The sequence below is a fragment of the Streptomyces sp. CNB091 genome (assembly GCF_000377965.1).
Genome location: NZ_KB899012.1, coordinates 1 through 56157, shown reverse-complemented (window position 1 = coordinate 56157; position 56157 = coordinate 1). Strand labels below are relative to the sequence as shown.

55 protein-coding genes and 3 pseudogenes (1 of these 58 only partly in view) are annotated in these 56157 nt (G+C 71.3%); 28 read left to right on the top strand and 30 right to left on the bottom strand.

Features of this window, described 5'->3' with window-relative positions; all coding sequences use genetic code 11:
* Positions 1-135: the end of an isoprenyl transferase gene (locus tag D581_RS0131975; protein WP_018961196.1), read on the top strand. It extends 711 nt beyond the left edge of the window; only the last 135 of its 846 coding nucleotides appear in the window; the start codon falls outside the window, past its left edge; it ends in the stop codon at positions 133-135.
* Between the two features lie 102 nt (positions 136-237).
* On the opposite strand, the gene D581_RS0131970 is transcribed toward D581_RS0131975, so the two are convergent.
* From D581_RS0131970 to D581_RS0131955, 4 genes are all read right to left on the bottom strand, one after another.
* Complete coding sequence (locus tag D581_RS0131970; RefSeq protein ID WP_003969280.1) at positions 238-672, bottom strand: Fur family transcriptional regulator; 435 nt, start codon at positions 670-672, stop codon at positions 238-240.
* Positions 673-776: 104 nt separating this feature from the next.
* Positions 777-1676 (bottom strand): metal ABC transporter permease, encoded by a 900-nt coding sequence (locus tag D581_RS0131965; RefSeq protein WP_018961195.1) that lies wholly within the window; start codon positions 1674-1676, stop codon positions 777-779.
* Positions 1676-2482: a metal ABC transporter ATP-binding protein gene (locus tag D581_RS0131960; RefSeq protein ID WP_051114674.1), complete on the bottom strand. Its 807-nt coding sequence runs from the start codon at positions 2480-2482 to the stop codon at positions 1676-1678. The genes D581_RS0131965 and D581_RS0131960 overlap by 1 nt, the downstream gene beginning before the upstream one ends.
* A 38-nt stretch (positions 2483-2520) precedes the next feature.
* Complete coding sequence (locus tag D581_RS0131955) at positions 2521-3558, bottom strand: metal ABC transporter substrate-binding protein (RefSeq protein WP_018961193.1); 1038 nt, start codon at positions 3556-3558, stop codon at positions 2521-2523.
* Between the two features lie 188 nt (positions 3559-3746).
* Here D581_RS0131955 and D581_RS0131950 point away from each other — a divergent pair, with 188 nt between their 5' ends.
* The 4 genes from D581_RS0131950 (at position 3747) to D581_RS0131935 (ending at position 6852) form a co-directional block, all read left to right on the top strand.
* On the top strand, positions 3747-5129 hold the full coding sequence (locus tag D581_RS0131950; protein ID WP_018961192.1) for a glycine--tRNA ligase: 1383 nt from the start codon (positions 3747-3749) through the stop codon (positions 5127-5129).
* Positions 5130-5229: 100 nt separating this feature from the next.
* A complete protein-coding gene (locus tag D581_RS0131945) occupies positions 5230-5433 on the top strand; it encodes a hypothetical protein (protein ID WP_018961191.1) in 204 nt (67 codons plus the stop codon).
* A 305-nt stretch (positions 5434-5738) separates the two neighbouring features.
* Positions 5739-5963, top strand: a complete 225-nt coding sequence (locus tag D581_RS0131940) for a DUF6243 family protein (protein WP_018961190.1) — start codon at positions 5739-5741, stop codon at positions 5961-5963.
* A gap of 271 nt (positions 5964-6234) precedes the next feature.
* Entirely contained in the window at positions 6235-6852 is a 618-nt protein-coding gene (locus D581_RS0131935) for a TetR-like C-terminal domain-containing protein (RefSeq protein ID WP_018961189.1), read from the top strand.
* A gap of 203 nt (positions 6853-7055) precedes the next feature.
* Here D581_RS0131935 and D581_RS0131930 read toward each other — a convergent pair whose 3' ends face one another.
* The 5 genes from D581_RS0131930 to D581_RS0131910 are packed head-to-tail and all read right to left on the bottom strand — an operon-like array spanning position 7056 to position 8753.
* Complete coding sequence (locus D581_RS0131930; RefSeq protein WP_018961188.1) at positions 7056-7427, bottom strand: hypothetical protein; 372 nt, start codon at positions 7425-7427, stop codon at positions 7056-7058.
* A 9-nt stretch (positions 7428-7436) separates the two neighbouring features.
* Entirely contained in the window at positions 7437-7835 is a 399-nt protein-coding gene (locus D581_RS0131925) for a hypothetical protein (protein ID WP_018961187.1), read from the bottom strand.
* A 29-nt stretch (positions 7836-7864) separates the two neighbouring features.
* A complete protein-coding gene (locus tag D581_RS0131920) occupies positions 7865-8245 on the bottom strand; it encodes a hypothetical protein (protein ID WP_018961186.1) in 381 nt (126 codons plus the stop codon).
* Positions 8242-8490 (bottom strand): hypothetical protein, encoded by a 249-nt coding sequence (locus D581_RS0131915; RefSeq protein ID WP_018961185.1) that lies wholly within the window; start codon positions 8488-8490, stop codon positions 8242-8244. Before D581_RS0131915 ends, D581_RS0131920 begins: the two co-directional genes overlap by 4 nt.
* A complete protein-coding gene (locus D581_RS0131910; RefSeq protein WP_018961184.1) occupies positions 8487-8753 on the bottom strand; it encodes a hypothetical protein in 267 nt (88 codons plus the stop codon). The genes D581_RS0131915 and D581_RS0131910 overlap by 4 nt, the downstream gene beginning before the upstream one ends.
* 106 nt (positions 8754-8859) lie before the next feature.
* On the opposite strand from D581_RS0131910, the gene D581_RS0131905 reads away from it, so the two are divergent.
* The 5 genes and pseudogenes from D581_RS0131905 to D581_RS1000000141450 all read left to right on the top strand — a co-directional run bounded on the left by D581_RS0131905 (position 8860) and on the right by D581_RS1000000141450 (position 12298).
* Positions 8860-9687: a Scr1 family TA system antitoxin-like transcriptional regulator gene (locus D581_RS0131905; protein ID WP_018961183.1), complete on the top strand. Its 828-nt coding sequence runs from the start codon at positions 8860-8862 to the stop codon at positions 9685-9687.
* Positions 9684-9893, top strand: a complete 210-nt coding sequence (locus D581_RS0131900) for a DUF397 domain-containing protein (protein WP_018961182.1) — start codon at positions 9684-9686, stop codon at positions 9891-9893. Before D581_RS0131905 ends, D581_RS0131900 begins: the two co-directional genes overlap by 4 nt.
* A gap of 115 nt (positions 9894-10008) precedes the next feature.
* Positions 10009-10533, top strand: a pseudogene (locus D581_RS0131895) (GntR family transcriptional regulator); the annotation flags it as partial.
* 76 nt (positions 10534-10609) lie between these two features.
* A complete protein-coding gene (locus D581_RS0131890; RefSeq protein ID WP_018961180.1) occupies positions 10610-10816 on the top strand; it encodes a DUF397 domain-containing protein in 207 nt (68 codons plus the stop codon).
* 465 nt (positions 10817-11281) lie between these two features.
* A complete protein-coding gene (locus D581_RS1000000141450; protein WP_026291094.1) occupies positions 11282-12298 on the top strand; it encodes a hypothetical protein in 1017 nt (338 codons plus the stop codon).
* Positions 12299-12530: 232 nt separating this feature from the next.
* On the opposite strand, the gene D581_RS1000000142355 is transcribed toward D581_RS1000000141450, so the two are convergent.
* The 4 genes and pseudogenes from D581_RS1000000142355 to D581_RS1000000142345 form a co-directional block, all read right to left on the bottom strand.
* Positions 12531-12782, bottom strand: coding sequence for a hypothetical protein (locus D581_RS1000000142355; RefSeq protein WP_018961178.1), 252 nt, complete (start codon positions 12780-12782; stop codon positions 12531-12533).
* A 232-nt stretch (positions 12783-13014) separates the two neighbouring features.
* Positions 13015-13104: pseudogene (locus D581_RS1000000142350) on the bottom strand (sigma-70 family RNA polymerase sigma factor); the annotation flags it as partial.
* A gap of 167 nt (positions 13105-13271) precedes the next feature.
* Entirely contained in the window at positions 13272-14159 is an 888-nt protein-coding gene (locus D581_RS0131870; protein ID WP_018961177.1) for a serine protease, read from the bottom strand.
* Positions 14160-14303: 144 nt separating this feature from the next.
* On the bottom strand, positions 14304-14447 hold the full coding sequence (locus tag D581_RS1000000142345; RefSeq protein WP_486585901.1) for a hypothetical protein: 144 nt from the start codon (positions 14445-14447) through the stop codon (positions 14304-14306).
* Positions 14448-14567: 120 nt separating this feature from the next.
* On the opposite strand from D581_RS1000000142345, the gene D581_RS0131860 reads away from it, so the two are divergent.
* The 3 genes from D581_RS0131860 (at position 14568) to D581_RS0131850 (ending at position 16847) form a co-directional block, all read left to right on the top strand.
* Positions 14568-15011 carry a nuclear transport factor 2 family protein gene (locus D581_RS0131860; RefSeq protein ID WP_018961175.1) on the top strand — a complete coding sequence of 148 codons (444 nt, stop codon included), beginning with the start codon at positions 14568-14570 and terminating at the stop codon, positions 15009-15011.
* Positions 15012-15099: 88 nt separating this feature from the next.
* The gene (locus D581_RS0131855; protein ID WP_018961174.1) at positions 15100-15762 is read left to right on the top strand and encodes an HAD family hydrolase; all 663 of its coding nucleotides are present in this window, start codon (positions 15100-15102) and stop codon (positions 15760-15762) included.
* A gap of 116 nt (positions 15763-15878) precedes the next feature.
* Positions 15879-16847, top strand: coding sequence for a glutaminase (locus tag D581_RS0131850; protein ID WP_018961173.1), 969 nt, complete (start codon positions 15879-15881; stop codon positions 16845-16847).
* Positions 16848-16926: 79 nt separating this feature from the next.
* On the opposite strand, the gene D581_RS0131845 is transcribed toward D581_RS0131850, so the two are convergent.
* The 4 genes and pseudogenes from D581_RS0131845 to D581_RS0131830 all read right to left on the bottom strand — a co-directional run bounded on the left by D581_RS0131845 (position 16927) and on the right by D581_RS0131830 (position 19667).
* Entirely contained in the window at positions 16927-17445 is a 519-nt protein-coding gene (locus tag D581_RS0131845; RefSeq protein WP_026291092.1) for a pyridoxamine 5'-phosphate oxidase family protein, read from the bottom strand.
* Between the two features lie 76 nt (positions 17446-17521).
* Positions 17522-18259, bottom strand: a complete 738-nt coding sequence (locus tag D581_RS0131840) for a class I SAM-dependent methyltransferase (protein WP_018961171.1) — start codon at positions 18257-18259, stop codon at positions 17522-17524.
* Between the two features lie 74 nt (positions 18260-18333).
* Positions 18334-18447: pseudogene (locus D581_RS1000000141005) on the bottom strand (zinc-binding dehydrogenase); the annotation flags it as partial.
* 14 nt (positions 18448-18461) lie between these two features.
* Positions 18462-19667, bottom strand: coding sequence for a PP2C family protein-serine/threonine phosphatase (locus tag D581_RS0131830; protein ID WP_018961169.1), 1206 nt, complete (start codon positions 19665-19667; stop codon positions 18462-18464).
* Between the two features lie 393 nt (positions 19668-20060).
* On the opposite strand from D581_RS0131830, the gene D581_RS0131820 reads away from it, so the two are divergent.
* Positions 20061-21317 (top strand): arginine deiminase, encoded by a 1257-nt coding sequence (locus D581_RS0131820; RefSeq protein WP_018961167.1) that lies wholly within the window; start codon positions 20061-20063, stop codon positions 21315-21317.
* A gap of 221 nt (positions 21318-21538) precedes the next feature.
* Here D581_RS0131820 and D581_RS0131815 read toward each other — a convergent pair whose 3' ends face one another.
* Together D581_RS0131815 and D581_RS0131810 are read right to left on the bottom strand one after the other, a co-directional pair.
* Positions 21539-21904, bottom strand: a complete 366-nt coding sequence (locus D581_RS0131815) for a hypothetical protein (protein ID WP_018961166.1) — start codon at positions 21902-21904, stop codon at positions 21539-21541.
* A gap of 193 nt (positions 21905-22097) precedes the next feature.
* The gene (locus tag D581_RS0131810; RefSeq protein WP_018961165.1) at positions 22098-22613 is read right to left on the bottom strand and encodes a hypothetical protein; all 516 of its coding nucleotides are present in this window, start codon (positions 22611-22613) and stop codon (positions 22098-22100) included.
* 858 nt (positions 22614-23471) lie between these two features.
* Here D581_RS0131810 and dusB point away from each other — a divergent pair.
* From dusB to D581_RS0131790, 4 genes are all read left to right on the top strand, one after another.
* Positions 23472-24620 (top strand): tRNA dihydrouridine synthase DusB, encoded by a 1149-nt coding sequence (dusB, locus tag D581_RS0131805; RefSeq protein WP_018961164.1) that lies wholly within the window; start codon positions 23472-23474, stop codon positions 24618-24620.
* A gap of 661 nt (positions 24621-25281) precedes the next feature.
* A complete protein-coding gene (gene ppdK, locus D581_RS0131800; RefSeq protein WP_018961163.1) occupies positions 25282-27993 on the top strand; it encodes a pyruvate, phosphate dikinase in 2712 nt (903 codons plus the stop codon).
* Between the two features lie 664 nt (positions 27994-28657).
* On the top strand, positions 28658-29701 hold the full coding sequence (locus D581_RS0131795) for a helix-turn-helix domain-containing protein (protein WP_026291091.1): 1044 nt from the start codon (positions 28658-28660) through the stop codon (positions 29699-29701).
* A 149-nt stretch (positions 29702-29850) separates the two neighbouring features.
* A complete protein-coding gene (locus D581_RS0131790) occupies positions 29851-30261 on the top strand; it encodes a VOC family protein (RefSeq protein WP_018961161.1) in 411 nt (136 codons plus the stop codon).
* Positions 30262-30339: 78 nt separating this feature from the next.
* Here D581_RS0131790 and D581_RS0131785 read toward each other — a convergent pair whose 3' ends face one another.
* From D581_RS0131785 to nirB, 3 genes are all read right to left on the bottom strand, one after another.
* The gene (locus tag D581_RS0131785; RefSeq protein WP_026291090.1) at positions 30340-31536 is read right to left on the bottom strand and encodes an alkaline phosphatase PhoX; all 1197 of its coding nucleotides are present in this window, start codon (positions 31534-31536) and stop codon (positions 30340-30342) included.
* Between the two features lie 186 nt (positions 31537-31722).
* Positions 31723-32082, bottom strand: a complete 360-nt coding sequence (gene nirD / locus D581_RS0131780) for a nitrite reductase small subunit NirD (protein WP_018961159.1) — start codon at positions 32080-32082, stop codon at positions 31723-31725.
* The gene (gene nirB, locus D581_RS0131775; RefSeq protein WP_018961158.1) at positions 32082-34712 is read right to left on the bottom strand and encodes a nitrite reductase large subunit NirB; all 2631 of its coding nucleotides are present in this window, start codon (positions 34710-34712) and stop codon (positions 32082-32084) included. The genes nirD and nirB overlap by 1 nt, the downstream gene beginning before the upstream one ends.
* 245 nt (positions 34713-34957) lie before the next feature.
* On the opposite strand from nirB, the gene D581_RS0131770 reads away from it, so the two are divergent.
* Positions 34958-35749: a TSUP family transporter gene (locus tag D581_RS0131770; protein ID WP_018961157.1), complete on the top strand. Its 792-nt coding sequence runs from the start codon at positions 34958-34960 to the stop codon at positions 35747-35749.
* Positions 35750-35764: 15 nt separating this feature from the next.
* Here D581_RS0131770 and D581_RS0131765 read toward each other — a convergent pair whose 3' ends face one another.
* From D581_RS0131765 to D581_RS0131750, 4 genes are all read right to left on the bottom strand, one after another.
* Positions 35765-36397 (bottom strand): class F sortase, encoded by a 633-nt coding sequence (locus D581_RS0131765; RefSeq protein ID WP_018961156.1) that lies wholly within the window; start codon positions 36395-36397, stop codon positions 35765-35767.
* An 82-nt stretch (positions 36398-36479) separates the two neighbouring features.
* Complete coding sequence (locus D581_RS0131760; RefSeq protein ID WP_026291089.1) at positions 36480-37025, bottom strand: hypothetical protein; 546 nt, start codon at positions 37023-37025, stop codon at positions 36480-36482.
* 518 nt (positions 37026-37543) lie between these two features.
* Positions 37544-38005 carry a DUF5990 family protein gene (locus D581_RS0131755; protein ID WP_018961154.1) on the bottom strand — a complete coding sequence of 154 codons (462 nt, stop codon included), beginning with the start codon at positions 38003-38005 and terminating at the stop codon, positions 37544-37546.
* Between the two features lie 57 nt (positions 38006-38062).
* A complete protein-coding gene (locus tag D581_RS0131750; RefSeq protein ID WP_018961153.1) occupies positions 38063-38875 on the bottom strand; it encodes an aminotransferase class IV family protein in 813 nt (270 codons plus the stop codon).
* Between the two features lie 96 nt (positions 38876-38971).
* Between D581_RS0131750 and D581_RS0131745 the strand changes: the two genes are divergently transcribed.
* The 3 genes from D581_RS0131745 to D581_RS0131735 all read left to right on the top strand — a co-directional run bounded on the left by D581_RS0131745 (position 38972) and on the right by D581_RS0131735 (position 40601).
* Positions 38972-39622, top strand: a complete 651-nt coding sequence (locus D581_RS0131745; RefSeq protein ID WP_018961152.1) for an NAD(P)H-dependent oxidoreductase — start codon at positions 38972-38974, stop codon at positions 39620-39622.
* A 71-nt stretch (positions 39623-39693) separates the two neighbouring features.
* Entirely contained in the window at positions 39694-40035 is a 342-nt protein-coding gene (gene cutA, locus D581_RS0131740; RefSeq protein WP_018961151.1) for a divalent-cation tolerance protein CutA, read from the top strand.
* Between the two features lie 8 nt (positions 40036-40043).
* Positions 40044-40601, top strand: a complete 558-nt coding sequence (locus D581_RS0131735) for a gamma-glutamylcyclotransferase family protein (RefSeq protein ID WP_106434490.1) — start codon at positions 40044-40046, stop codon at positions 40599-40601.
* A gap of 76 nt (positions 40602-40677) precedes the next feature.
* Here the strand turns inward: D581_RS0131735 and D581_RS0131730 are convergent, their stop codons facing one another.
* Positions 40678-41388 (bottom strand): SanA/YdcF family protein, encoded by a 711-nt coding sequence (locus D581_RS0131730; protein ID WP_486585903.1) that lies wholly within the window; start codon positions 41386-41388, stop codon positions 40678-40680.
* Between the two features lie 504 nt (positions 41389-41892).
* On the opposite strand from D581_RS0131730, the gene D581_RS0131725 reads away from it, so the two are divergent.
* The 5 genes from D581_RS0131725 to D581_RS0131705 all read left to right on the top strand — a co-directional run bounded on the left by D581_RS0131725 (position 41893) and on the right by D581_RS0131705 (position 49068).
* Positions 41893-42831, top strand: a complete 939-nt coding sequence (locus D581_RS0131725; RefSeq protein ID WP_018961148.1) for a sirohydrochlorin chelatase — start codon at positions 41893-41895, stop codon at positions 42829-42831.
* A 53-nt stretch (positions 42832-42884) separates the two neighbouring features.
* Positions 42885-44345 carry a deoxyguanosinetriphosphate triphosphohydrolase gene (locus tag D581_RS0131720; protein WP_018961147.1) on the top strand — a complete coding sequence of 487 codons (1461 nt, stop codon included), beginning with the start codon at positions 42885-42887 and terminating at the stop codon, positions 44343-44345.
* Positions 44346-44481: 136 nt separating this feature from the next.
* Entirely contained in the window at positions 44482-45741 is a 1260-nt protein-coding gene (locus tag D581_RS0131715; protein WP_018961146.1) for an FAD-dependent oxidoreductase, read from the top strand.
* A 94-nt stretch (positions 45742-45835) separates the two neighbouring features.
* Positions 45836-47758 (top strand): DNA primase, encoded by a 1923-nt coding sequence (gene dnaG / locus D581_RS0131710; RefSeq protein WP_018961145.1) that lies wholly within the window; start codon positions 45836-45838, stop codon positions 47756-47758.
* Between the two features lie 218 nt (positions 47759-47976).
* Positions 47977-49068, top strand: coding sequence for an RNA polymerase sigma factor (locus D581_RS0131705; RefSeq protein ID WP_018961144.1), 1092 nt, complete (start codon positions 47977-47979; stop codon positions 49066-49068).
* A 21-nt stretch (positions 49069-49089) separates the two neighbouring features.
* On the opposite strand, the gene D581_RS0131700 is transcribed toward D581_RS0131705, so the two are convergent.
* The 3 genes from D581_RS0131700 to D581_RS0131690 all read right to left on the bottom strand — a co-directional run bounded on the left by D581_RS0131700 (position 49090) and on the right by D581_RS0131690 (position 54476).
* Entirely contained in the window at positions 49090-51018 is a 1929-nt protein-coding gene (locus D581_RS0131700; protein WP_018961143.1) for an ABC transporter ATP-binding protein, read from the bottom strand.
* Positions 51018-52751 (bottom strand): ABC transporter ATP-binding protein, encoded by a 1734-nt coding sequence (locus tag D581_RS0131695; RefSeq protein WP_018961142.1) that lies wholly within the window; start codon positions 52749-52751, stop codon positions 51018-51020. The genes D581_RS0131700 and D581_RS0131695 overlap by 1 nt, the downstream gene beginning before the upstream one ends.
* Before the next feature lie 273 nt (positions 52752-53024).
* Positions 53025-54476 carry an FGGY family carbohydrate kinase gene (locus D581_RS0131690; RefSeq protein ID WP_018961141.1) on the bottom strand — a complete coding sequence of 484 codons (1452 nt, stop codon included), beginning with the start codon at positions 54474-54476 and terminating at the stop codon, positions 53025-53027.
* Between the two features lie 215 nt (positions 54477-54691).
* Between D581_RS0131690 and D581_RS0131685 the strand changes: the two genes are divergently transcribed.
* On the top strand, positions 54692-56149 hold the full coding sequence (locus tag D581_RS0131685) for an NF041680 family putative transposase (RefSeq protein ID WP_018957419.1): 1458 nt from the start codon (positions 54692-54694) through the stop codon (positions 56147-56149).
* The last annotated feature ends 8 nt before the right edge of the window (positions 56150-56157 follow it).

The following is a 56157-nucleotide window of genomic DNA, read 5'->3' as shown; positions in this document are numbered from 1 at the left end:
CTCTGGCCGGATTTCGACCGTCGGGACCTGTGGCGGGCCTGCCTGGAGTACGCCCAGCGCGACCGCCGCTTCGGCGGGGCGGAGGCGGTGGAGGCGGCGAAGGCGGCGAAGGCCGCTGAGGCCGCCAAGAAGTGACACCGTCCCGACGCGGAAATCGGCGCGAAAAGTGACGTGAAAGAGGCGGGCCCCGGACGTGTACAATGTCCGGGGCCCGCCTCTTCTCGTTCGTTTCGCCCGTTACGCCTTGCTCGCGGCGCACTCCGCGCAGGTGCCGAACACCTCGACGGTGTGCGCGACGTTCACATAGCCGTGCTGGGCGGCGATCATCTCGGCCCACTGCTCGACGGCCGGGCCCTCGACCTCCACCGCCTTGCCGCAGAGCCGGCAGACCAGGTGGTGGTGATGGTCGCCGGTCGAGCACCGCCGGTAGACGGACTCGCCCTCGGCGGTGCGCAGGACATCGACCTCACCCGCGTCGGCGAGGGACTGCAAGGTCCGGTAGACCGTCGTCAGGCCCACGGAGTCGCCGCGGTGCTTGAGGACGTCGTGCAGCTCCTGGGCGCTGCGGAACTCGTCGACCTCGTCGAGCGCCGCCGCCACCGCCGCCCGCTGCCGGGTGGACCGGCCGCGTACCGGCGCTGCGTTCGTGCCACTGATCGGCGCCGTGGCCACAGCTGCCTCCTCGTGTCGCCCGTACATGTGTCGGGCCATTGTGCCAGCCCGGCCGGGCGCCGCCGGCGAACACGTACGGTGCGACTCGGTCACACGCGCCGCTGTCACACCCGTACGTCGTCCCGCTCCCGGCGGGCCCCCGGTACCTCAAGGGTGCACTCGGCGCCCTTCGCCTCGCTCGCCCGGGCCCGGCGTCTCGCGAGCGGAGCGGCGAGCGCGGTCAGCGCCACGAACACCGCGATGGCCAGCAGCACGATCGTCGCGCCGGGCGGAACGTCCTGGTAGTACGAGGTCACGGTGCCGGTGAGGGTCACGGCCGTGCCGATCACCACGGCCAGCACGAAGGTGACCTTGAAGGACTTGGTGATCTGCTGCGCCGCCGCCACGGGCACCACCATCAGCGCGCTGACCAGCAGCAGGCCGACGACCCGCATCGCGACGGTCACGGTCACGGCGGCGGTCATCGCGATCAGCAGGTTCAGCACCCGCACCGGCAGCCCGGACACCCGGGCGAACTCCTCGTCCTGGCTGACGGCGAACAACTGCCGCCGCAGCCCCACCGTGACCAGCACCACGAAGGCGGCCAGTACGCAGATCGCGATGACGTCCGACTCGGAGACGGTGGCCAGCGAGCCGAAGAGGTACGAGGTCAGGTTGGCGTTGGAGCCCGTGTCGGACAGGTTGATCAGCATGACGCCGCCCGCCATGCCGCCGTAGAACAGCATCGCCAGGGCGAGGTCGCCGCGCGTGTGTCCGTACCAGCGGATCAGCTCCATCACGACCGCGCCGGCCACGGCGACGGCGGTGGCCATCCAGACGGGGCTGGTGGAGAGCAGGAAGCCGAGGCCGACGCCGGTCATCGCGATGTGCCCGATGCCGTCGCCCATCAGGGCCTGCCGGCGCTGCACCAGGTAGATGCCGATGGCGGGCGCGGTGATGCCGACCAGGACGGCCGCGATGAGCGCCCGCTGCATGAAGGGAGGGTTCAGGAATTCGAGGAGCATCAGGTCAGCAGTCCCGTCCGGACGGGCTCGGCGGCCGCGTGGGGGTGTACGTGGTCGTGGCCGGGCAGCGCGTGCTGGCCGAGCGCCTCGGGCGGCGGCCCGTCGTGGGTCACGCAGCCGTCGCGCAGGACGACGGCCCGGTCGATCAGGGGCTCCAGCGGCCCCAGCTCGTGCAGCACGAGCAGCACTGAGGTGCCCACCGCCACCTGCTCGCGCAGGGTCGAGGCGAGGATCTCCTGGCTGGCCAGGTCGACCCCGGCCATCGGCTCGTCCATGATCAGCAGCTCCGGCTCGGCGGCCAGGGCGCGGGCGATCAGGACCCGCTGGTGCTGGCCCCCGGAGAGCGCGCTCACGGAGTCCTTGGCGCGGTCGGCGAGACCCACCAGCGCGATGGCCCGGTCCACGGCCGCCCGGTCGGCCTTCCCCGGCCACCGCAGCCCCGTACGGGACAGCCGGCCGGAGGCGACGACCTCGCGGATCGTGGCGGGCACGCCGCCCGCCGCCGTGGTGCGCTGCGGGACGTAGCCGATCCGGCCCCACCGTCGGAAGCGGCGCAGCTCGGTGCCGAACAGCTCGACGGTGCCGCCGGTCAGCGGGACCTGCCCGATGGCGGACCGTACGGCGGTGGACTTGCCGGAGCCGTTGGCGCCCAGCAGCGCGACCACCTCGCCGCGGTGCACGGTCAGGTCCACCCCGCGCAGCACGGGGCGTGCGCCGAGGGTGGCCGTGGCGCCGCGCAGGGCGATGACGGGCTGCGCGTGGCCGGCGGCCACGGGCTCGCGGGTGGTGCTCTCACGCTCCGGCATGAGCGCCTCCGATCCGATGGCTGTACGGGTGGTGCGGGTCACTTCGCGCCGAGTGCCTTCTGCAGCGCGGCGAGGTTGGACTCCATGACCTCGATGTAGTCAGCGCCCTGGGACTTGTCCGTGATTCCCTCCAGCGGGTCCAGGACGCCGGTCCTGAGGCCGGTGTCCTTCGCGAGGGTCTTGGCGGTCCTGTCGCTGGCGAGCGTCTCGAAGAAGACCGTGGTGGCCTTCTCCTTCTCCGCGATGGTGTGGATCTCCTGGATCCGGGCGGGGCTCGGCTCGGCCTCGGGGTCGATGCCCGCGATGCCCTGCTGGGTGAGCCCGTAGCGCTCGGCGAGGTAGCCGAAGGCGGAGTGGGTGGTGATGAACGTCTTGGTGGAGATGCTCTTCAGGCCGGTCTCGTACGCCGTGTTCAGCTCGCCCAGCTCGGCGACGAGGGCGTCGGTGTTCTTCTTGTAGTCGGCGGCGTGGTCGGGGTCGGCCTTCTCCAGCGACTTGCCGACGCCCTTGGCGACCTCGGCGTACTTCACCGGGTCCAGCCAGATGTGCGGGTCGGCGCCGCCCTCCTCGCCGTGGTTGTGGCCGTCGCCCTCGGAGTGCTCCTCGGGGGCCTCGGGGGCCTCTTCCTCGTGGCCGTGCTCGTCGGCGTGCTTCTCTTCGCCTTCGTGACCGTGGTCGTGGCCGCTGACCTCGGAGCCGTGGTTCTCCAGGGTGGTGAGGGTCGCGGCGTCGACGGTGTTCTTCACACCGGACTGCTTGATCGCGTCGTCCACGGCGGGCTGGATGCCCTTGAGGTACAGCACGTAGTCGGACTCGCTGATGGAGCCGATCTGGCGGGGGTTGAGCTCCAGGTCGTGCGGCTCGACGCCCGGCTTGGTGAGGCTGGTGACCGCGACGTGCTCGCCGCCGATCCTCTCGGCCAGGAACTGCATCGGGTAGAACGACGCCGTCACCTTCAGCTTGTCGCCGTTGCCCCCGTCCGCTGCGTCGGAGGTGGAGCAGGCCGAGAGGGCGGTCAGGCCGAGGGCGACTGCTCCGGCGACGGCGGTGGTGGGTATGAGGCGGCGTACGTTCATGACAGTCATTTTCAACTAAAGTGGAAACGATTGTCAACAAGGCAGATAAGATGCCCGGAAGGTCACATAGGGGCGCTGAGAAGATCACCGGGAAGATCCGTCGCGTCCCACCGATTTGATCCCAGGGGTGCGCCCGCCGGTAATCTGAGGCATTCGCCGTTCGTCACCGTCGTAATGAAGAGAGCACCGTGGCCGCCGACAAGATCGACACCATCGTCAGCCTGAGCAAGCGCCGTGGCTTCGTCTACCCCTGCAGTGAGATCTACGGTGGCCAGCGAGCCGCCTGGGACTACGGACCGCTGGGCGTCGAGATGAAGGAGAACCTGAAGCGTCAGTGGTGGCGCTACATGGTCACCGCGCGCGAGGACGTGGTCGGTCTCGACTCGTCGGTCATCCTGGCCCCGGACGTCTGGGTCGCCTCGGGCCATGTCGCCACCTTCTCGGACCCGCTCACCGAGTGCACCTCCTGTCACAAGCGCTACCGTGCCGACCACCTGGAGGAGGCGTACGAGGAGAAGCACGGCAAGCCGCCGGTCAACGGCCTCGCCGACCTCAACTGCCCCAACTGCGGCAACAAGGGCACCTTCACCGAGCCCAAGCAGTTCTCGGGTCTCCTCTCCACCCACCTCGGCCCGACCCAGGACTCCGGCTCGGTCGCCTACCTGCGCCCCGAGACCGCCCAGGGCATCTTCACCAACTTCGGCCAGGTGCAGCAGACCTCCCGCAAGAAGCCGCCGTTCGGCATCGCGCAGATGGGCAAGTCCTTCCGGAACGAGATCACTCCGGGCAACTTCATCTTCCGGACCCGCGAGTTCGAGCAGATGGAAATGGAGTTCTTCGTCAAGCCGGGCGAGGACGAGGAGTGGCAGCAGTACTGGATGGACCAGCGCTGGAACTGGTACACGGACCTCGGCATGCGCGAGGAGAACATGCGCTGGTTCGAGCACCCGAAGGAGAAGCTCTCCCACTACTCGAAGCGCACCGCCGACATCGAGTACCGCTTCCGCTTCGGCGGCAGCGAATGGGGCGAGCTGGAGGGTGTGGCCAACCGCACCGACTACGACCTCAAGGCGCACTCCGAGGCGTCGGGCACCGACCTCCAGTACTACGACCAGGAGGCCAACGAGCGCTGGACGCCGTACGTCATCGAGCCCGCGGCCGGTGTCGGCCGCGCGATGCTGGCGTTCCTCCTGGACGCCTACGTCGAGGACGAGGCCCCCAACGCCAAGGGCGTCATGGAGAAGCGCACCGTGATGCGCCTCGACCACCGCCTCGCCCCGGTCAAGGCCGCGGTGCTGCCGCTCTCCCGCAATCCGCAGCTCTCGCCGAAGGCCAAGGGCCTGGCCGCCGACCTGCGCAAGAACTGGAACATCGAGTTCGACGACGCCGGCGCCATCGGCCGCCGCTACCGCCGTCAGGACGAGATCGGCACCCCGTTCTGCGTCACCGTCGACTTCGACACCCTCGACGACAACGCGGTGACCGTGCGCGAGCGCGACACGATGAAGCAGGAGCGCGTCTCCCTGGACCAGATCCAGGCGTACCTCGGCTCGCGTCTGCTCGGCTGCTGACACCCGCCCCTGTGCGTGAGACCCCCGGTTCCGGGTACGGAACCGGGGGCTTCGTCGTAGAGTCCACCGGAGCCCCCGCCGCCGTTCCGGGAGGTACGCGATGCCGTCCAGCACCACCAGCAAGGTCAGCAGATGGGACCAGCACGGCCGTGAACACGTCGTGCAGGTAAGGAAGTCGAGCGTGACGCGCCAGCTGACGTGCTCCACCTGCGCGTGGCAGCGCCCGGCGCAGTTCCTGCCCTGGCTGAAGGCCGAGGAGCACCTGGCCGAGGCTCATCAGGCGACGGTCGACCCCACGGCCTGAGACCTGGGCCGCTCGTTCGGGCCGGGCCGGGCCGGGTCCGGTCGGTTCGGGTCGGGCCGGGTCGGGTCCGATTGGTTCGGGTCGGGCCGGGTCCGGTCGGTTCGGATCGGGTCGGATCGGGGAGCGGCCCCAGGCGGCCGGAAAACCTGGTGCGGGGTGTTCGTGGGGCGGGGTACGGTTTCCGCATGTCTTCGTTCTTCCAGATCTACGAGTGAGAGCGCGACGGGTCGCAGCACCCGTCGCCCACCGGATCGATCTCGATCGTCCGATTACGTCAACCTCACCTCCACACATGGGAGAACGCCGTGGCCAAGAGCCGCAACAACCTCCTCGGCGTCGGCGGACAGCGCAAGAAGCTGTCCCGCGCCGAACAGCAGGGCGCGGGTTCCGCGCGAGGCGCCGACCGCAAGGCCGCCGAGGACAAGAAGCAGGAGCTGGTGCGCAAGATGCGCGAGCGCGCCGAGGCCCAGGCGGCCGCCACTGCCGCCGCCGAGCCCGGCGAGCAGGACGCCTCGCCCGCACAGAGCTGACACTCAAGCGCCGCCCGAGCGGTAGCTGAGCGGGAACCCCGTGGGTCCCGCGTCCCGTACGACCGTGGGCCCGGATCATCCGTGATCCGGGCCCACGCGCGTACGCGGGGCCGCGGTCGCGCTGCGATGGGTCTGTTCGCTTACTTGTGACTTCGGAGCAGGTGGCCGACAAGGCGTAAGGGGCGTAGGACGGACGGTGGCATGGTGAGCTCCCCAGAGTTTCAGAACGCTGTTTTAAAACGATGTTATCAGCATGGGTAAACTGCTCCCCATGGGAAGGCCGAGAACGAACGACGCCGCCGTCAGAGAACGGCTCGTCACATGCGCGACCGAGATGTTCGCCACCCGCCCGCAGGAGTCGGTCACGGTCCGCGCGCTGGCCACCGCCGCCGGAACGTCGACGGCGGCGGTGTACACCTTGTTCCAGGGCAAGGACGGGCTGATCCGAGAGGTGCGCGAGCAGGCGGTCGCCGGCCTGTTGCAGGACCTGACGGCCGTTCCCGGCTCGGAGGCCGCCCTGGAGGATCTGCGCGCGTTGGCCGTGGCGTATCGCCAATGGGGACGCGAACACCGCCACCTGTACGTGGTGTTGTTCGGTGGCGCACAGTCGTTCGTACCTTCGACCTGGGTCGGCGACCGAGACCCGGTGCGACCGCTGGTCGCGGCGATCGACCGTGCCGTGGGAGACCGGATCCTCGCGGGCGACACCACACTGATCGCCGTCTCGTTGTGGGTCGCCCTGCACGGGCTCGTGACCCTCGAACTGGCCGACGGCCTCGACGGCACCGCAGCCGAGACCGCGTTCCGGTCAACGATTGACGCCGTACTGCGCGGCTGGGCGACCCCTGCCGCCTTCCCTGGCCTTCGATGCCCGGACCCGGCGCTGTAGAGCGGTCGCTCCGTGGTCTCACAGGGCTATGACCGGGGGGCAGCGGTGGCCACCGACGGGGAGAACCGGCGGACGTACGCACCGAGCGGGCAGGGAGTCCTGGCAGCGGTGGAGTCGTTGGCGCGGCCTGTGCCCCCGGACGTGGTCGCCGACGCCGTCGACGTGGTACGGGGGGCCTCGCGGGCCCGGTGCCCGTCCGTCCGTCACCGGCGGAACAGATGCGGGTGCCGTCGCGCCAGCTCCCGCGTGATCGCCTCATCGGTGGGGTCCACGACCTCCCAGTCGTGCCCCGACGGATGCCCGGCGAACAGACCGCAGGCCGCGTCCGTGTTGCGGGGGTCGCGGACCGCGCACCAGGGGAGCGGCAGCAGCCTTACCTGCCCCGCGTACCACCGCGCCCAGACGGCGCTTCCCGGCCGCCCGCCCTCGTCCCACAGCATCGTCGCGTGCGTCTCGTCGTGGCCCTCCCCGAGTTCGCAGAGCAGGTATCCGGCCTCCGGGCGGCGATCCGGGACCGACAGGGCGAGCACGTGCTCCGGGGGCGGCAGTAGCGCGACGGCGGTGCACTGGTTCATGGGTACGGGTCACCCTTCGGGGGAGTCGCCGGGTACAAGCCGCTCCGCGAGCAGGTCGCCGAGCGGATCGTCCACGTCCCAGGAGTGGGGCGCGGTGTGGTGGTCGAAGAAGGAGCACCGCCGCACGACGTCCGTGTCGAGCCGGCGGAGGAGGGCGGGGCACCAGGGCGCGCGGTCGGTCCGGTGGACGCGTTCGGGCCCGCCGCCGGTCCAGAAGAACCACTGGGCCGGTGAGTCGGGCGTCCGGCCCGGCCGGAGGTAGGCGGCGTGTTCGGTGTGCGGGGCGTCGTGCTCGCCGAGTTCGCACAGGACGTACGGCTCCGGACCGTCCGGCTCCTCCACCCCGGGGGTGAGGAGCCGCAGTACGGCTTCGGGAGGGAGAAGGGTGACGGCGGTGCACTGGAGCACGGCGTTCAACTCCGTTTCGGGCGGCGGGACTACCGGTCGGCCGGGCGGCCACGCCACCCGGCGAGCGTCAGGCTCAGCCCGACGGCGGGGTCGAGCACGGTGAACAGCGCGGGGAACCCGGCCTCCAGGGCCCGTATGGCGTGGTCCTGATGCGCACTGCCGGTGGCCCAGCGACGCAACTCCTCGGGGGCGTCGGTGCCGTGGAAGCGGACCGGGCTCACGTCGCCGGTCGGCGGCGTTATGGGTTCGGCCACGACGGGCAGCCCGTGGCCGTTGGCCAGGCGGAGCGCCTGCCGCCGGAGCCAGAGGAGGACGAGCCGCCGGTTCCGTACGGCGACCCTGCCGAGCGAGGCGAACCGCTGCCCGTCGGAGAAGGTGACCTCGGCCGTGTAGACCGCCGCGCACGTCATGCGGACCGCCCGGGGCCGCCGTGCCGGATCAGCTCCCGCAGCCGGTTGGCCGCTGCCTCGGCGTCGGCCACGACGGCGGCGCGGCTCGCGAAGCGTTCCTGGATGGCCGCGTCCAACTCTGCCCAGAACAGAGCCCGGTAGGCGGGGTCCGACTCGATGCGTACGAGCTCGGCGAGCGGCGGGGCGTACCGGTGACGGCGTTGGGCGAGCCGGGCCCGTAACCGGGAAAGGGGGCGCGGGCTCACAGGACCTCACCCCGGCTACGGGCGTTGAGGCGCGCGGTACGGGCGCGGAGCTGCTCTATCAGGATGGCGGGCCGCACATGGCGGGGCTCGACCTCCCACTCCGCGCCGCCCCCTACGGGCCGCAGCGACCAGTAGGGGCCGGCGACCCCTCGGAACTCCCCCACGCGGTCGGCGCGGGTGGTGTCGACCAGGAGGGTTCCGAGGGCGGGGGCGGAGGTGTTGGAGGGCGTGGGTGTATTCGGGCGTACGTTCTCGCCGTACATCGTTCGCTCCTCTCCGTAGCCGTTCGGCTACCGGGGCGATTCAGCGTGACCTAGGGTCGGAACGTCTTCAACCTGCGCTCTGTGCTCGAATAGTTAGGGCTTCGACATGGTGAATCGCAAGCAGCTCGACCCCGATGACCCGGACGTCTCCTTCGGCTTGCAGTTGAGGCAGGCCAGAGACGCGCGCGGCTGGACGCAGGACGAACTGGCCGGGCGCATGGGGTGCTCAGGGACGCATATTTCGGCCGTGGAAACTGGTCGTCGCTCTCCAACTCCCCGTTTCGCGAGGAGCGCTGACAGAGCGCTCGGGACCGGCGACAAGTTCAGCCGCATGGTCCAGGCCATGAAGGACCTGACCCTGCTGGAGGGCTTCCCGGAGTACGTGGGCTACGAGGGCCGGGCGGTGGAGATCAGGCTCTACGAAGTCGGGATCATCCCTGGACTGTTGCAGACGCCGGAGTACGCACGGGTCCTGGCCGACAGTGCCGTACAGCGCGGGGCGATCACGGCGGAGCAGGCCGACGAACGGGTGGCCTTCCTGGCGGAGCGCCAGGCGGCCTTGGTGCGGCCGAAGCCGCCCATGCTCTTTGTGACCATGGACGAAAGCTGTATTCGTCGTCCGGTGGGCGGCTCCGACATCATGAATGCGCAGCTGGACCGGCTGATGGAGTTCGCCGAACTGCCCAACACGCTGCTCCAGGTGGCCCCGTACGAGATCGGTGAACAGCGGACGTTCGACCTGCCGGTCAACATTCTGACGCTGCCGGACCGGTCGGTGATCTGCTACGCCGAGTCGCAGACGCAGGGACACCTTGATCGGGAAAGCTCATTCGTTCTCCCCATACTGACGGCCTACCATCAACTCCAGGGCGCGTCGCTGTCGCAGACGGCGTCTGTGGCCAAGATCAGTCAGTTGCGAAAGGGCACCCTGTGACGACCGAATCCCCCCGATGGTTCAAGTCCTCGTACAGCAACAACGGCGGCAACTGCATCGAGGTCGCCGCCAACCTCGCCGCCTCGCGCGGCATCGTCCCGGTCCGTGACTCCAAGGTCGTGGACGGGCCTGTGGTCGCCGTCCCCGGCACCGCGTTCGCGGCTTTCGTCGCGGGCGTGCGGGGCAGGACGTTCGACACCGTCTGAGGAACCGAGCAACCGGATGCCCCACTGTGCCGTGCACAGTGGGGCATCCTGCTGTTCGGAGAGAGGGGCGCCCTGGGATGGCCACAACCGACTCAGCGGGCGAGAGCCCGAACCTCGACCGCTCGTGCGTCGAGGGATTCAGCGTCTGGCACACGCGCAGTGGGGTGGCGGTCGCTCGGTCTGGGAAGCGGAGCTCTCAGGCAGAGACCTGGTGGTGGATCGCCTGGAGGTGCGGGAGAGCCCCGCCTCGGAGAACGCGGCGCGCGTGCTCGGTCTCGACGGTGAGCGGGTCTGGATCAGGAGCCGCCGGTTCGTCCTGGACGGGAAGCCGGTGCTGCTCTCGACGTCGTACCTCCCGGCGTCGCTGGTCGAGGGTTCGGCCATCACCGAGCCGGACACGGGGCCCGGTGGGATCTACGCGCGGCTCGCGGAACTGGGCCATCGCCCAGTCCACTTCCGGGAGGAGATCCGCTCACGCATGCCGCTGCCCGAGGAGGCCGCGAAGCTCAGGCTTCCGGCCGGGACGCCCGTCATGCTCATCTGCCGGACGGCCTTCGCGGAAGGGGGCCGTGTCGTGGAGGTCAACGAGATGGTGCTCGATGCCGCCGCCTACGTCCTGGAGTACGCCTTCGACGCGTGACCGCCCCGAGGCCCTCTGGTGCCCGCCCGACCACATCGTGCATGGTGGTGCTTCCTGCGGCGAAGGGACACCTGTGATGCCCGAATCCACGTGCTGGTTCACGTCCTCGTACAGCAACAACGGCGGCGACTGCATCGAGGTCGCCGCCAACCTCGCCGCCACGCGCGGCATCGTCCCTGTCCGTGACTCCAAGGTTGTGGACGGCCCCGTGATCGCCGTCCCCGGCCCCGCCTTCGCGGCATTCGTCACGGGAGCCCGGGGCGGGGCGTTCGACGCCGTCTGACGCCGAACCGAGCAGCAGGATGCCCCACCGTGCCGCGCCCACTGGGGCATCCTGCTGTTCGGAGAGAAGGGGCGCCCTGGGATGGCCACCACAGACTCAGCGGGCGCGAGCCCGAACCTCGACCGCTCGTGCGTCGAGGGATTCAGCGTCTGGCACACGCGCAGTGGGGGACCGGTCGCTCGGTCTGGGAAGCGGAACTCTCAGGCAGAGAACTGGTGGTGGATCACCTGGAGGTGCAAGAGCGCGCCGCCTCGGAGAACGCGGCGCGCGTGCTCGATGCCGCCGCCTACGTCCTGGAGTTCCTGGAGTACGCCTTCGACGCGCGACCGCCACTGAGACGGGCGGGCGGTCCGGCGGGGACGGAAGGGCCGGGAAGCTTGCCCGAAGACTGCCCCGCCGGAGCTGGCGGGGGCGACGGCGGGCATGTTCCATGGGCTGTGCCGCTTCGTGGAAGGAATAAGCCCGTTGACCCAGTATGAACGTTCCGTCGGCCGGGCCGCCGGCAGGCACACCCCGGCCCCCCGGACGCCCGCTCCCTCCCGCCAGGTCGGCATCCTCGGCCTTCAGCGCTCGGTGGGGAACGCAGCCGTGCTGCGCATGCTCCAGCAGAGCGGACACGCGTACGCCCAGCCCTCCATGCAGCGCCAGGTGCAGGGGGAGGAGCACCACCGGCATGGTGCCGGGTGCGGGCACCGGCAGGACGTACAGCAGTCCGCCGCGACCCCTGGGGGGCCGCAGATCCAGCGGCTCGTCTACGACTCCGTGGACAACGGCGGGACCGAGGAACTGTACCTGGAGACCGAGGCGGCGGCTCGCGAGCATTACGCGGGCCGGCTTCCCCAGGAGATGGTGGACCGGCTGGCCGCGCTGGCGGCCGACGACGACCAGTACCTGACGCAGGACGACGCGATGACGATGTCGCGGAACGCCGTCACCGGAGCGATCAATGTCATCGCCCCGCAGGAGGCCGACTTCCTGGTCGGTCTCGCGGGGGAGCGCGTGGGCGGTGTGTCGGCCTACGACCCGGACATGACGGCTGTGGCGCAGGGGATCCTCGACAGTAAATCGCTGAGCAAGGGGCTCGCCGCCGGGTCGGTGGTGGCGAACAGGGATTCCATCACCGAGTTCGGCCACCACCGGTCACACACCGACATCTTCGTGCCGCACCCGGGCCCCTGGGTCCACCTGGCGCCGCCCAACGACCTCGCCACCTGTCTGGAGCATGTGATGGGGCCGTCGAGCCATGCCTCCGTGCTGACCGACAACGAGCCCACCCAGGGGTTCGGACAGACGCTCATCAACAACATCGACGCGATCAACGAGGCCCACGCCGGTGATCCGGACTACATCCCCCTGACCTACACCGTGACCGAGGAGAACGTGGAGCAGGGCCAGCCGGTCGACCTGGGGGTCCGGTCCAGCGTCCCGTACAACACCGCCCATCGGCCTGAGTACCGGGTGATCCGGGTCTCCCGTGCCTGAGCGGCGGCACGGGAGACGGGTCCGCTGCCGTGTCTTCCGTGCCGCCGGCGCGTTGGCATGAGCACGGGGTGGAAAGAAGTAGACCAGGGTCCGGCTGGGGGCAGGAACACACCGGGGTTCAGAAACAGCTCGCTGGGAGCAGCCTCCACCGCCGCCCGCCACGGGGAGCTGACGAGGACGCCCGCCTGCGTCAGGCGTTCGGCGAGGGCACGCCGCTCCTGGGCGGTGTCGGTCATGGGGCGACTCCTTGCGTCAGCCAGGCCGTCAGCGGCTCAATGGCCCCGAAACGATCGTCGGCCCGTGCCCCCCTCAGCATGATGCGGGTGACCTGCCCGCCCGCCGTGTCGATCTCGATCGTGGCGAAGGGGCGGCCGCCGGGCGCGATGACGTACATCGGCCGGCCGTTGACGGTGAGGGGGCAGGCCGCCCGGATGCGGTCGCGGAACCGCGCGGTCTCGGCGGCGATGTCGGCTGCGCCGGTCACTGTGGTGGGGCTGCCGTGCGGCAGGCCGCGCCGCCTCGGCGTCGCGGACGCTGTCGGGCGCGAGCAGCTGGATCATCCCGCGCGTGTCCCCGGTCCGGGCCGCCGCCATGAAGGCGTCCACGATCCGCTGATCCGCTCGGCCGGTCTCCTCCGCGCCCTGCCGTGCCGGGGCGAGGCGTCGGCGTGCGCGGCTGGCGTGCTGCTTGGCGCCGGGCACGGTCGCGCCCAGCACCTCCGCGATCCGGTCGAACGGGGTGGAGAACAGGTCGTGCAGGACGTACGCGACCCGCTGCGGCGGGGTCAGCCGGACCAGCAGGACCATCAGCGCCCGGGAGACGTCCTCTCCACGGAGGACCGGTCCTGGCCCACGTCCGCGCCCGCGTCTTCCACAACATCGCCTTCCCGGGCGCCTTCCTGCTGCTCGCCGTCGCCGCCACCGTCCACTTCGCGGGCGGACGGTGACGGCGACCATGACGGCGGAGCCTCGAATCAGCCGTGGCGGCCTATCGCCTCACGGATCCAGCCCGCGTAGGCGGGTGCGCTGGTGTAGAGCCCCGGCCCATCGCTGCAACGCACGCCCGGCGCGCCGGGACCGGAGGTGACGCCGATGAGCTCCCAGCGCCCCTTCCGGTCCCGCTGGAGCTGGGGGCCGCCCGAGTCGCCGTTGCACGCCATGGCGTTGGGTATCCGGCTGACGGTGCACAGACGGGTGCTGTCCGCGTAGCCCGGTGCACAGTCGGTCATCGCGCCCCGGCGGGTGTCGAGTTCCTGGAGCCGGTCGGGGAAGACCCACGGGGCGTCGGGTGCGTCGTCGGTCCTGCCGAAGCCGAGGATCCGGGTCGGGGTGCCGGGCCGCCCCGGACGGTCGGCGATGCGGACGGGCTTCTCCGCGACCGGGCGGTTCAGACGGATCAGGGCGATGTCGTCGCGGTTGGGGCCGGTGTTCTCGCCGCTCCGGTAGCCCGGGTGGGACACCGTCTTCGCGACGGACCGGACCATGCCGCCGGAGTCCTTCCACTCGCTGCCGACCCTGACCGTGCCGTCCAGGGTGACAAGCCTCGGGTCCACACAGTGGGCAGCCGTGAGCACCCATCGGGAATCGATCAACGACCCCCCGCAGACCCCCTTGAACGTCGGGTCGTCCGCACCCGTCACGGGAATCGACACCATGGACGGGTAACGCTGCGTGGAATCCGTGCCGTTGACGATGGCTCCCGCGCTGCCGGTCATCGTGGCGGCGCACGCCGCTCCGGCCAGGAGGACCGCGGCGGCGCGCGCCACCGTACGGCGTGAGGACTTCAAGCGGAACACTGGTTCTCCGATCGGCTGAGCATGTTCGACCTGCTCAGCCTCCGCGATCAAGAGCAGCTGATCCATCCGGCCAGCGGGCCTGCCTGAGGTCGGGCCCGCTGGTCCGCGCGGGGTAGGGACACCCCCCGGACGACCTGGGCCATCGACGTCCGGTGTGGCGCCCGGACTGCCGGAGCCGCCCGTCCACACGAGCCTGTTGGACGGAGCCCTCTACGGCATGTGCCGGGCGAAGAACCGGGGCCCGGTGTCCAGCTCGAACTCCGGGACGCCGGTGTGCCCGCCGAGGTTGGCGTGCAGCGGAACGGTGACCCGGCGGGCTTCCTGCGAAGCCGTCGCCGCCCTCAAGCCGCGCAAACAAGTGGATCTGGATGATCCGCTCGTCCTACTTCCGAGGTCATCGTCTTGGCGTGCCCGTGCTGGCAGGATTGGCGATCTCTCCGCGTCGCAGGACGCGGACCGGACGGAGAGGTCGTCATGTCCACAGCCACGTCTACGAGCACGCGCACGGTGATCGAGGAGTTGCTGCGCAGAATCGGCGAGGGCGACCCCGAGCGCATCGCCGAGATGTACGCCGAGCAGGGCGATTGGAAGCTCTCCTGGCCGGAGGCCGAGCACGGCCGTACTGCCACGCCGTGGATCCGCCATCGGTCCACCCGGGCCGACGCGGCCGCCCACTATCGCGAGCTGGCCGAGCACCACGTGCCGGAGCAGGTGGCGACCGAGATCGAGCGCATCCTTGTCGACGGAAGCGACGCGGTCGTGCTGGGCGTGATCCGTCAGACCGCCCGGCCCACTGGGCGTGCCTACCGGGCGCGGTTCGCTCTGCACCTCACCGTCGCGGACGGCCTCGTCACCCGGCACCATGTCTACGAGGACAGCCTGGCCGTCGCCCATGCCTTCGCAGCGGAGCACCAGTGAAGAACCCGGGCCACCGTGAGGACGCCGCCGCTCACACGGCGGCCTGCTGAGCTGCCGCGTGACGGGGCGGCCCGTCTATCCTGCGGGCATGATCCAACCGATCGAACTCGTCATATTCGACTGCGACGGCGTGCTGGTCGACAGCGAACGCATCGCGGTCCGCGTGGACGCACTCGTCCTGGCCAAGCTGGGATGGGAACTCACCGAAGCCGAGATCATCGACCGCTTCATGGGCCGCTCCAGCCAGTCGATGACGCGGCAGATGGAGGAGTACCTCGGGCGCAGCCTGCCGGCCGACTGGGAGGAAGAGTTCAAGCCCCTCCACCACGATGCGCTCGCCGCTGAACTCACCCCCGTCGAGGGCATCGTCGACGCGCTCGACGCCCTCGACGCGCTCACGCACCTCCCCACCTGCGTGGCATCCAGCGGAAGCCACGACAAGATGCGCTTCACCCTGGGGATCACCGATCTCTACCCGCGCTTCGAAGGCCGCATCTTCAGCGCCACCGAGGTCGAGCACGGCAAACCGGCCCCGGACCTGTTCCTCCACGCCGCGCGACAGATGGGGGTCGCGCCCGAGGCGTGCGCCGTGGTCGAGGACAGCCAGTACGGTCTCCAAGCAGCCCGGGCCGCAGGCATGCGCGCCTTCGCCTACGACGGGGGAATGACTCCCGTGGACCGCCTCGAAGGGCCCGGCACCGTCGTCTTCGACGACATGCGCAGACTGCCCGGCCTCCTCGCGGATCAGTGACCACCACCTGAGGCGATTCCCGGCCGCCCGGGTGAGAGACGCTAGGGGGCGCCGCCCGCTTCTGCTCCGCCGGCGGGCCTCCTCGCTCCTCTCTCCGTTCTCCGTCAGGAATCTCCGTGTCCCACCCCTCCGCCACCCCTCGGGCGAGCAGTACAGATCCGCGCGCCGACGCGTACCGCTTCAGCTCCGTCATCAGCCGCGTCGCCGAGGAGATGGGCGCACTCGCCGACCACGGCACCCCCGCCGACTACATCCCGATGCTCGCCGGCGCCGACCCCCGGCGCTTCGGCATGGCCGTCGCGGAGCCGGACGGAACCGTCTACGGCGTCGGCGACTGGCAGCAGCCGTTCTCGACGCAGTCCATCTCCAAGGTGTTCGCCCTGGCCCTGGCGCTCTCCCTGGACGGCGAGCAGATATGGCGGGGAGTCGGCCGGGAGCCCTCGGGCAATCCCTTCAACTCCCTGGTGCAGCTGGAGTACGAGAACGGCGTGCCCCGCAACCCGTTCATCAACGCCGGGGCCCTGGTGGTGACCGACCGGCTCCAGGCGCTGACCGGGGACGCCGCCGGCCAGGTGCGGGAGCTGCTGCGCTCGGAGAGCGGTAACGCCGCCATCGACTTCGTACCGGAGGTCGCCGCCTCCGAGGCGGCCTTCGGCGACCGCAACGCCGCGCTGGCCCACTTCATGGCCTCGTACGGCAACATCACGCTCCCGGTCCCCGAACTGCTCGGCGCCTACTTCCGCCAGTGCTCGATCGAGGCGTCCTGCGCGGACCTGGCCCTCTCCGCGGGGTTCCTGGCCCGGCACGGCATTCGAGCCGACGGCTCCGCGCTGCTCACCCGCAGCCAGGCGAAGCAGGTCAACGCGGTCATGCTCACCTGCGGGACGTACGACGCGGCCGGAGAGTTCGCCTATCGGGTGGGCCTGCCGGGCAAGAGCGGCGTCGGCGGGGGGATCATCGCCATCGTGCCCGGGGTGTGCACCCTGTGCGTATGGAGCCCGGGGCTCGACCGGCGCGGCAACTCGGTGGCGGGCGTCTCGGCCCTCGCCCGCTTCACCACGCTGACCGGGCTGTCCGTCTTCTGACGCAGGTGCCGGGCTACGGGTCGGGCCTGCTCCAGAACTGGCCGGGCTACGGGTCCGGCCTGGTCCAGAAGTGGCCGAACTACCGGTCCGGCCTGCTCCAGAACTGGCGCGGCGCGAAGCCCTCGCGCCGCAGCCAGTGCTCCGTATAGACGATCCGCTCCGCGTCGATCACGACGAGAGGGCCCGACTGGGGTTCGTCGAGAGAGCGTGACCGCTCGACGTGGTCGGACTGCCATCGGAAGGCCGGCCAGTAGTGTGCGAAGTCGGGGTCGTCCTCGGACAGCACGCGAGCCCGCCCGAAGAGCTGGGCCCCCCGGCTGCTGGCCTGTCCGACCAGCGGGGCGAAGATGCCCACCGACACACGGGGGTCGGCGGCGAGGTTCCTCATCTTCGGGGAACCGGGCGCCGTGCTGAACATCACCGCGAAGTCGAGGGGGAAGTACCGCACAGGCGTCGCGAGGGGTCCTTCCGGGCCCGCGGTCGCGAGCACGCACATGTTCTGTGTCGACAGCAGGTTGAGTATGCGTTCTTCCAGCCGATCGCGATCGAGCCGCTTGTCGGGTGAGGGGCCGGCCAGCCACGGGTTGGTCACAGGCATGGTCGATCTTCCCACGCCCCGTCACCCAGCGGTGCGGGGGCCTCGGTCACGGTGGCTCCCAACTGCAGCCGCGACGCTACGACTTCAGGGCGATGAGACCGTACAGCGGGTCAGGGCGGGGCGCGTCCTGGTCCGGCAGCGCGGCGAGCCGCCGGCACACGTCGGCCACCTGGTCCCGGGGCGCGTGGGCGCACCAGGAGATGCGGCCCGCCTCGATCACCTCGCGCCACCCGCGAGGGCTGCGGCCCTGCCCCGTGCCGGGGAACCGGGTCCGGCCCGCTGCCCCCAGGCCCTGTTCCGCCGCCCAACTGAACAACCGGGCGGATGCGTCGGGCACTTGGGGTGCGTACTGGCGGCGTAGGTCCGCCGTGACCTCGGCGATGTCGCTGTCCTCGGTGAAGTACGCGTCGTTCTTGTCGACGGTGGTGATCAGCACCCCGCCGGGCCGCAGCACCCGGGCCGCCTCGGTCAGGACCGGCACGGGGTCCGTCAGCAGATGCAGCAACCAGATGATCACGACGGCGTCCACCGTGTCCGACGCGAAGGGCAGCCGTGTGCCGTCGCCCCGCACGGCTCCTCCCGGCACCCGCCGCGCGGCGAGGCCCAGCATCCCGGGCGAACGGTCGACGCCCACCACCGTCCGCCCCGGGCGCCGCAGCCGTTCCGTCACGATGCCCGTACCGCACGCGATGTCCAGGACGGTGCAAGGCCCTTGCGGCAGGAGCCGCTCCACCGCGTCCGCCGCGGCCCGCGCCCTCGGTTCACCACCCCGGGTCGCGTCGTAGTGCCGGGCCTCGTCGTCGTAGTCGAGCACGTCCGTCCCCTGTCACCGTGCCGGTGGCTGTCACTGTGTCCGGCGTACCCTACGGGCCGTGACGTGCCTCCCGGTCAGATGATCAGCACACGGCGGCCCCGCGTATGGCCCGCCCGGCTGTCGATGTGCGCGGCGGCGGCCTCGGCGAGCGGGTAGGACTTCTCCACGGGGGCCTCCCGCCTCCCCTGAGGAGCGTTCGAACTCAGGCGTCCGACCGGCGGATCCCGCCGCGAGGGCCGTGCCAGTCAAGACACAGGGCGGTGGCGTCGTCCTTCGGCGGCCGGCCGCCATAGGCGTCGGCCACCGCGGCGACCAGGGTGCGGACGACCTCGCGCGGATGCTCGGCCGCGGTCCGCAGCAGGAGGCCGGGCAGGTCGACCGTCTCCGCTTCGCGTTCCTGCATTCCGTCGGTGAACAGCACAAGACGGTCGCCGGGGCGCAGGTCGATTTCCTGTACCTCGTAAGAGCCTTGAGGGGTGAACCCGAACGGCATGTTGACGACCAGGCCCAGTTCCTCGACCGTACCGTCGCGCAGGCGGAGCGGTCCGGGGTGGCCGGCGTTGACCATGTGGGCGCCGCTTCCATCCAGGGCGATGCGGAGCAACTGGCCCGTGGCATAGGTGTGGCGCCCGTGGTCGAGGAGGGCCTGATGCATGTGGCCGGCCTGTTCGGCGAGGTCCGCTCCGGCACGGCGGGCGCCGCGGGAGGCGTTCACGACCAGGGTGGCGGTGAGGGAAGCGTCGACGTCATGGCCCATCGCGTCGGTGACCGACAGATGCAGGGTGTCGTGGTCGAGGCAGTAGTCGTAGGTGTCGCCGGCGATGTCGGAGGCCGGGACCAGGGCTCCGGCGAGGGCGAACTCGGACGCCTCGCAGGAGGGGGCCGACGGGAGGAGCTGCCGCTGGATCTCCGCCGCCAGGCTGACCGTCGTGGTGCGGTTTCCCCAGTGGTAGAGGTCGGTGAACCGGCGGTCGGTGACGATGATGTACGCCAGCGCGTGCGCGGCCTCCTCGACCTGCTCCAGCACGCTCTCGGTCACGACTTCGAGGTACAGCTCCAGCACACCGACGGTGTCACCGCGGTTGGTGACCGGCGCGAGCACGCGCCGCCCCAGCCCGCCCTCCTCCGCCAGCACCGTCTTCTGGGCGCGCAGAACCTTGTCGTAGACGCCGCTGCCGGCCAACGGGACCCTCTCGGCCCGTCTCTCGGTCCGGTGCTCCTGGGAGACGCCGATCGTGTCGTTGACCCGCAGCAGACGGCTGCCGACCACGTCGACGAAGAGGAACGACACGTACCGCGCACCGAACCGCGTGCGCAGATCGCGCGCCACGACATCGATCGAGTCCACCGGGGCCGCGCTCTCCGCCGCCGCCAGCACCTCAGCCAGTCCCATCCGGTCACACGTCATCACAGCCTCCCCAAGTTGAGACTGCTTCTGCCCGCTGACGCCTCTCTCATGGCCCCGATCGAGGAAACCTGCGGCGGCGGCGGGAGATTCCGATCGGGGCGCCGGTCGGCAGTAGGCCCGGAACGGGCCAGGTCCACCCGTGGTGTTCAGCTTCGCGACCAGGGCCCGGCGCACCACCCGCCGGTGAGGATATGGGATGTTTTGCTCCATAAAGTTGTTAGCTTTCCCTGGTTGGCCGATGACCGCATCGACAGGGGAACGTCATGACGCACGCCGAACCTCAGGCCGCGGAGCGCCCGGCGGTGAAGCTGACGCTCCTCACGCTCACCGCGATGGTCGTCGGCTCGATGGTGGGCGCCGGCGACACCGCCGTCACCGAGTGAAAGGCCCACCGTGAACAGCACCACCCCCGCATCCGCCCTCGGCGTCCACTCCGAGGTGGGACGTCTGCGCAAGGTCCTGGTCTGCGCTCCCGGACTGGCCCACCGGCGGCTGACCCCGACCAACTCCGGCGACCTGCTCTTCGACGACGTGATGTGGGTGGAGAACGCCCAGCGCGACCACGCCGACTTCGTCGCCCAGCTCACCGGGCGCGGCGTGGAGGTCGTCGAACTGCACGATCTGCTCGCCGCCACGGTGGCGGTGCCCGAGGCCCGGTCGTGGCTCCTGGACCGGAAGATCACCGCCAACGAGGTGGGCCTCGGCCTGATCGACGACACCCGCGCCTTCCTGGAGACCCTGACCCCGCGGCAGCTCGCGGAGTACCTGATCGGCGGGCTCGCCACCGCCGACCTTCCCGACGCGTTCCGCTCGGGGTACGTGGCGCTCGCCCGCGAGGGGGCCGGGGCGCGGGAGTACCTGATGCCGCCGCTGCCCAACACCCTGTACACCCGTGACACCACCTGCTGGCTCTACGGCGGAGTGACGCTGAACCCGCTCTACTGGTCCGCCCGGCGCGACGAGACCCTGCTCATGAAGACGATCTACACCTTCCACCCCGACTTCCGGGGCTCCACCGTCTGGTGGGGCGACCCCGAGAAGGAGTGGGGCCAGGCCACGTTCGAGGGCGGGGACATCATGCCCGTCGGCAACGGCGTCGTCCTCATGGGCATGAGCGAACGGACCTCCCGCCAGGCCATCACGCAGGTCGCGGCGGCCCTGTTCGAACAGGGGGCGGCCGAGCACGTGATCGTCGCCGGGATGCCGAAGCTGCGCTCGGCGATGCACCTCGACACGGTGTTCACCTTCGCGGACCGGGACATCGTCACCCTGTACCCGCGCATCATGGACGGCGTCCACGCCTTCTCGCTGCGGCCGTCCGACCTGGCGCCCGGGATCGAGATCACCGACGAGGGCAGCACCCCGTTCACCGAGGTCGTGGCCCGCGCCCTCGGCCTCCCCCGGCTGAGGGTGATCGAGACGGGCGGCGACGTCTACGCCTCGGAGCGCCAGCAGTGGGACAGCGGCAACAACGCGGTGGCGCTGGAGCCCGGCGTGGTCTTCACCTACGACCGCAACACCCAGACCAACGCGCTGCTGCGCAGGGCCGGGGTGGAGGTCATCACCATCGTCGGGGCGGAGCTGGGCCGGGGCCGGGGCGGCGGGCACTGCATGACCTGCCCGCTGATCCGCGACGCGGTGACGTTCTGACCGCGGGACCGCCGCACGTCGGGCACCCCGCTTCCTGGCTCCGCCCACCCGGTGGACCGTGCCCGGTCAGCCGTCCGGCGGTGGACGCCGAGAGCTGCGCCTGCCGGAGCCCTCGCACCGGACCGCACGGGGAGGCCGGGCCCCGGAGGTGCCAGGGGCGCACCCGTGAGGGGTTGAGGCGGTTTCCGGTCTCGGACCCTCACGGGTTATACCGCCTGCGCTCACCGACCTGCGGAGGCCCCGAGCTGCTTGATCTTCTCGAACGGATAGCCGCCGACGATCCCGATGATCAGGGCGTACCCGGCGAAGGCAGCGAGCCCCCAGGTCGAGATCGACCGGCCGCCACCGCTCATGATGACGATGCCCAGGGGAACCAGCGGCGCGGCCCCGAGTGCGGCGACACCGGTACACCAGAACGCCACCAGGTCGTTCGCCCGCTTCCGCAGTGCGGGGTCGGCCTTCACCTCGGCCGGGACCTCGTAGCCGACGGTCCCGTCGCACACCTTGCCCCGGTAGCCGGTGCGGGCTGCCAGCGAACTGACGACGACCAGCAGGAAGAAGCAGCCGAAGAGGAACAGGTAGGCCATGTGTACCTCGTGCTCTGTCGTGCCCTGCCGCAGGTCCGTCGCGCTGTTCCCGGCCGGCTCGCGACGACGGCCGCGGCACCTCGCCGCGCTGTCGGAACATCCCCGTACATCCAGTATGCGGATGTCCCTGCGGGCTTGCGATCACGCGCATCCGACGCCGCGCGCTGAACCACCGGGAGCGGCGAAACGGCCCTCAGCGGACGTACTTGATGATGAAGGCGATGACCATGTTGACGGCCTTGTCCTTCACCCACCCGGGCAGGAACTTCCAGACGACGCCGCCGATCTCCCCGCCGATGCATCCGATGATGGCATTGCGGACGTAGGTCTTCTTGCTGGATGCCTTGCCCGCCCCGATATCGCTCAGCACCGAGGTGGGAATGGACGCCAGCGCACCCTTCGCGCACCAGGCGGCGGCCGCGATGGCCGCGGCGGCGATCGGAAACGCGCGGGGCTGCACGCTGCCGGAGGATCCCCGGCTCATGGCCCTTTCCAGTTCGGCCATCGCCTCCGGGCCCATGCCCTCCTCGATGAACTGCCGCTGCTCGGTGGTGAGCGGCGGTACTTCCTCTGCTGCCGCCGGCGCCGTCGCCCGCTGCTGCGCCGGGACGGCGGCCGTAGCCGTGGGCGCCACGGTGGCGAGCAGGGCACCGCTGGTGAGGACGGCGATGGCGGACAGTGCGATGCCGCGCGTGCTGGTTCTGCGCATGAAGATTTCCCCCACTTGTGGATGAACAGGCCCTCGCTGCTTCTCAATTGGCGAGGCCGCCTCTTTTGCACCGCCCACGGGTCAGGCGGTCGGCGCCGCAGAGATCTTTGCATTGCGGGAGGGCGGCACGGAAAGCGGCCGGGGGTGAAAAGAATCATCGAAGGAGTGGGCAACCCGGCTGCTTTGGATTTCGTCGTCGGGGTGGTCACGGCCGGGAAACTCCGCTTACTCCGCTTACTTCGGTGGATACGCCGTCACATTCCTTACCTGGTCGCCGATCCGACGCAGAGAGGGTTCTGTGTGTGGTCGGGCGGTACGCGTCGCACTGCCGACGACAGCGGCGACGGGAGTGAAACCGGGCAGCACGGGACAGCCCTTACCGGACCGGATGCGCGCGATGCCGCTGATCGCGTCGACCTGGTGAGCCGCTCGGCCGGGCGCGGACGGGCAGGCGGGCTGTCACTGGGAGCTGCCGGGCCGTCCCGGGTCCACCGAGTGCGCCGCGCGTCGTCGGATTCCGCCGTCTGTTTGCGCACTCCTCATGCGGCTTGGCGAAGAGATCCGGGAATCCTTCTCGCGCCGGGTCAGCCGGGTGACCGCTCTCCTGTTCGGGCGGCCCGCATATGCTCAGTTGTGGAGGAGACAGGTGAGCAGACGAATCGGTGTCCTTCCGTCTGTCCTTCCGTCTGCCCTTCTCGCCTGTGCCGAAGAACTCGAGATCGTCATCCCGTCGCGGCCAGGGCGGGCGATTCCGTCGGAGGCGTTCCGATAACGGGGATCAGGACGATTGAGCCGCCACGGGGCTGCCCTCGGCCATCCGTCGCCCGCGTCCCGCGCCACGTACGCGACAATGGAGCCATGACCACGCTCGCCCCCGCCCTCCCGCAGCTCCGCATCGGCCCGCACACCGTGCGGCCGCCGGTCGTGCTGGCTCCGATGGCCGGTATCACCAACGCCCCGTTCCGGACGCTGTGCCGGGAGTTCTCCGGCGGCAAGGGGCTGTTCGTCAGCGAGATGATCACCACGCGGGCGCTGGTCGAGCGCAACGAGAAGACCATGCAGCTCATCCACTTCGACGCGACCGAGACCCCGCGCTCGATCCAGCTGTACGGAGTGGACCCGGTCACCGTCGGCAAGGCGGTCCGGATGATCGTCGACGAGGATCTGGCCGACCACATCGACCTGAACTTCGGCTGCCCGGTCCCCAAGGTCACCCGCAAGGGCGGCGGCTCCGCGCTCCCGTACAAGCGGCCTCTGCTGCGGGCCATCCTCAGGGAAGCCGTGTCGGGCGCCGGGGACCTGCCCGTCACCATCAAGATGCGCAAGGGCATCGACGACGATCACCTCACCTTCCTCGACGCCGGCCGCATCGCCGTCGAGGAGGGCGTCACCGCCGTCGCCCTGCACGGGCGCACCACCGCCCAGCACTACGGCGGCACCGCCGACTGGGACGCCATCGCCCGGCTCAAGGAGCACGTCCCGGAGATCCCCGTCCTCGGCAACGGCGACATCTGGTGCGCCGACGACGCCCTGCGCATGATGCGGGAGACCGGCTGTGACGGCGTCGTCGTCGGACGCGGCTGCCTCGGCCGGCCCTGGCTCTTCGCCGACCTGGTGAACGCCATGGAGGGGCGCCCGGAGCGGCACGCGCCCGCCCTGCGCGAGGTCGCGGATGCCATGGTGCGTCACGCGACGCTGCTGGGGGAGTGGATCGGCGACGAGACCCGCGGCGTGATCGACTTCCGTAAGCACGTGGCCTGGTATCTCAAGGGCTTCGCGGTCGGATCCGAGATGCGCAGGAAGCTGGCGGTCACCTCCTCGCTGGAGGAGCTGAGCGGCCAACTGCACGAGCTGGACCTCGACCAGCCCTGGCCGGACGGCGCCGACGGGCCGCGCGGCCGCACCTCGGGCAACAACCGGGTCGTCCTGCCGGACGGCTGGCTGAAGGACCCGTACGACTGCGCGGGCATCAGCGCCGACGCGGAGCTGGACACCTCCGGCGGCTGATCCCGTGCGGAGAAGGCGGCCTCCCTCGTTCCGTACGAGGGAGGCCTTCGCGTTCCGTGAGCGGCGGGCCTCTCGCGCTTGCCGCCATGCCGCCTTGCTGCCATGCCGCCCTGTCCCGTACCGCCCTGTCCCGTACCGCCCTGTCCCGTACCGCACGGCGTGGGCTCGGGGCCGCTCCAGTGCCGGTGAAGCCCCCGCCGCCGACGGTTCCCGCGCGGGGGCGGACCTTCGCCCGTAGCCTGGAAGAGGTCGGCCCCGGGGTCCCCGGAGACGGCCCAGGGCGTCCGGATCCTGAAATCCGGGGTCCGAAACGGGCGTGATTCGCGCCACCCTTGATCGGGGTTGCGCTCAGATGAGCGATTTCAGCATAGCTGCACTTCTGGAAGACGTGGCACTCAGTGCCACCCTGGTGGATTCGGGAAGTGAAATCATCTGGCGAGTCACTCGCTCGAATGAGCGGCTATGGTCAAGTTTCGGCCATGTCGCATTCAGGAGGTGAAGGCGGAGCGTCAGGTGCTTCGGCCGGGCGAGCCTTTCGATCTGCGGGCGGACGGGTGGTTGCGGCCGTATGACGACCAAGTGGACGTACCCATCCACCTTCGATCGTGGGTATGTTCCTCGCCGTCAGGGCAGCCACCGCGTCCTCGAGGAGTCGAGACCCGTGTCGGAAAACAAAGATCCCCAGAAGTTCGTCTACGACTTCACCGAGGGCAACAAGGATCTGAAGGACCTTCTGGGCGGCAAGGGTGCGAACCTCGCCGAGATGACCAACCTCGGGTTGCCCGTCCCTCCGGGCTTCACGATCACCACCGAGGCCTGCAAGGTCTACCTGGACAGCGGCGACGCGCCGACCGCGCTGCGCGACGAGGTGAGTGCGCACCTCAACGCGCTGGAAGAGCGCATGGGTAAGCGGCTCGGCCAGGCCGACGACCCGCTGCTGGTCTCCGTCCGTTCCGGCGCCAAGTTCTCCATGCCGGGCATGATGGACACGGTCCTGAACATCGGCCTCTCCGACGACTCGGTGGCCGGTCTCGCCACCCAGTCCGGCGACGAGCGCTTCGCCTGGGACTCCTACCGCCGGCTCATCCAGATGTTCGGCAAGACCGTCCTCGGGGTCGACGGCGACCTCTTCGAGGAGGCGCTGGAGGCGGCGAAGGACGCGAAGAAGGTCACGGTCGACACCGACCTCGCCGCGGCCGACCTCAAGAAGCTCGTCAAGCAGTTCAAGAAGATCGTCGAGTCCGAGGCCGGGCGCGCGTTCCCGCAGGACGCCCGGGAGCAGATGGACCTGGCCATAAACGCGGTCTTCGACTCGTGGAACACCGACCGGGCCAAGCTCTACCGCCGCCAGGAGCGTATCCCCGGCGACCTCGGCACGGCCGTCAACGTCTGCTCGATGGTCTTCGGCAACCTGGGCCCCGACTCCGGCACCGGAGTCGCCTTCACCCGCGACCCGGCCAGCGGCCACCAGGGCGTCTACGGCGACTACCTCCAGAACGCGCAGGGCGAGGACGTCGTCGCCGGTATCCGCAACACGGTGCCGCTCGCCGACCTGGAGTCGATCGACAAGAAGTCGTACGACCAGCTCATGCAGATCATGGAGACCCTGGAGAACCACTACAAGGATCTCTGCGACATCGAGTTCACCATCGAGCGCGGCCAGCTCTGGATGCTCCAGACCCGGGTCGGCAAGCGCACCGCCGGCGCCGCCTTCCGGATCGCCACCCAGCTCGTGGACCAGGGCCTGATCGACGAGGCCGAGGCCCTCCAGCGCGTCAACGGCGCCCAGCTCGCCCAGCTGATGTTCCCGCGCTTCGACGACGAGGCGAAGACCGAACTGCTCGGCCGGGGCATCGCCGCGTCCCCGGGCGCCGCGGTCGGCAAGGCCGTCTTCGACTCGTACACCGCGATCAAGTGGTCCCGCTCCGGCGAGAAGGTCATCCTGATCCGCCGCGAGACCAACCCCGACGACCTCGAAGGCATGATCGCCGCCGAGGGCATCCTGACCTCGCGCGGCGGCAAGACCTCGCACGCGGCGGTCGTGGCGCGCGGCATGGGGAAGACCTGTGTCTGCGGCGCCGAGGAGCTGGAGGTCGACACCAAGCGACGCCGGATGACCGTCGGCGGCCGGGTGATCGAGGAGGGCGACCTCGTCTCGATCGACGGCTCCACCGGCAAGGTCTACCTGGGCGAGGTACCCGTCGTACCGTCCCCGGTCGTCGAGTACTTCGAGGGCCGGATGCACGCCGGGGCCGACGACGCCGACGAACTGGTCGCCGCCGTGCACCGGATCATGGCCTACGCGGACCGGGTGCGCCGGCTGCGCGTGCGGGCCAACGCCGACAACGCCGAGGACGCGCTGCGGGCCCGTCGCTTCGGCGCCCAGGGCATCGGCCTGTGCCGCACCGAGCACATGTTCCTCGGCGAGCGCCGCGAGATGGTCGAGAAGCTGATCCTCGCGGACACCGACGATGAGCGCGAGAGTGCGCTGGCGGCTCTTCTCCCGCTCCAGAAGGCCGACTTCATCGAGCTGTTCGAGTCGATGGACGGGCTGCCCGTCACCGTCCGGCTGCTGGACCCGCCGCTGCACGAGTTCCTTCCCGACATCACCGAGCTGTCGGTCCGCGTCGCGCTCGCCGAGTCCCGCAAGGACGCCAACGAGAACGACCTGCGCCTGCTCCAGGCGGTGCACAAACTGCACGAGCAGAACCCGATGCTGGGGCTGCGCGGGGTGCGCCTGGGCCTGGTCATCCCCGGTCTGTTCGCGATGCAGGTGCGGGCCATCGCGGAGGCCGCCGCCCAGCGCAAGAACGCCAAGGGCGACCCGCGCCCCGAGATCATGATCCCGCTCGTCGGCACGGTCCAGGAGCTGGAGATCGTCCGCGAGGAGGCCGACCGGGTCATCGCCGAGGTCCAGGCGGCCACCGGCACCGACCTCAAGCTGACCGTCGGCACCATGATCGAGCTGCCGCGCGCAGCGCTGACGGCGGGCCAGATCGCCGAGGCCGCGCAGTTCTTCTCCTTCGGCACGAACGACCTGACCCAGACGGTGTGGGGCTTCTCCCGTGACGACGTGGAGGCCTCGTTCTTCACCGCGTACCTGGAGAAGGGCATCTTCGGGGTCTCCCCGTTCGAGACGATCGACAAGGACGGCGTCGGCGCGCTGGTCCGCAGCGCCGTCGAGGCCGGCCGGGCCACCCGCCCGGACCTCAAGCTCGGCGTCTGCGGCGAGCACGGCGGTGACCCCGAGTCGGTGCACTTCTTCCACGAGGTGGGCCTGGACTACGTGTCCTGCTCGCCGTTCCGGATCCCGGTCGCCCGTCTTGAGGCCGGCCGGGCCGCAGCCGAGTCCCGGGGCAGTGACAGCCGCTGATCCGGACTCACCGGGTCGGGGCCGCAGGGACGGCCCGGACCCACCGGTCGGGGCTGCGCGAACAGCCTCCGACCTCATGGGCAGGGCTGCACGAACAGCCCTGCCCGCCGACCAGGGCCTTGAAGGCCCAGCCCAAGGAGCGGCGGCACCCTGTGCGGGGGTGCCGCCGCTTCGCCTTGGGCTGACCGGTAGGGGCCGGCTGACCGGAAGGGGTCGGCCGCACGGAAGTGGCCAGCGGCACGGAAGTGGCGTGTGCGGAAATGACCGGCGATACGGGGAAGTCGTCAGAAGCGCGCACCGAATGCCGCACCGGGAATGTGGCGCAGAGCACATTGCGTCGTTTAATGCGCAAAGAAAATTCTGGGTGACGAGCCGGGGACCGGGGTGCGGTCCAAGGATCCCCACCCATGGACCGCACCCGGCTTACCCCCGTCGGGTACGGAGCCGCACCGTCGCCCACCGCCGCCGAACACACAAAGCCCCCCACGGCCTTCACGTGCTCATCCGGTGGACACCGGATGCGTACCCGACGCCGTACAGCCTTTCGGGTGGAGCGGGACGGGGCGAGACCTTTCACTTCTGGCCGAAACCCCGTGGTGACCTCCTGTGACGATCCGCATACCCTTCGGTGGGGGCAATTGCGGATGCAACAGGTGGGGGAGTAGTGCTGCGTATCCATGTGTCCAGGCTGGACCTTTCGCGGGTGCGGATGGCCACGAGGCCGGACGCGCTGTGGGAAACCATTCTCAGTTTTCACCGGATCAGGGACCGGCGTGCTTCGACGCTGTTCGGGAAATGGCGTTCGGAATCCCGTGCGCGGTTGAATGGTGAAGCACAGCTGCTGGCGGCGGTCGTCCCGCCCCGCGGCTATTTCCCGGATTTCCTGACGCCCTCCCAGGAGGGCGCCGAGCCTTTCGGGCTCGACGTCGGAATGGAGGCGCTGCGCGACACTCCCGCCGACCGCGTCCACGCCGAGCTGGAGCTGCTGGCCGCCGGGCGGATACGGCAGCGGGCCGGCCTGTCCGCCGGCCCGCGCCAACAGGACTCCGGAGCGGGCAGAGCGAGCGCGGCGCTGCCCGCCGCGCTCATGGAGGGCCGTGCCGAGCCGCTCGCCCGGCTCATCGGGGCGCTCCGCAGCTACCACCACGCGGCCGTGGAGCCCTACTGGCCGCACATTCGGGCCAGTGTCGAGGCGGACCGGGCCGTCCGCGGCCGGGCCCTGCTGGACGGCGGGGCGGACGGACTCCTGGCCGCGCTGCCGCCGATGATCCGGTGGCGTTCGCCCGTGCTGGAGGCGGACTACCCGTTCGACCGCGATCTGCACCTGGACGGGCGTGGGCTGCTGCTCCAGCCGTCCTTCTTCTGCCGGGGCACCCCCGTGGTCTACCGCGACCCGTCGCTCCCGCCGGTGCTCGTCTACCCGGTGGCCAACCCCCGAGCGCCGGTCTTCGCCGAGCCGGGACCCTGGCTCGGCCGGCTCGTCGGACACACCCGCTCGGCCGTCCTCTCCTCCATCGGCAACGGCTGCACCACCAGCGAACTCGCCCGCCGGGCCGGAGTGTCGCTGGCCTCCGCGAGCCAGCACGCCTCCGTGCTGCGCGAGGCGGGCCTGGTCCTGACGCTGCGCCACGGCAGCTCGGTCCTGCACACGCTGACCCCGCTCGGTGGCTCCCTGCTGCGCGGCGGCGCCCCGCTCGCCCTGCCCTGAGGGCTGTCCGGGGGCCGTTGTCAGTGGACCGTGCAAATCTTCTGTCGTACGCCGATGAGTTCGGCGCGGCCCCGCCGTCTAACCATCGAAAGCGCCGGACGGACCACCGCGGGCGCCACGGGACAGAGGAAAAGGAAAAGGAAACGACCATGGCTCAGATGATCTTCGTGAACCTGCCGGTGAAGGACCTGGAGACCACCAAGGGCTTCTTCGAGAAGCTCGGCTACGGCTTCAACCCGGCGTTCAGCGACGACAAGACCGCCTGTCTGGTCATCAGCGACACCATCTTCGCCATGCTGATGACGGAACCGCGCTTCAAGGACTTCACCAAGAAGGATGTCGCCGACGCCTCGAAGACCACCGAGGTCATCCTGGCCCTGAGCTGCGACAGCCGCGAGGAGGTCGACCGGCTGGCGGACGCCGCCCTGGCCTCCGGCGGCTCCCCGGCGGGCGAGACGCAGGACCTCGGCTTCATGTACGGCCGCTCGTTCCAGGACCCGGACCACCACATCTGGGAGGTCATCTGGATGGACCCGGCCGCCGCCGAAGGCCAGGCCTGAGCCGGCGGACGGGCACGCCGGGCCGGCGCGGCACCCCGCGCCGGCCGGCCCGCCGCCCGATCGGTGAGGCGGCTCCCGTCAGCCGCGGAAGGGCCCCTTCACCTCGTACGTGATGCCCCCGGAGGAGCTGCCGCTCGTCCCGCGCTGCGAGGAGAAGTAGAGCCGGCCGCCGTCCGGCGAGAACGCGGGCCCGGTGATCTCCGAACCGGACTGGCCGGTGATCCGCAGGAACGGGGCGACCGTGTCGTCCGGCGTGATCAGGCAGATCTCCATGTTCCCGCCGTCCTCCGCGATGTAGAGGTCCCCGGACCCGGACCGCGTGACGTTGTCCACGCCGGTCAGCGGGGCCGATCCGCCCGTCACCAGGGAGTCGTCGTAGGCGAGCGAGATCGACGAGGTGTCCGCGTCGTACGCCCACACCCGGTTGTCGCCCTTGGTGGTGAACCAGCAGGTGCCCGCCGCGTAGAAGCAGCCCTCCCCGCCGTTGAACACCTTTGCCCCGGACACCTGGTGCCGCGTCTGGGTGGAGGAGCCGGCCGGATCCGGCACGTTCGCCCACGTCACCGGACCGGAGGTCGCCGTGCCCGCGACCAGCACCTGAAGGGTGCCGCTCGACAGGTTCCCCCAGGTCGTGGGCCGGAAGCGGTAGAAGCGGCCGTCGCTCTCGTCCTCAGTGAGATAGACGTACCCGTGGTCCGGGTCGGCGGCGGCGGCCTCGTGCTTGAAACGGCCCATCGCCGGACGCCGCACCGCCGCGTTCACGCCCCAGGGATCGGTCTCGTACACATACCCGCGGGTGACCTCCTCGCAGGACAGCCACGTCTTCCACGGGGTCGCGCCGCCCGCGCAGTTGTTGTTCGTATTGGCCAGGATCCGGTACGCGGACGTCACCGTCCCCGAGGAGTCGAACCTCACCGCGCTCGCCCCGCCCCCGCTGCTCGGGGACACCTCGGCGTTGGAGACGTAGATCCACCCCGAGCCGTCGGCGTACGTCGCCCCGCCGTCGGGCGCGCTGTGCCAGCGGTAGGAGGTGCCGGGCACGGTCTGCCCGGAGCGGGCGACGATGCGGCTGGTGAAGCCGGCGGGCAGCTGGATGCCGTTGCCGTTGGCCGCCTGGAGCGCGCCGTACGGGCCGGGGGCGGGCTGGGCCGGGTCGGCGAAGGCGGCGCCCCGCCACAGCGTGCCGCCGAAGGCGGCGCCCCGCCACAGCGTGCCGCCGAAGGCCGCCGCCGAGCTGCCGATCACCGCGGTGCGCAAGAAGGTCCGACGTTCCACGATCACTCCACGCATGAGTGTGGGCCCGCCGCTCCGGACGGACCGGCGGGTCGCGCGTCAGGACTGTAGGAGACGTGCGTTGACGGCGCGTCAAGCGCGGGTGAACGGGCGACGGAGGAGTTGCACAGGCCGCGCCCCGCGACCGGTCGGTCACTCCCGCGACCTGGCCGCCCCCGAGGCGGCCGGTCAGTCCGTCCGTACGGGGAAGACCGGCACCGCCGCCCCCTCGTCGTCCAGACACGCGCCCGTCGCCAGGTCGAAGCGCTGCTTCAGCAGCGGCGAGGCCACGAACGGCCGCCCGCCCGCCGAGCCGAGCAGGCCGCGCGAGAGGACGTACGCCCCGGTGAAAGGGTCCCGGTTGCCGATCGCGTACACCCGGCCGGCTCGGTCCATGAAGACGGCCGCCTGGTCCCCGTCCGGCAGCAGCACCGCCACTCCCCGCCCGGGGACAAGCAGGGCCCGGTCGCAGACCGTCAGCCAGTCCTTCCCGTGGGCGAGCCGGACGCATCCGGTGTCCCGCGCTGTCGTGATCGTCGCGGTGGTCATCAGGAGGCGGTCCCTTCGAGGGTGCGAACGGCGAGCACGGGTCCCGCGAGCAGCTCCAGATCCGGTTTGATCTGGTCCCGCTCCGGAACGAACCTCACCGAGGGGTCGGGGGCGTCGGGGGCGTTGACGAAGGTGACGAAGCGCCGCAGCCGGTCCGGGTCGTTGATGGTCTCGGCCCACTCGTCGCGGTAGCCGGCGACATGGTCGGCCATCATCCGCTCCAACTCCTCGCAGAGTCCCAGCGAGTCGTGGACGACCACGTCCCGGACGTGCTCCAGGCCGCCGTCGATCCGCTCCAGCCAGGCCGAGGTGCGCTCCAGACGGTCGGCGGTACGGATGTAGAACATCAGGAACCGGTCGATCAGCCGCACCAGTTCGGCGTCGGAGAGGTCCTGGGCCAGCAGGTCCGCGTGGCGCGGAGTGGCCCCGCCGTTGCCTCCGACGTACAGATTCCAGCCCTGGGCGGTGGCGATGATCCCGAAGTCCTTCCCCCGGGCCTCCGCGCACTCGCGGGCGCACCCGGAGACCGCCGACTTCAGTTTGTGCGGGGAGCGCAGGCCCCGGTAGCGCAGCTCCAGGTCGATCGCCATCCGCACGGAGTCCTGCACGCCGTAGCGGCACCAGGTCTGCCCCACACAGGACTTCACCGTACGCAGCGACTTCCCGTACGCGTGCCCGGACTCGAAGCCCGCGTCCACCAGCCGCGTCCAGATCAGCGGCAGCTGGTCGACCCGGGCGCCGAAGAGGTCGATGCGCTGGCCGCCGGTGATCTTCGTGTAGAGGCCGAAGTCGCGGGCCACCTCGCCGATGACGATGAGCTTCTCCGGGGTGATCTCACCGCCGGGGATGCGCGGCACGATCGAATACGACCCGTTGCGCTGGAGGTTGGCCAGAAAGTGGTCGTTGGTGTCCTGGAGCGCCGCCTGCTCGCCGTCCAGCACATAGCCGCTCACGCCCACGGTCGGCGCGAGCGAGGCGATGACCGAGCCGACCGTCGGCTTGCAGACCTCGCAGCCGTCCCCGCCCCGCGCCTCCTCGCGGCCGTGCGAGTCGAGCAGGGAGGCGAAGGAGGTGACCTCCAGGGTGCGGACGATCTCGTACAGCTCGCTGCGGCTGTACGGGAAGCAGCCGCACAGCCCCGCGTCCGCCGGCGGCGGCATCAGCTGACCGATCACCTTCAGGCAACTGCCGCATCCCGTACCGGCCTTGGTGCACTTCTTCACCTCGGGCAGCGAGGTGTGCCCGCAGATCGCGTCCTTGGTCACGTTGTGGCAGGAGCAGATCACCGCCTCGTCCGGCAGCGCGGAGGGACCGAGCGCCACCGGGCCGCCCGCCCCGGCCGGCAGCACCAGGTGCTCCGGGGCGACCGGCAGCACCGTGCCCGTCATCGGCCGCAGCGTGCCGTACTGGTCCGCGTCCCCGACCAGCACCCCGCCCAGCAGCGTCCCGTCCCGCCCGATCACCAGCTTCTTGTAGACACCCGCCCGGGCGTCGGAGTACACGACGTCGAGCGACCCATCGGCCGCCCCGTGCGCGTCGCCGAACGAGGCCACGTCCACGCCGAGCAGCTTCAGCTTCGTCGACAGGTCCGCGCCCGTGAACGCGGACCGGCCGCCCGCGATCACCTCGGCCGCCGCCTGAGCCATCTCGTAGCCCGGCGCCACCAGCCCGTACACCCGGCCGTCGGCGGCCAGCGCGCACTCGCCGATCGCGAACACCGCCGGGTCCGACGTCCGGCACTCCTCGTCCACGACGATCCCGCCGCGTTCCCCGACGGCCAGACCGCACTCCCGGGCCAGCTGGTCCCGGGGCCGCACCCCCGCCGAGAAGACCACCAGATCGACGTCGAGCGAGGAGCCGTCGGAGAGGGCCATCCCGGTCACCGCACCGTCCGCGCCCGCCAGCACCTCCTGCGTGCCCACCCCCGTGTGCACGGCGAGGCCCATGTCCACAATCGTGCGCAGCAGCGCCGCGCCCCCGCCCTCGTCCACCTGGACCGGCATCAGCCGCGGCGCGAACTCCACCACATGGGTGGACAGCCCGAGCCCCTTCAGCGCCCCGGCCGCCTCCAGACCGAGCAGCCCCCCGCCCACCACCGCACCGGTGGCCGCGCCCTTCGCGTACTCCTCGATCGCGAGCAGGTCCTCGATGGTCCGGTACACGAAGCAGCCCCGGGCGTCCTTCCCCGGCACCGGCGGCACGAAGGGGTACGAGCCCGTCGCCAGCACCAGCGTGTCGTACGGGAACACCGCCCCGGACCGCGCGGTCACCGTCCGCCCCGCCCGGTCGACGCCCGTCGCCGGGTCGCCGACGTACAGCTCGATGCCGTGCCGGTCCATGAAGTCCGCCTCCACCAGGGAGAGGTCCTCGGGGCTCCGCCCGTCGAAGTACGAGGTGAGCCGCACCCGGTCGTAGGCGGGCCGGGGCTCCTCGCAGAGCACGACGACCCGGGCGGCGCCGGCCGCCGGGGTCAGCCCGCGGTCGGCGAGTGCCTCCAGGAACCGCTGGCCGACCATGCCGTGCCCGACGACCACGATCGTCGGAACGGCGCAGTGCGCCAGGGCCTTCGGGGTGGTCTCCAGGGCGGCGGCGGTGGTGGTGGCGCTCGGGTCGAAGGTGGGCTCCGGCATCTCAGTGGCCTCCGTCGGTTGTCCTCATGCCCCGAGCGTGGGCGGGAGGTGTTACCCGGCCGCATCCCGCCTGTTTCCCGGGCGGAACCTTGCGCTCAGGGACGGCGCCGGGGCCCTGTGAGGGGCCGAGGGCCTTACGTTCGGCCGGGTCAGGCCGGGTCAGGCCGGGTCAGGCCAGGTCAGGCCGGATCCGAACGGAAGGCCCTCGGGGGAGAGCCCCGGCGACAGGCGTCTAATGTCGGGTCGTGCCTGACATAACCCTGACCACCCTGGTGCTCCTCTGCCTCGCCGCGGCCGCCGCGGGGTGGATCGACGCGGTGGTGGGCGGCGGCGGACTGCTGCTCCTGCCCGCGCTGCTGCTCGGCCTGCCGAACGTCCCGGCGGCCCACGTGCTCGGCACCAACAAGGCCGTCGCGATCGTGGGCACCTCGGGCGCCGCGGTGACCTTCCTGCGCCGAGCCCCGGTACGGGTGGGGCTGGCGGTGCGGGTCGGGCTGATGGCGCTCGCCGGGTCGATGACCGGGGCGTTCTTCGCCGCCGGGATCAGCAGCGAGGTGCTCCGACCGGTGATCATGGTCGTGCTGCTGGGGGTCGCGGCCTTCGTGCTGCTGCGCCCGTCCTTCGGCACCGCCGCGGCGGGCGACGGCACGGACCGGCCGGTCGCCCGGGGGCGGATCGTCACGGCGATCGTGCTGGTCGGCGGCGGCATCGGCTTCTACGACGGGCTGTTCGGGCCGGGCACCGGCACCTTCCTGGTGCTGGCCCTGAGCGCCGTGCTCCACCTGGACCTGGTGACCGCGTCGGCCACCGCGAAGATCGTCAACGTGTGCACCAACGCGGGGGCGCTGGCGATGTTCGCGTACCAGGGCACCGTGCTGTGGCAGCTCGCGGCCGTGATGGCGGTCTTCAACCTGGCGGGCGGGATGATCGGGGCCCGGATGGCGCTGAGCCGGGGCAGCGGCTTCGTCCGGGCGGTGCTGCTGACCGTGGTGTTCTCGTTGGTCGCCAAGTTGGGCTTCGACCAGTGGAACGCGTGAGAACGGCCGGGGTTCTCAGCGCACCTCGGTGAGGTGCGCGTACGCCACCACATTGCCCTGGTAGCCGGTCTCCTTCGAGAAGCCGCCGCCGCAGGTGATCAGCCGGAGCGACGCGTGCGGCGAGTCGCCGTAGACGCGCTGGTCGGGGAAGTCGTCGTTGTCGTAGACCTCGATGGCGTCGATCGAGAACACGGCCGTACGCCCGTCCTCGCGGACCACCTCGACCGCGGTCCCCTTGGTCAGGGCCCCCAGGGCGTAGAAGACGGACGGGCCGTCCGCGTTGTCCACGTGCCCCGCGACGATCGCGGTGCCCCGCGCGCCGGGCGGGACGCCGCCCTCGTACCAGCCCGCGAGGTTGCGGTCCTCGTCCGGCGGTACGTCGAGGCTGCCGTCGGCGGCCAGCCCCAGCCGCGTCATCGGCGCGTCCACCTCGATGCTCGGGATGCGGATGCGGACCGGCTCGGAGGGGTTCAGCGGTTCGGCGACCGGGGAGCCGGGCTGGAGCCGGGGCCCGGCGGCGAAGGCCTGGGCGCTGGAGGGCTGCGGCGGGATCAGCTGGCCGCCGGGGCCGTTCTGGACGAGCCAGATGCCGCACAGCACGGCGATGCCCACCAGCCAGCCCTTGGCCTTCTGCGCGCTCGGTGACACGGCGTCGTCCTCGGTCGGTGGTCCGGGGCGGACGGGGCGCGCTCGGGGACGCGCCCCGCCCGGTCAGGGGGGAAGCGGTGGTTCAGCTTCCTTCGGCGCCCTCCGTGCGGCGGCGCAGCAGCCACAGCCCGCCCACGGCGGCCAGGCCGATCACGCCGACGCCGAGAGCGACCTGAGTGGAGTCCGGTTCGACGCTGCCGCCGACCCCGGTCCGCACATGGCCGGACGGGCGGTCGTGGATGGGCTTCTCGTGCTTGCCGCCGCCGATCACTTCCAGATCACCGACCGCGTCCTTGCCGTTGTCGCAGGAGACGATGATCTCGTAGGTGCCGGGCCGGGTGTCGTGCGGCACGGTGAACTTGCCGACCACGACCTCCTTGTGGGTGCCGGGGCGCATCTCGAAGTCCCCGGCGTCCAGGGAGTTCGCGTCGCCGATGCCCGAGCCCTTCTTGCCGCAGGCGGTGGTGTTCACGGTGACGGTGGCACCGGGTGCCGCGGTCGACGGGGTGATCTCCAGACGGCCGAAGTCGCCCGCGTACGCGGACGGAGCGGCGGCGGTGAGACCGAACGCGATGACGGTGAACGCGGCACCGACGGTGCCGGTCACGAGGCGGGCAGGACTGCGCATGGGGATCCTCCGGGCAGAACGGCGCGAGCGGGTGTGTCCTGTCCCCGAGCCAACGGGGGCAGGGCCCGCCACGCCTTCTGACGCGGGGTCAGCTTTCACCCGTACGGACCGGCGCGGCACCCTTGCCGGAATGGATCACCGCAGGTGGTGGCGGTGCGGCTGGGCCGTTCGGTCCGTGCTGCCGGTGCGGGTGCCGATCGGGTGAGAAGGGTGAAAGAAATGTGATGCAGGTCACATGTGTAACCTCGCGGGCCCCGGGCACACGCATGACACCCCCCACGGGACGGATTCCCCGCCCCCCACGGCACCCGCCCCCTCCGGTCCACCCCCCCCTTGGACCGGAGGGGGCGGTGTCGGATCCGCCTCCGGCCGCTCCCGCCCCCGGCCCCGGCGCCCGGTTCTCGGCCGCTCCTGCCCCTCAGGCCTCGCCCGTCCCCGGCGCCCGGTTCCTGGCCGCTCCTGCCCCTCAGGCCTCGCCCGTCCCCGGCGCCCGCCCCCCTCGGGCTTCTTCCGGCTCTTCAGGTCCCGTCCGTGGCGCTCCAGGTGATCTGGGGCGGGCGCACCCGGGCGCACAGTGGCTGCCCCTTGGCGTCGGTCAGCCCGAGCCGCCCGGTGAGGTGTCCGGAGCGCGCGGCGGCTTCGAGGACGTCCGGGGCGATGTCGTCGAACAGCAGCTTGGCGCGCCGGAACATGGTGAAGACCCCGGCGTCGTCCACCGTGCCCCACGACAGATAGACGAACCGCCCGCCCAGCCGGTTCTGGACGTACGGCCCCGACACCTCGACCCCGTCCGCCGTCGCGGTGGCCGTGCAGTCGAGCACCCACGAGGCGGAGGGGGCGTCCCCGGGGTGCGGGTCGAGCAGTTCGCCCGGCCGGTCCTTGCGCTGGACGCCGACGTGGATGTTCGCGTACCCGGGAAAGTCGCTGTCCGGTCCGCAGTCGCGGCCGGGGAGGGCCGATGCCTCGATATGGATCTGCATGCCCCCATGGTCCAGCACGGCCGGGGCGGGCGCCCCCGCCCTCCCGTGCGGGGTGTCTCACACGGCGTCCTCCGGGGCGCCGCCGTACACCGCGCCCAACTCCCTCATCAGCTCCTCGTCGACCGCGAACGCGGTGCCGTCGATCCGCCGCACCGGTGCGATGCCCTGCGAGTTGCAGACGAAGGCGGCCGGGAAGCGGCCCACCCCGTCCGGGCCCTCCAGCGTCACCGGGCGGCGCGCCGACGGCCGTCCGGCCCGCTCCAGTCCCTGCTCCAGCAGAGTCATCGTGATGCCGAAGAGCGCCGGGGCGTCGGGCCACACCACCGAACGCCCGTCCCAGAAGCCGACGTTGGTGACCGCCCCCTCGGTCACCACCCCGCCCGGCGCGGTCAGCAGCGCCTCGTCGAACCCCGCCCGCCCCGCCAGGATCCCGTAGTACGTCTGCCCGAACTCGCCCGGCCGCTTGATGTGCGGGGCCGTGCGCGCGTACGGCACCGACATGAGGCTCCGCGCCCCGGCCGGCCCGGCGGCGGGCTCCCGGACCGTCACCATCAGGGTCGTGTGCGTCGCGCCGGGCGGCCGATAGCCGTGCACCCGCACCGAGGCGTTACGCAGCCCCGCCCCGTCCAGGGCGTGCCGGATCAGCTCCCGCACCCGGCCGCCGTCCACCGGCAGGTCGAACAGCTCCTGGTTTGCCGCGTCCAGCCGGGCGAGATGCAGGCCGAGGCCCCGCACCCGGCCGTCCCGCACCTGCATGGCGGTGAAGTGGCCGTAGCCGTACAGGGTGGGGATCCGCAGGTCCTCCTCGGTGGCCGGGCGGCTGTCGAACTCGATGTACGGGAGAGGCGTGTTCGGGCGGTGCGTCGTCATGCGGCCACCGTAGGCGGGCCGTCCGGACCGGGACGGGACAGGTTCCGGACGGGCGCGCTTGACCTCAACCATGGTTGAGGGAGAAAGCTCGACGCCATGGACACCACAGCCGTATCCACGTCACCCACGTCATCCACCGTGCCCGTCACCGAGCCGGCCCCCCTCCAGGTGGCCCCCCTCCAGGTGGCCGTCATCCTCGGCAGCAACCGCGACGGCCGCTTCGGCCCCGTCGTCGCCGACTGGTTCCTGGCCCGCGCGGCGAGCCACCCCGGCATCGAGACCGACCTGGTCGACGTCGCCGAGGCCGGCCTCCCCACCGCGATCACCTTCAGCCCGGGGCCGGAGGAGGCGGAGCGGCTCGGCGCGGTCTCCGCCCGGCTCGCGGCGGCCGACGCCTTCGTCGTCCTCACCCCCGAGTACAACCACTCGTTCCCCGCACCGCTGAAAACGCTCATCGACTGGTACGGCGAGGAATGGCAGGCCAAACCCGTCGCCTTCGTCAGTTACGGCGGCATCTCCGGCGGGCTGCGGGCCGTCGAACAGCTCCGGCAGGTCTTCGCCGAACTGCACACCGTCACCGTCCGCGACACCGTGTCCTTCCACAACGCCGGCGCCCTCTTCGACGACCAGGGTCGCCATCTGGACCCGGGGCCCGCCGACGCGGCGGCCAAGACCCTGCTGGACCAGCTGGTGTGGTGGGGCACCGCCCTGCGCGACGCCCGGAACCTCCGTCCGTACGGCGCCTGACCCGTCGTGGGCCGACAATCACAGGGAAGGCCCACGGGCGAAGAGCCCGCCGTACTCCGAGGAGACCGACGATGACAGCGCCGCCGGCATGGCTGACCGTACTGACCACGACCGACAGCGAGGACAAGGCCCACGCCCTGGCGCAGTCGGCGGTGGAGGCCAGGCTGGCGGCCTGCGCGCAGATCTCCGCCCCGGTCACCTCCGTCTACCGGTGGCAGAACGCCATCGAGACGACCGAGGAGTGGCAGGTGCTCTTCAAGACGACGGCGGAACGCTACGACGAACTGGAGGAACACCTCAAGCGGGAGCACGACTACGAGACGCCGGAGATCATCGCCCTGCCGGTGATCCGGGGCAGCGCCCGCTACCTCGGCTGGGTGACGGCGGAGACGGCGCCCCCGGCCGCCCTGTGACGGCGGCCATGACCACGACCGTCCCCGGCGGCCCCGACGTCGCCGCCGAGCTGCCCTTCTTCGTGTACGGGACGCTGCTGCCGGGCGAACCCAACCACGACCTGTTCCTCCGGGGCCGCACGGCGGGGGAGCGGCCGGCCGTGCTGCCCCGGGCCCTCCTCTACGAAGGCCCCGGCTACCCGTACGCGATCGAGGGCCACGGCCGCGTCCACGGCACCCTGCTCGTCGCCGCGCCCGGGGTGTACGGGGAACTGCTCGGGCTGCTGGACCACCTGGAGGAGTTCCTCGGCCCCGGCCACCCGCGCAATTTGTACGAACGCGTCGTCCGCGAGGTCGAGCTGCCGGCGCGGGGGGCGTTGGAGGCCGGGGAGCCCGGGGAGCCCGGGGAGCCCGGGGAGCCCGGGGAGGCCGAGGAGCCCGGGGACCCTGGGCAGCCCGGGGAGGCCGGGGAATGCGTGCGGGCCTGGGTCTACCTCGCCGCGACCGCCGTCACCCGCTCGCTGCGGACCGGCGGCGTCCTCATCCCCGGGGGGCGGTGGACCCGTTCAAGCCCGTCCGGCGATTGAGGACGGAACCCTGGTGGTGGGGGTGCTGGTGCCGGGTTCGTCCCGGACGACGGTTCCGCGCTGCGGGCGGGCCCGTTCAGCGCGCCCCTGCCGCCAGCGCTTCCGTCACGCCCCGCTCCTCCGGCCCCAGGAAACGCGGGTCGGGCCGGAGCAGGGCGTCCAGCGCGGCCTTTCCCGAGGCCGCCAGCTCCCGGGCGCCGCCGTAGTACCAGGTGGCGTCCCGTGGCTCGTCGACCCCGACGCCGTACGCGTCGATCCCGGCCGACCGGCACAGGGTGACCGCCCGGTGGATGTGGAAGCCCTGGCTCACCAGCACCGCCCGGTCGACCCCGAAGATCTTCTTGGCCCGGACGCAGGAGTCCCAGGAGTCGAACCCGGCGTAGTCGCTCACGATCCGCTCGTCCGGCACCCCGCGCCCGGTGAGGTACGTGCGCATCGCGTCCGGCTCGTCGTACTCCACGCGGCTGTTGTCCCCGGTGACCAGGACGACCTTCACCTTCCCGGTGCGGTACAGCTCGGCCGCCGCGTCCAGCCGGTGCGCGAGGTACGGGGTCGGCCGGCCCTTCCACAGCCCGGCGCCGAACACCACGGCGACCTCCCGCGCCGGAGCCTCGGCCGTCGTGCCCACCCGGTCGCCGGCCTCCAGCCGCATCCAGGTCGCGGGCACCAGGGCCAGCACACAGGCGGCCATGAGCCCCTGCGCCAGCCCCCGTTGCACCCGCCGGGTGCGGGGCAGCCGCAGAGCGAACCGCTCCGGCAGCAGCGATGCGAACCGCTCCGGCACCAGCGGGGCGAACCGCTTCCGCAGCAGCGATGCGAACCGCTTCCGCAGCCGCAAGGCGAACCGCTCCAGCACCAGCGGGGCGACGGGCCGCGCCGACAGCCGCAGGGCGGACCGCACCGACTGCCGCAGGGCGGGCCGCGCCGACTGCCGCCGGGTGGACCGCACCGACAGCCGGAGCCCCTGCGGCCACCGCCCGCGCACCGACCGTCTCTCCCTCGCCGCCCCGCTCCCGCCGTTCTTTCCGCGCACCAGACCCCCCCTGTCGTCCCTCTGTCGATCGCGTCCGATCGCGTCCGATCGGGCCGTCGCGCCACCCGCCCCCACCCCACCTGACGACCGGGATGCCGCAAAGGTTCGCCGGCCGCCCAGGTCTGTGGCGTCCGACACCGGCGGGGGAGCGGACCGAGCCGCGTACGCACACGGTCCCCACCCCCACCGTGAGGCGGCGGAAAACGGCTGTGACCCTCGCGCAACGACCCGGCAACCTCCGCCCGGCACCATCGGTCCATGACGGAGCAGCCCCCCGAACAGCCCCACCGGTCGCCCCCGCCGACCGACGGCGCCGCGCACCTCCCCACCCGCGTCACCGACCGGCTCGGCGCCCAGCTCGGCCTCGTCCCCCGGAACGGAACCCGCAGCCCCACGCACCGCACCCGGCAGCCCGACCGCCCCGCGGAGGAGCGGCGCGAAGCCCCCGCCCCGTCCCTGGTCGCCGTGGCGCACGGCAGCCGCGACCCGGAGGCCCCGCGTACCGTGCTGGCCCTCCTGGACCGGGTGCGCGACCTGCGCCCCGGCCTCGACGTCCGGCTCGGCCACATCGAGCTGAACCGGCCGCTGCTCCCGGACACCCTGGACGGCCTGCGCGGCGCAGACGCCGTCCTCGTACCGCTGCTCCTGGGGCGCGGCCACCACGTCAAGCACGACCTGCCCGCCGGGGCGGCCGCGGCCCCGGGCGTACGCACCCGGATCGCCGCGCCGCTGGGCCCCCACCCCCTGCTCGTCGAGGCGCTGTACGGGCGGCTCGTCGAGGCCGGCTGGGACCCCGCCGACCAGGGGGGCCGCCACGCCGCCGTGGTCCTCGCCGCCGCCGGATCCCGCGACCCCGACTCCGCCCGGGACACCCGGCACACCGCCCGCGCGCTCACGGAACGCCTCGGTGTGCCCGTCGTCCCCGCGTACGCCTCCGCCGCCACGCCCACCGTCCCGGCCGCCCTGCGCGCCCTGGCCGCCCGAGGCCGCCACCGGACCTTCGTCGCCTCGTACTTCACCGCCCCCGGCCGCTTCGCGAGCGCCTGCGCCGACGCCGTACCGCACCGGGCGGCCGCCCCGCTCGGCGCCCACCCGGCGATGGCCCGCCTCGTCCTGCACCGCTACGACCAGGCCCTGGCCGCCTCGGCGCACGCCCCGGCCCCGGCCGGCGCGGTGAGCCTGCTCGCTTCCGTCTGACACCCGGGCCCGCGCACGCCACGTTGTCCGTCCCGATCGCTACTGTCGGAACCATGGACGGCACACAGGGCGCACACGGGGCAGACCGAACACACGGCACACAGAGCACACAGACCACACCGAGCACACCGCGCGCACCGAGCGGACAGACCACACCGCGCGCACCGAGCGGACAGACCACACCGCGCGCACCGAGCGGACAGACCACACCGAGCGCACCGAGCGGACGGGGGGCGAGCAGCCCCTACGGCTCCTCCGACACCGAGCGTTTCGACACCGAGGAGGACAAGCGCCCCGGCCGCACCGCCTTCCAGCGCGACCGCGCCCGGGTCCTGCACTCCGCCGCCCTGCGCCGGCTCGCCGGGAAGACCCAGGTCGTGACGCCCGGCACCCGCTCCCTCGTCTGGGACGCCAGCCCCCGCACCCGGCTCACCCACTCCCTGGAGTGCGCCCAGGTCGGCCGCGAGCTGGGCGCGGTCCTCGGCTGCGACCCCGACCTCGTGGAGACGGCCTGCCTCGCCCACGACCTGGGCCACCCGCCGTTCGGCCACAACGGCGAACAGGCGATCGACGACTTCGCCTCCGACTGCGGCGGCTTCGAGGGCAACGCCCAGTCGCTGCGCCTGCTGACCCGCCTGGAACCCAAGCGCTTCGTCCGCGACCCGCGCACCGGAGACCTGGTCAGCGTCGGCCTCAACCTCACCCGGGCCGCCCTGGACGCCGCCACCAAGTACCCCTGGCCGCGCGGCGCGCACCCCACCGACCCGCACTCCGCCAAGTTCGGGGTGTACGCCGACGACGTCCCGGTCTTCGCCTGGGCCCGCGAGGGCGCCCCCGAGGACCGCACCTGCTTCGAGGCCCAGGTCATGGACTGGTCCGACGACGTGGCGTACAGCGTCCACGACTTCGAGGACGGGCTGCACGCCGGGCACATCGACCCCAACTGCCTCTACGCCGAGCCGGAGCGCCAGGAGATCTGGGCCGTCGCCATCGGCCGCTACGTCCCCGCCGGCACCGACCCGCAGGAGCTGTCCGAGGCCCTGGACCGGCTGATCGACCAGGACTGGTGGCCGCACGGCTACGACGGCTCCGCCGTGGCCCAGGCCCGCCTGAAGGACGCCACCAGCCAGCTCATCGGCCGCTTCTGCACGGAGGCCGAGACCGCCACCCGCGCGGTGTACGGCCCCGGCCGCCTCGGCCGGTACGGCGCCGAGCTGGTCGTCCCGCGCGCGGTGCGCCACGAGTGCGCGGTACTCAAGGCGGTCGCCGACCGTTACGTCATGCAGCGCGCCGAGCAGGAGGCCATCCGCGCCGACCAGCGCGTCGTGATCGCCGAGCTGGCCGCCGCCCTCACCGCCCGCGCCCCCGAAGGCCTGGAACCGCACTTCCGCGCCCTGTTCGACCAGGCTCCCGACGACCACGCCCGCAAGCGGGTCCTCGTCGACCAGATCGCCGCCCTCACCGACGCCTCCGCACGATCCCTGCACGCCGCGCTCACCGCCCGCCGTGGGTGACCGGCAGACTGGAAGGGGCCGGACATCTGACCACTGGGTGTGACCTGTCCGGGGCACACCCTCTTTCGTCATCACGCTGCGTGCGGGACGCTCGCAGCTGGGGGCGCCGCGCAGCACAGCACTGAGGAGGCATCAAGTGGTCGACGCACACCAGACGTTCGTCATCGTCGGAGCAGGACTCGCAGGGGCGAAGGCGGCCGAAACGCTGCGCGCCGAAGGGTTCACCGGCCGGGTGATCCTCATCGGCGACGAGCGCGACCACCCCTACGAACGACCGCCGCTCTCCAAGGGCTACCTGGACGGCAAGGCCGAACGCGACAGCGTCTTCACCCACGAACGCGCCTGGTACGCGGGCGCCGACATCGAACTGCACCTCGGCCAGCCGGTCACCGTGCTCGACCGGTACGCGAAGACCGTGCAGCTCGGCGACAACACCGTCATCCACTACGACAAGCTGCTCCTGGCCACCGGCTCCGAACCGCGCCGCCTGGACGTCCCCGGCACCGACCTGGCCGGCGTCCACCACCTGCGCCGCCTCGCCCACGCCGACCGGCTGCGCAACGTGCTCGCCGCCCTCGGCCGCGACAACGGCCACCTGGTCATCGCCGGAGCCGGCTGGATCGGCCTGGAGGTCGCCGCCGCCGCCCGCGGCTACGGTGCCGAGGTCACCGTCGTCGAGGCCGAGCCCACCCCGCTGCACCAGGTCATCGGCCCCGAGCTGGGCCAGATCTTCACCGAGCTGCACCGCGCGCACGGCGTCCGCTTCCACTTCGGGGCCCGCCTCACCGAGATCACCGGCCAGGACGGCATGGTGCTCGCCGTCCGCACCGACGACGGCGAGGAGCACCCCGCCCACGACGTGCTCGCCGCGATCGGCGCCGCCCCGCGCTCCGCCCTCGCCGAGGCCGCGGGCCTGGAGATGGCCGACCGCGCCCACGGCGGCGGCATCGCCGTGGACGCCTCCTTGCGCACCTCCGACCCGCACATCTACGCCGCCGGGGACGTCGCCGCCGCCGCCCACCCGCTGCTCGGCGCCCGGCTGCGCGTCGAGCACTGGGCGAACGCCCTGAACGGCGGACCGGCCGCCGCCCGCGCCATGCTCGGCCAGGACGTGAGTTACGACCGCGTCCCGTACTTCTTCTCCGACCAGTACGACCTCGGCCTCGAATACTCCGGCTGGGCCCCGCCCGGCTCCTACGACGAGGTGATCATCCGGGGCGACGCCGGGAAGCGGGAGTTCATCGCGTTCTGGCTGAAGGACCGCCGCGTCCTCGCCGGGATGAACGTCAACGTGTGGGATGTCACCGAGACGATCCAGGAGCTGATCCGGGCCCGCCGGCAGCACGACCCGGAAGCCCTCGCCGACCCGTCGTTCCCGCTGGAGTCCCTGCTCTGAGGGTCCCCGTCGGGGTGCGGGCGGCATCGCCCGCACCCCGACGGAGTCACCCGCCGCGCGTCCGGCTGTCGGCGTCCACCCGTAGACTTCACCCGTGGCTGGCAGGATCAACGACGACGACGTGAAGGCGGTACGGGACGCGGTCCCGATCGACTCCGTCGTGTCCGAATACCTCCAGCTGCGCAACGCGGGCGGCGGAAACCTCAAAGGCCTCTGCCCCTTCCACGACGAGAAGTCCCCCTCCTTCCAGGTCAGCCCCGGCAAGGGCCTGTTCCACTGCTTCGGCTGCCAGGAGGGCGGCGACACGATCGCCTTCGTGATGAAGATCGACCACCTCTCCTTCTCGGAGACGGTCGAGCGCCTCGCCGCCAAGGCGGGCATCACCCTGCGCTACGAGGAGGGCGGCTACAACCCCTCCCACCAGCGCGGCGAACGCATCCGGCTGATCGAGGCCCACCAGGCCGCCGCCGAGTTCTACGTCCGCGCACTGGAGAGCCCCGAGGCCGAGATCGGCCGCAAGTTCCTCGCCGAGCGCGGCTTCGACCAGGACGCCGCCGCCCACTTCCGCGTCGGCTACAGCCCGGCCGGCTGGGACCACCTCACCCGCTATCTGCGCGGCAAGGGCTTCAGCGACAAGGAACTGATCACCTCCGGCCTCTCCCAGGACGGCCGCCGAGGCCCCATCGACCGCTTCCGCGGCCGGCTGATGTGGCCCATCAGCGACACCGCCGGGGAGATCGTCGGCTTCGGCGCCCGCAAGCTGCGCGACGACGACAACGGCCCGAAGTACCTCAACACCCCCGAGACCCCGGTCTACAAGAAGTCCCAGGTGCTGTACGGCATCGACCTGGCGAAGAAGGACATCGCCAAGGCCAGCCGCGCCGTCGTCGTCGAGGGCTACACCGACGTCATGGCCTGCCACCTCGCCGGGGTCACCACCGCCATCGCCACCTGCGGCACCGCCTTCGGCAACGACCACATCAAGATCCTGCGCCGCCTCCTCATGGACAACGGCAGCGCCCGCGTCATCTTCACCTTCGACGGCGACTCGGCAGGACAGAAAGCCGCCCTGCGCGCCTTCGAGGACGATCAGAAGTTCGCCGCCGAGACGTACATCGCCATCGCCCCGGACGGCATGGACCCCTGCGACCTGCGGCTCGCCAAGGGCGACGACTCCGTACGCGACCTGGTGGAGCCGCGCACCCCGCTCTTCGAGTTCGCCCTGCGCCAGATCGTCGGCCGGTACGACCTGGAGACCCCGGCCGGCCGCGCCTCCGCCCTCGACGAGGCCGCCGCCGTCGTCGCCAAGATCAAGACGAGCAGCGTGCAGCGCGAGGTCGCCGTCCAGCTCGCCGGGCTCGTCGGCATCCTCGACCAGGAGTTCGTCGTCCACCGCGTCGCCCAGCTCGCCCACTGGGCCCGGAACAAGGGCGGCGACCAAGGGGAGCGCGGCGGCCGGCGCGGCGGAGCCCCGGGCATGCGGGGCGGAGCCCCGCAGCAGCCCGCGCCCGCCCCCGGCTTCTCCGGCCCCGCGCTCAACCTCCGCAGCCCCGCCCACCGCACCGAACGCGAACTGCTCAAGCTCGCCCTCCAGAAGCCCGCCCTGGTCTCCCCGGCCTTCGACGCGTACGGCGTGGACGAGTTCACCGCCCCGCCCTACGCGGCCGTGCGCCAGTGCATCGAGCAGGCGGGCGGCGCCGAACAGGGCCTCGCCGACAACCGCGAGTATCTGGTCGCCGTCATGGACGCCGCCCCCGACAACACCGTCCGCAGCCTCGTCACCGAGCTCGCCGTCGAGGTCTTCATCGGCAAGACCATCGACGAGACGTACGCCGGCATGCAGCTCGTCCAGGTCCGGCTGCGCGCCGTGGACCGCCGCATCAACGACGTCCAGGGCAGCCTCGCCCGCCTCGGCAGCCACGTGGCGCCCCAGGACCTGGCCGCCGCGCAGAACGAGGTCTGGGTGCTCCAGCAGTACGCCCAGTCCCTGCGCGCCCACGGCGCCGCCGCGCTCTGAGCGGCCGCCGGAGCCAACTCGCGGCCGACGCGGGTAACCGTCCGGTGACGGATCGGAACCAGAAAGTCCCCGCACGCCCCTCGTGACAGTCGTGTGTCGTACCCCACACTGGGGAATGTCTGAGTCATCGGAGCACACCGGCCCGCAGGAGAGCACCTCGGGGCCGGACAGACCTCCACCCCCCGTCATCCGGCAGCGATCACCTGGAGGTCGCCCCCGTGCAGACCCGGACCGTGACGACCACGACCGAGACCATGGCGGCCATCCCGGCGCAGAACAGGCCCCTGCACCACCCGGAGACCACAGCCGGACCGCCCGGATACGCACCCGAGGCAGTCATGGTCGAAGCGACGCACCTCCCCGACCCCCCGGAGCCCCGGAACCGGGCGGACTCCGGCGGCCCCACCTCCGACCTCTTCCGGCAGTATCTGCGAGAGATCGGCCGCATCCCGCTGCTCACCGCCGCCGAGGAGGTCGAACTCGCCCGCCGCGTCGAGGCCGGGCTCTTCGCCGAGGAACGCCTCGCGGGCACCCCGGACCTCGACTCCCGCCTCGCCGGGGACCTGGACCGGCTGGTCGTGATGGGCCGCACGGCCAAACGCCGCCTCATCGAGGCCAACCTCCGCCTCGTCGTCTCCGTCGCCAAACGCTACGTCGGCCGCGGGCTGACCATGCTCGACCTGGTCCAGGAGGGGAACCTCGGCCTGATCCGGGCCGTGGAGAAGTTCGACTACGCACGTGGCTACAAGTTCTCCACGTACGCGACCTGGTGGATCCGCCAGGCCATGTCCCGCGCGCTGGCCGACCAGGCCCGCACCATCCGCGTCCCGGTCCATGTCGTGGAACTGATCAACCGCGTGGTGCGGGTCCAGCGCCGGATGCTCCAGGAACGCGGCGTCGAACCGACCGCCGAGGACGTCGCCGGCGAGCTCGACCTGACGCCCGAGCGGGTCACCGAAGTCCTCCGCCTGGCCCAGGAGCCCGTCTCCCTGCACGCCCCCGTCGGCGAGGAGGACGACGTCTCCTTCGGCGACCTCATCGAGGACGGCGACGCCGCATCGCCCGTCGAGTCCGCCGCCTTCCTCCTGCTGCGCGAACACCTGGAGGCGGTGCTCTCCACCCTCGGCGAACGCGAACGCAAGGTCGTCCAGCTGCGGTACGGCCTGGAGGACGGGCGGCCCCGCACCCTGGAGGAGATCGGCCGGATCTTCGGCGTGACGCGCGAACGCATCCGCCAGATCGAGTCCAAGACCCTCAAGCGGCTGCGGGACCACGCCTTCGCCGACCAGCTCCGCGGCTACCTCGACTGATCCACCGGGCCGGCCGACGCCTCAGTCCACCTCGGCCAGCGCCTGGGCGAACTGGGCGGCATACAGCCGTGCGTACGCACCCTTGGCCGCCAACAGCCCTTCGTGCGTGCCCTGTTCGACGATCGAGCCGCTCTCCATCACCAGGATCACATCCGCGTCCCGGATCGTGGAGAGCCGGTGCGCGATCACGAACGACGTACGCCCGTGGGCCAGGCGCGCCATCGCCTTCTGGATCAGCACCTCGGTCCGGGTGTCCACCGAGCTGGTCGCCTCGTCGAGGACCAGGATCACCGGGTCGGACAGGAACGCCCGCGCGATGGTGATCAGCTGCTTCTCGCCCGCGCTGACCCCGGAGCCGTCGTCGTCGATCACCGAGTCGTACCCGTCGGGCAGCGTCCGGATGAACCGGTCCGCGTGCGCCGCCCGGGCCGCCTCCTCGATCTCCTCCCGGGTGACCTCGCGCGAAGCGCCGTACGCGATGTTCTCCGCGATCGTCCCGCCGAACAGCCAGGTGTCCTGGAGCACCATGCCGATGGAGGACCGCAGTTCGTCCCGGGACATCTTCGCCACGTCGACCCCGTCGAGCGCGATCCGCCCGCCGGTCACCTCGTAGAACCGCATCAGCAGGTTGACCAGCGTCGTCTTGCCGGCCCCGGTCGGACCGACGATCGCGACGGTCTGCCCCGGCTCCACGCTCAACGACAGATCCTCGATCAGCGGCTTCTCCGGGTCGTAGCGGAAGGCCACCTTCTCCAGCGAGACCCGGCCCTCAAGACGCTCCGGGCGCTCGCCGTGCTCCGGGTCCGCGTCCTGCTCCTCGGCGTCCAGCAGCTCGAAGACCCGCTCCGCCGAAGCGATGCCGGACTGCACCAGGTTGGCCATCGACGCGACCTGCGTCAGCGGCATCGAGAACTGCCGCGAGTACTGGATGAACGCCTGCACGTCACCGATCGACAGCGTGCCCGAGGCGACCCGGAGCCCGCCGACCACCGCGACCAGCACATAGTTGATGTTCGAGATGAAGAACATCAGCGGCTGCATGAGCCCGCTCGCGAACTGGGCCTTGAACCCCGCCTCGTACAGCGCCTCGTTCTGCTCGGCGAAGTCCCGCGCGGACTCCTCCTGCCGGCCGAAGACCTTCACCAGGGTGTGCCCGGTGTACATCTCCTCGATGTGGGCGTTGAGCGTCCCCGTCACCCGCCACTGCTGCACGAACTGCGGCTGCGACCGCTTGCCGACCTGGGTCGCCACGACCACCGACAACGGGACCGTCACCAGCGCGACCAGGGCCAGCAGCGGCGAGATCCAGAACATCATGACCAGCACGCCGACGATCGTCAGCAGGGAGTTGATGAGCTGCCCCATCGTCTGCTGGAGCGTCTGCGAGATGTTGTCGATGTCGTTCGTCGCCCGGCTCAGCACCTCACCGCGTTTGGCCCGGTCGAAGTACGAAAGCGGCAGCCGCGCCAGCTTCGTCTGGAGGTCCTCGCGCAGCTGGAACACGATCCGGTTGATGATCCGGATCGACACCCGCGTCGCCACCAGCATCAGCAGCCCGGCACCGACGTAGATCACCAGCGCCACCAGCAGGACGTTCCCCACCGCGCCGAAGTCGATGCCCTCGCCCGGGGTGAAGTCCACCCCCGAGAGCATGTCGGCCATGGAACCGCGGCCGTCCTCACGCAGTGCCTCGATCGCCTGCGCCTTCGTCGTGCCCTCGGGCATCCCGCGCCCGACGACTCCGCCGAAGATCAGGTCGGTCGCCATGCCGAGGATCTTCGGCCCGGCCACCGAGAACGCGACGCTCACCGTCACGGCGGCCAGCATCAGCCACAACGAGGTCTTCTCCCGGCCGAACCGCCTCAGCAGCCGCTTGCTCGACCCCTTGAAATCCATCGACCGGTCGGTGGGCGCGCCGCCGGCCATCATCCGTCCGCCCGGACCGGCCATTACGCGGCCTCCGCTTCCGTCAGCTGGGAGAGCACGATCTCCCGGTATGTTTCATTGCCGTCCATCAGCTCGTGATGGGTGCCGGTCCCCACGACCCGGCCCTCGTCCAGCACCAGGATCCGGTCCGCGTCACGGATGGTGGACACCCGCTGCGCCACGATCACCACGGTCGCCCCGGCCGTCTCCCGCCCCAGCGCCGCCCGCAGCGCGGCGTCGGTCGCGTAGTCCAGCGCGGAGAACGAGTCGTCGAACAGATAGATCTCCGGGCGCTGCACCAGCGTCCGGGCGATGGCGAGCCGCTGCCGTTGACCGCCGGACACGTTGGTACCGCCCTGCGCGATCGGCGCGTCGAGCCCGTGCTCCAGCGCCTCGACGAACTCCTTGGCCTGCGCCACCTCCAGCGCGTGCCACAGCTCCTCGTCGGTGGCGTCAGGATTCCCGTACCGCAGGTTCGTCGCGACCGTCCCCGAGAAGAGGTACGGCTTCTGCGGCACCAGGGACACCGTCTTCGCCAGCAGCACCGGATCCAGCGTCCGCACGTCCTCGCCGTCGACCAGCACCTCGCCGTCCGTCACATCGAACAGCCGGGGTACGAGCCCGAGCAGCGTGGACTTCCCGCTGCCCGTCGACCCGATGACCGCGGTCGTCTCCCCGGGCAGGGCCACCAGCTCCACGGCCCGCAGCACCGGCTCCTCCGCGCCCGGATAGCGGAACTCGGCGCCCCGCACCTCCAGATGCCCGTGCCGCCGCAGCTCCGTCACCGGAGCGACGGGCGGCACCACACTCGACTCCGTCCCGAGGACCTCCTCGACGCGCTCGGCGCACACCTCGGCGCGCGGCACCATCATGAACATGAACGTGGCCATCATCACGGCCATCACGATCTGCATCAGATAGGCGAGGAACGCGGTCAGCGCGCCGATCTGCATCCCGCCGCTGTCGATGCGGTGCGCGCCGAACCACACCACCGCGACCGACGACAGGTTGACCACCGTCATCACGGTCGGGAACATCAGCGCCATCAGCCGCCCGGTCGCCACCGACACATCGGTCAGCTCGGTGTTGGCTCCCCGGAACCGCTTCTCCTCGTACCCGTCCCGGACGAAGGCGCGGATGACCCGGTTGCCGGTGATCTGCTCGCGCAGCACCCGGTTCACCGAGTCCAGCCGCTCCTGCATGGTGCGGAACAGCGGCCGCATCCTCTTCACGATCAGACCGACCGAGACGCCGAGCACCGGCACGACCGCCAGCAGCACCGCGGAGAGCGGCACGTCCTGCCCGAGCGCCATGATGATGCCGCCGACGCACATGATCGGGGCCGACACCATCAGGGTGAACGCCATCAGCACCAGCATCTGGATCTGCTGGACGTCGTTGGTCGTCCGGGTGATCAGCGAGGGCGCTCCGAAGCGCCCGAGCTCACGCGCCGAGAAGGACTGCACCCGGTCGAAGACGGCGGCCCGCACATCGCGCCCGAGCGCGGAGGCGGTCCGGGCGCCGTAGTACACGGCCCCCACGTTGCAGAGCACCTGAACGACGCTGACGGCGATCATCAGACCGCCGAACTCCAGGATGTAGCCGGTGTCGCCCGTGACGACACCGTTGTCGATGATGTCGGCGTTCAGACTGGGCAGATACAGCGTGGCGCAGGTCTGGAGCAGCTGGAGGAACACCAGCAGCACGATGGGTTTCTTGTACGGGCCCAGATGGGTCCGCAGGAGTTTTATGAGCACGCGGGTCTCTCGGAATCGGCGGGAGGCAGAGGCCGCCCCAGTTTCGCGTACGCCGTACTCCGAGAGCGAACCCTTTTCGCCAAGCCCAGGTCAAACCTGGAGCGCGCGGGGGTCCACGCGCTCCGGTGTCACGGACGCACGCCCTCGCCCGGGATCACTCCGGGCGCGCGCCGGGTGCGGGCGCGCACCGGACGGGCGGCCTGCACGGGTCGCGCACCGAACAGGCATGCCCGGGTCGCGCACCGGGTGCGACGCGTACGGGGCCGGGCCGGATTACGCCGGGTGCGCGCCGCCGAAGGCCCCGGGGTGGATCTGGTCCCGGGTCGCCGCGTACTGCTGACGCACCGCGCCGCCGACCGCCAGCTCGTCACCGGGCTCCAGCACCTGGGCCGCCGCACCCTGCCAGGCCGGGGGAGTGCGCGGATCGAGGGAGCCCTGCGAGACCCCGAGCGCCCACGCCGCCTGCCGGGCCGCGCCGATCGCCGCGTACTGGGCGGGCTGCGGCACCACGACCTGGGTGCCGAACACCGCCGGAGCCAGGGCCTGCACGGCGGGCAGCTCGGCGGCGGCGCCGAGCAGGAAGACGCGCCGCACCTCCACCCCCCGCCCCCGCAGTACGTCGAGGGCATCGGCCAGCGAGCACAGCATCCCCTCGAACGCGGCCCGCGCCAGATGCTCCGGCTTCATCGACTCGCGCCGCAGCCCGCTCAGCGTGCCCGCGGTGTGCGGGAGCCGCGGGGTGCGCTCGCCCTCCAGATACGGCAGCAGCACCAGCCCGGAGGCCCCCGGCGTCGACTTCAGCGCCAGCGCGGACAGCTCCTCCAGCCCTTCCACGTCCAGCATCTCGGCGGTCCCGCGCAGCGCACGCACGGCATTGGAGAGGTGCACCACCGGCAGGTGCATCCCGGTGGCGTCGGCGAACGAGGTGATCATCCCGCTCGGGTCGGCGAGCGCCTCGTGGTGCACCGCCATCACGGACCCGGAGGCCCCCAGCGACACCACCGCGTCGCCCACCGCGACCCCGAGCCCGAAGGCCGCGGCCATGGTCTCGCCGGTGCCCGCGGAGATCAGCAGCCCTTCCGGGGTCATCCCGGCGGAGTCGGCGGGGCCGAGCACCTCGGGCAGCCCGGCGGAGTGGCCGAGAGCCAGCTCGACCAGATCGGGCCGGTAGGCGGCGGACCCGGCCGACCAGTAGCCCGTGCCCGAGGCCGCGCCCCGGTCCGTGGTCCGGCGGGCGGGCCGGCCCAGCAGCTGCCACACGAGCCAGTCGTGCGGCTGGAGCACGGCGGCCACCCGCTGGGCGTTCTCCGGCTCGGTCCGCGCCAGCCAGCGCAGCTTCGCCACCGGCTGCGCGGCCCCCGGCACGGCCCCGACGGCTTCCGCCCAGGCGCCCCGCCCGCCCAGCGCGTCGACGAGATCGGCCGCGGCGACCTGCGCCCGCCGGTCGTTGCCGAGCAGGGCCGGGCGCACGAGGTTGCCCTGCTGGTCCAGCGGGACGAGCCCGTGCTGCTGCGCGGAGACCCCGATGGCCTGCACGCCTTCGAGCAGCCCGCCGGAGGCCGCCTCGCCGAGCGAGAGCAGCCAGGCCTGCGGATCGACCTCGGTGGCCTTGGCCTCGACCGGATGGGCGGCGTACCCCTCCCGGAGCACGGCGCCCGAGTCCGTGTCACAGACGACGATGTGAGTGAAGGCGGAAGAACTGTCCAACCCCGCGACTATGCCCATGGGGAGATTCTGCCGCACCCCGCGACTTTCCCGTAACCGCAGCCGTACGCGACGAGGCTTTGCGGACACGGCCTAGCTTGATCTTTAACCTAGAGATCCGAACGGTTCGTCGTACTTGATCACTCGGATCGGTAACTGCCGGGCGTGCAGGCGGCCTTCGGCTGAGCATGTGATCCGACCAAGGAACACACAAGCTCAGCACGAAGGCCGTGAGGATGAGTCTGTCGCATCACGCTGTCCGGCAGGATCCGTTTGCGGGACTGTCACGCTTCCGGGGTGAGTTCTACTCCTGTCTGACCAAGCGTGCGGACGCACTGTTCGAACTCGCGGACGCGGTGTTGTGCGCGGACGGTCCGGTCCGGTCGCTGGTAGAGCTGTCCCTTGTCGGTGAACACCGTCGCGGGCACGGCGGGCTCTACGATGCCCTGTCTGCGGGCCGGGTCGATGTGGCCCGGCTGCGAAGGGCCCTGGCCGCGGTGCCTCTGCCGCGGGCGGCGGACGGCCGGCTGGTCCTGGCCGCCGACCTCACCTGCTGGCTGCGACCCAGCGCGCACACCTCGCCACAGCGGATCCTGTGCCACACCTACGGACGAGGAAAAGACCAGCACATTCCCGTTCCCGGCTGGCCCTACTCGGTGATCTGCGCACTTGAGACGGGCCGCAGTTCCTGGACCGCACCGCTGGACGCACTACGTCTGGCGCCGGGTGACGACGCTGCCACTGTCACGGCCCGGCAGATGCGCGAGCTCGTCGAGCGACTGGTCGCGGCCGGGCAGTGGACGGACGGCGATCCGGAGATCCTGGTCGTGGTGGATGCCGGCTACGACGTTCCCCGCCTGGCCTTCCTCCTGAAAGATCTCCCGGTGCAGGTACTGGGACGCATGCGCTCGGACCGCGTCCTGCGACGCGCGGTCCCACCCCGCGAGCCCGGCACCCGCGGCCGCCCTCCTCGTCATGGCGGCGAATTCGTCTTCGGCGACCCGGCCACCTGGGGCACACCCGACGCGCAGACGATGACCACAACCCGCCTCTACGGAACGGCCACCGCCAGGGCCTGGGACCGACTCCATCCTCGACTGACCCACCGTTCGGCCTGGACTTCCCAGCTCGGTGCACTGCCGGTCATCGAGGGCACCGTGATCCGCCTGCACGTCGAGCACCTTCCCAGCGGCGCCACACCGAAGCCCGTCTGGCTGTGGTGGTCGGGCACCGACGCCTGTGAGTCCGACGTCGACATGCTCTGGCAGACATTCCTGCGACGCTTCGACATCGAGCACACTTTCCGCCTGTTCAAGCAAACACTCGGCTGGACCTGCCCGAAGATCCGCACCCCCGAAGCAGCCGACCGCTGGACCTGGCTGATCCTCGCGGTCTTCACCCAGCTACGTCTCGCCCGTCCGCTGGCAGCCGACCTCCGGCGTCCGTGGGAAAAACCGGCCCCGCCCGACAGGCTCACCCCTGCCCGCGTCCGCCGCGACTTTCGGCACCTCCGCCCGAAGGCCCACTGCCCAGCCGGAGCACCGAAAGCCTCCCGCCCCGGACCTGGCCGGCCCCCCGGAAGCAAGAACACCCGGCCCACCCCACGCCACGACGTGCACACGGTCGGCAAACCAGGCTCCGCGAAACGACGAACGAAGAAGTCAACGGACCCACGTCCACGCCGCACAGGTTAAAGATCAAG

Excerpts from the sequence above, each read along its gene's own strand:
- D581_RS0131890 (WP_018961180.1), top strand. The coding sequence starts at position 10,610 with ATGCCCGAATCCACGTGCTGGTTCACGTCCTCGTACAGCAACAACGGC.
- D581_RS0131750 (WP_018961153.1), bottom strand. The coding sequence starts at position 38,875 with ATGACGACGCACCGCCCGAACACGCCTCTCCCGTACATCGAGTTCGAC.
- D581_RS0131685 (WP_018957419.1), top strand. The coding sequence starts at position 54,692 with ATGAGTCTGTCGCATCACGCTGTCCGGCAGGATCCGTTTGCGGGACTG.
- D581_RS0131910 (WP_018961184.1), bottom strand. The coding sequence starts at position 8,753 with ATGTACGGCGAGAACGTACGCCCGAATACACCCACGCCCTCCAACACC.
- D581_RS0131745 (WP_018961152.1), top strand. The coding sequence starts at position 38,972 with ATGGACACCACAGCCGTATCCACGTCACCCACGTCATCCACCGTGCCC.
- D581_RS0131720 (WP_018961147.1), top strand. The coding sequence starts at position 42,885 with ATGGACGGCACACAGGGCGCACACGGGGCAGACCGAACACACGGCACA.
- D581_RS0131855 (WP_018961174.1), top strand. The coding sequence starts at position 15,100 with ATGATCCAACCGATCGAACTCGTCATATTCGACTGCGACGGCGTGCTG.
- cutA (WP_018961151.1), top strand. The coding sequence starts at position 39,694 with ATGACAGCGCCGCCGGCATGGCTGACCGTACTGACCACGACCGACAGC.
- D581_RS0131690 (WP_018961141.1), bottom strand. The coding sequence starts at position 54,476 with ATGGGCATAGTCGCGGGGTTGGACAGTTCTTCCGCCTTCACTCACATC.
- D581_RS0131960 (WP_051114674.1), bottom strand. The coding sequence starts at position 2,482 with ATGCCGGAGCGTGAGAGCACCACCCGCGAGCCCGTGGCCGCCGGCCAC.
- D581_RS0131755 (WP_018961154.1), bottom strand. The coding sequence starts at position 38,005 with ATGCAGATCCATATCGAGGCATCGGCCCTCCCCGGCCGCGACTGCGGA.
- D581_RS0131930 (WP_018961188.1), bottom strand. The coding sequence starts at position 7,427 with ATGAACCAGTGCACCGCCGTCGCGCTACTGCCGCCCCCGGAGCACGTG.
- nirB (WP_018961158.1), bottom strand. The coding sequence starts at position 34,712 with ATGCCGGAGCCCACCTTCGACCCGAGCGCCACCACCACCGCCGCCGCC.
- nirD (WP_018961159.1), bottom strand. The coding sequence starts at position 32,082 with ATGACCACCGCGACGATCACGACAGCGCGGGACACCGGATGCGTCCGG.
- D581_RS0131935 (WP_018961189.1), top strand. The coding sequence starts at position 6,235 with ATGGGAAGGCCGAGAACGAACGACGCCGCCGTCAGAGAACGGCTCGTC.
- D581_RS0131870 (WP_018961177.1), bottom strand. The coding sequence starts at position 14,159 with ATGGATCAGCTGCTCTTGATCGCGGAGGCTGAGCAGGTCGAACATGCT.
- D581_RS0131920 (WP_018961186.1), bottom strand. The coding sequence starts at position 8,245 with ATGACGTGCGCGGCGGTCTACACGGCCGAGGTCACCTTCTCCGACGGG.
- D581_RS0131810 (WP_018961165.1), bottom strand. The coding sequence starts at position 22,613 with ATGCGCAGAACCAGCACGCGCGGCATCGCACTGTCCGCCATCGCCGTC.
- D581_RS0131845 (WP_026291092.1), bottom strand. The coding sequence starts at position 17,445 with ATGCCTGTGACCAACCCGTGGCTGGCCGGCCCCTCACCCGACAAGCGG.
- D581_RS0131860 (WP_018961175.1), top strand. The coding sequence starts at position 14,568 with ATGTCCACAGCCACGTCTACGAGCACGCGCACGGTGATCGAGGAGTTG.
- D581_RS0131965 (WP_018961195.1), bottom strand. The coding sequence starts at position 1,676 with ATGCTCCTCGAATTCCTGAACCCTCCCTTCATGCAGCGGGCGCTCATC.
- D581_RS0131760 (WP_026291089.1), bottom strand. The coding sequence starts at position 37,025 with ATGCGCAGTCCTGCCCGCCTCGTGACCGGCACCGTCGGTGCCGCGTTC.
- D581_RS0131955 (WP_018961193.1), bottom strand. The coding sequence starts at position 3,558 with ATGAACGTACGCCGCCTCATACCCACCACCGCCGTCGCCGGAGCAGTC.
- D581_RS0131830 (WP_018961169.1), bottom strand. The coding sequence starts at position 19,667 with ATGACGTGTGACCGGATGGGACTGGCTGAGGTGCTGGCGGCGGCGGAG.
- D581_RS0131700 (WP_018961143.1), bottom strand. The coding sequence starts at position 51,018 with ATGGCCGGTCCGGGCGGACGGATGATGGCCGGCGGCGCGCCCACCGAC.
- D581_RS0131735 (WP_106434490.1), top strand. The coding sequence starts at position 40,044 with ATGACCACGACCGTCCCCGGCGGCCCCGACGTCGCCGCCGAGCTGCCC.
- D581_RS0131790 (WP_018961161.1), top strand. The coding sequence starts at position 29,851 with ATGGCTCAGATGATCTTCGTGAACCTGCCGGTGAAGGACCTGGAGACC.
- D581_RS0131815 (WP_018961166.1), bottom strand. The coding sequence starts at position 21,904 with ATGGCCTACCTGTTCCTCTTCGGCTGCTTCTTCCTGCTGGTCGTCGTC.
- D581_RS0131905 (WP_018961183.1), top strand. The coding sequence starts at position 8,860 with ATGGTGAATCGCAAGCAGCTCGACCCCGATGACCCGGACGTCTCCTTC.
- D581_RS0131725 (WP_018961148.1), top strand. The coding sequence starts at position 41,893 with ATGACGGAGCAGCCCCCCGAACAGCCCCACCGGTCGCCCCCGCCGACC.
- D581_RS0131945 (WP_018961191.1), top strand. The coding sequence starts at position 5,230 with ATGCCGTCCAGCACCACCAGCAAGGTCAGCAGATGGGACCAGCACGGC.
- dusB (WP_018961164.1), top strand. The coding sequence starts at position 23,472 with ATGACCACGCTCGCCCCCGCCCTCCCGCAGCTCCGCATCGGCCCGCAC.